Here is a 57,671-nt window from a genome sequence, read left to right as displayed (position 1 = left end):
AATAGCCGCGATACCCTCCGCAACCAGTTGCTTACGGCAGTCAATCAGGCGCGCGTTCTCTGCGCCATACTCTTTAGCGCGACGAGGAATGGCATCATAGTCGTCCTCATCCGGCTGACCCAGGTTCGCAGTATAGGCATACGGAACCGCTCCCTTCTGGCGCATCCACAGCAGTGCAGCGCTGGTATCCAGGCCGCCTGAGAAAGCGATGCCAATACGTTGTCCTACCGGAAGATGCTTGAGAATCGTCGTCATAGAATAAAACCCTGCTTGATTGACTGATTAGAGACCGCTTTCGCTCTCTTGTGCATTTTTATGCAAAATAAGTGAGTATTCATTTAATCATCTTTTGGCGAAGACAGGAAGAGAGTCGTGCGTTTTTTGTAAAAATTTTGGTCCGATCGCTCTGGCGGAAGTCGCCTTGACAGGTGGGGTCAACTATCAATATACTAAACGCCGATTTTACGTCCCGTCTTCGGTACCAAATCCCAGCATTATTTGCAAATTCTGTCCAAAACGCGTAGAATTTGCCACGTTTCAGGCGCGGGGTGGAGCAGCCTGGTAGCTCGTCGGGCTCATAACCCGAAGGTCGTCGGTTCAAATCCGGCCCCCGCAACCACTTTCCCATAAAGTTCTTTTTCAAATATACTGTGAAGACTTAGAGCCTTCGTAGCTGGATTTGAAAAAATTCTTTCGGAGAGTGCTCCAGGCCACAGTTGTGGCTATAGGGTTCAGTTATCTAAAGCCCCGATTTATCGGGGTTTTTTGTTATCTGACTACAGAATAACTGGGCTTTACGCCCTTTTTTTATGTCTTGGGGGTGGGCTTGTCCACATTAGAGCAAAAATTAACAGAGATGATTACTGCACCGGTCGAAGCACTGGGCTACGAACTGGTCGGCATCGAATTCGTTCGCGGCCGTACATCGACGCTGCGCATCTATATTGATAGTGAAGATGGCATCAATGTTGATGATTGTGCTGATGTCAGCCACCAGGTGAGTGCGGTTCTTGATGTTGAAGACCCGATTACCGTTGCGTACAACCTGGAAGTTTCCTCACCTGGCCTCGATCGCCCGATGTTCACGGCCGAGCACTACGTGCGCTTTACCGGTGAAGAAGTGGCTCTCGTTCTGCGTATGGCCGTACAGAACCGCCGTAAATGGCAGGGAATTATCAAAGCCGTTGATGGTGAAATGATCACGGTGACAGTCGAAGGCAAAGATGAAGTGTTCGCGCTGAGTAATATCCAGAAGGCGAACCTGGTTCCCCACTTTTAACAGTCTGGATTGAGGTGAAAAGCCCGCGATGAACAAAGAAATTTTGGCTGTTGTTGAAGCCGTCTCCAACGAGAAATCACTGCCGCGTGAGAAGATTTTCGAAGCGCTGGAAAGTGCACTGGCTACAGCAACCAAGAAAAAATACGAGCAAGAGATCGATGTTCGCGTAGAAATCGATCGTAAAAGCGGTGACTTCGATACCTTCCGTCGTTGGGTAATCGTTGAAGAAGTGACCCAGCCGACGAAAGAGATCACGCTGGAAGCTGCCCGTTTTGAAGACGAAAGTCTGAACGTGGGTGACTATGTTGAAGATCAGATTGAATCTGTTACCTTCGACCGTATCACAACTCAGACCGCTAAACAGGTTATCGTGCAGAAAGTGCGCGAAGCCGAGCGCGCGCTGGTTGTCGATCAGTTCCGCGATCAGGAAGGCGAGATCATCACCGGCGTGGTGAAGAAAGTGAACCGCGACAACATCTCTCTGGAGATCAAATCCGAAGGGTTGCCGGGTAACGCTGAAGCCGTGATCCTGCGTGAAGATATGCTGCCGCGTGAAAACTTCCGCCCAGGCGACCGTATTCGCGGCGTTCTGTACGCGGTACGCCCTGAAGCGCGTGGTGCACAGCTGTTCGTGACCCGTTCTAAACCAGAAATGCTGGTAGAACTGTTCCGTATCGAAGTACCGGAAATCGGTGAAGAAGTTATCGAGATTAAAGCGGCAGCTCGCGATCCGGGCTCCCGTGCGAAAATTGCGGTGAAAACCAACGACAAGCGTATCGACCCGGTCGGTGCTTGCGTCGGTATGCGCGGTGCGCGTGTCCAGGCAGTGTCTACTGAGCTGGGCGGCGAACGTATTGATATCGTTCTGTGGGATGACAACCCGGCGCAGTTCGTGATCAACGCAATGGCTCCAGCTGATGTGGCGTCTATCGTTGTTGACGAAGACAAACACACCATGGATATCGCTGTTGAAGCGGGCAACCTGGCGCAGGCGATCGGCCGTAACGGTCAGAACGTACGCCTGGCGTCACAGCTGAGCGGCTGGGAACTCAACGTGATGACCGTTGATGACCTGCAGGCTAAGCATCAGGCTGAAGCCCATGCGGCGATCGATACCTTCACTAAATACCTCGACATTGACGAAGACTTCGCCACTGTTCTGGTTGAAGAAGGTTTCTCTACGCTGGAAGAACTGGCCTATGTGCCAATGAAAGAGCTGCTGGAAATTGACGGTCTGGATGAACCAACCGTTGAAGCCCTGCGTGAACGCGCTAAAAACGCACTGACCACCCTGGCACTGGCTCAGGAAGAAAGCCTTGGCGATAAGAAGCCGGCTGATGACCTGCTGAATCTGGAAGGTCTTGATCGTGCGATTGCGTTCAAGCTGGCTGCCCGTGGTGTTTGTACGCTGGAAGATCTCGCTGAGCAAGGCGTTGATGACCTGGCTGATATCGAAGGTTTAACCGACGAGAAAGCCGGCGAGCTCATCATGGCCGCACGTAATATTTGCTGGTTCGGCGACGAAGCGTAATAAACTGTAGCAGGAAGGAACAGCATGACTGATGTAACTGTAAAATCGCTGGCTGCTGAGATTCAGACCTCCGTGGACCGCCTGGTACAGCAATTTGCTGATGCAGGGATCCCGAAGTCCGCTGATGACTCGGTGACCGCGCAAGAAAAACAAACCTTGTTAACGCACCTGAACCGTGAACACGGCTCTACGCCTGACAAGTTAACGCTGCAGCGCAAAACGCGCAGCACGTTAAATATCCCTGGTACCGGTGGCAAAAGCAAATCGGTACAAATTGAAGTCCGCAAGACGCGCACCTTTGTAAAACGTGATCCGCAAGAGGCAGAACGCCTTGCCGCGGAAGAGCAGGCACAGCGTGAAGCGGAAGAACAAGCTCAGCGTGAGGCGGAAGCAGCCGCCAAACGTGAAGCAGAATTAAAAGCTGAACGTGAGGCCGCAGAAAAAGCGAAACGCGACGCAAGTGATAAAGTGAAGCGTGACGCTGCGGAAAAAGACAAAGTGAGCAATCAACAGACAGACGAAATGACCAAAACCGCCCAGGCTGAAAAAGCCCGCCGTGAAAATGAAGCTGCCGAGCTGAAGCGTAAAGCGGAAGAAGAAGCCCGCCGTAAGCTGGAAGAAGAAGCTCGCCGCGTCGCCGAAGAAGCGCGCCGTATGGCTGAAGAAAACGAGAAGAATGGTGTGAATACCGTTGAGCCGACTGAAGACACCAGCGACTATCACGTGACCACTTCTCAGCATGCGCGTCAGGCTGAAGATGATAACGACCGTGAAGTTGAAGGCGGTCGTGGCCGTGGCCGTAATGCAAAAGCTGCGCGTCCGGCGAAAAAAGGCAACAAGCACGCTGAATCTAAAGCTGACCGTGAAGAAGCACGCGCGGCCGTTCGCGGTGGTAAAGGCGGCAAGCGCAAAGGTTCCGCGCTGCAGCAGGGCTTCCAGAAGCCAGCTCAGGCCGTTAACCGTGACGTCGTGATTGGCGAAACCATCACCGTTGGCGAACTGGCGAACAAGATGGCGGTTAAAGGCTCTCAGGTCATCAAAGCGATGATGAAGCTGGGCGCAATGGCGACCATCAACCAGGTCATCGACCAGGAAACCGCACAGCTGGTTGCCGAAGAGATGGGCCACAAAGTTATCCTGCGTCGTGAAAACGAGCTGGAAGAAGCGGTAATGAGCGACCGTGACACAGGTGCTGCGGCAGAACCGCGCGCACCGGTAGTGACCATCATGGGTCACGTTGACCACGGTAAAACCTCTCTGCTTGACTACATTCGCTCTACCAAGGTTGCCTCTGGCGAAGCGGGTGGTATTACGCAGCACATCGGTGCATACCACGTAGAAACTGACAACGGTATGATCACCTTCCTGGATACCCCAGGCCACGCCGCGTTTACCTCTATGCGTGCTCGTGGTGCTCAGGCGACGGATATCGTTGTACTGGTTGTTGCTGCAGACGACGGCGTGATGCCGCAGACCATCGAAGCTATCCAGCACGCGAAAGCGGCCGGTGTGCCGGTTGTGGTTGCCGTGAACAAGATCGATAAGCCAGAAGCGGATCCCGATCGCGTTAAAAACGAACTTTCCCAGTACGGCATCCTGCCGGAAGAGTGGGGCGGCGAAAGCCAGTTCGTACACGTGTCTGCGAAAGCGGGTACCGGTATCGACGAACTGCTGGACGCGATCCTGCTGCAGGCCGAAGTTCTGGAGCTGAAAGCCATCCGTAACGGTATGGCGAGCGGTGCGGTTATCGAATCCTTCCTGGATAAAGGACGTGGCCCGGTTGCTACCGTTCTGGTTCGTGAAGGTACGCTGCACAAAGGCGATATCGTTCTGTGCGGTTTCGAATACGGTCGTGTTCGTGCGATGCGTAACGAACTGGGTCAGGAAGTGCTGGAAGCGGGTCCGTCCATTCCAGTGGAAATCCTGGGTCTGTCCGGTGTTCCGGCTGCCGGTGACGAAGTGACCGTTGTACGTGACGAGAAGAAAGCGCGTGAAGTGGCACTGTATCGTCAGGGCAAATTCCGTGAAGTTAAGCTGGCTCGTCAGCAGAAATCTAAACTCGAGAACATGTTTGCCAACATGACCGAGGGCGAAGTTCACGAAGTGAACGTTGTTCTGAAAGCCGACGTTCAGGGTTCTGTGGAAGCGATCTCCGACTCCTTGCTGAAACTGTCTACCGACGAAGTGAAAGTGAAGATCATCGGTTCTGGCGTAGGTGGTATCACCGAAACCGACGCGACCCTGGCCGCTGCGTCCAACGCTATCCTGGTTGGCTTCAACGTTCGTGCGGATGCCTCTGCGCGTAAAGTGATTGAAGCTGAAAGCCTGGATCTGCGTTACTACTCCGTCATCTATAACCTGATCGACGAAGTGAAAGCAGCGATGAGCGGCATGCTGTCTCCTGAGCTGAAACAGCAGATCATCGGTCTGGCTGAAGTACGTGACGTGTTCAAATCACCGAAATTCGGTGCGATCGCGGGCTGTATGGTTACCGAAGGTAACATCAAGCGTCACAACCCAATCCGCGTACTGCGTGACAACGTGGTTATCTACGAAGGCGAGCTGGAATCCCTGCGCCGCTTCAAAGATGACGTCAACGAAGTCCGTAACGGCATGGAATGTGGTATCGGCGTGAAGAACTACAACGACGTTCGCGTTGGCGATATGATCGAAGTGTTCGAGATCATCGAAATTCAGCGTACCATCGCATAATCTTCGTCGACTGAAGATTGGCTGACGTAGGCCGGGTAAGCGAAGCGCCACCCGGCAATAATTTCAAAAAGGGGCTTTAGCCCCTTTTTTGTCTGGAGAATTTATTATGGCGAAAGAATTTGGTCGCCCTCAGCGCGTAGCGCAGGAAATGCAGAAAGAGATCGCACTCATTCTGCAACGTGAAATTAAAGACCCGCGCGTCGGCATGATGACCACCGTGTCCGGTGTCGAAATGTCCCGCGATCTGGCGTATGCAAAAGTGTTCGTCACCTTCCTGAACGATCAGGACGAAGCGGCCGTGAAAAACGGCATTAAAGCGCTGCAGGAAGCCTCCGGCTTCATCCGCTCTCTGCTCGGTAAAGCGATGCGCCTGCGTATCGTGCCTGAACTGACCTTCTTCTACGACAACTCGCTGGTCGAAGGTATGCGTATGTCCAACCTGGTGACCAGCGTGGTGAAACATGACGACGAGCGTCGTGTTAACCCGGCGGACGACAGCAAGGAGGACTGATGAGTCGTCCTCGTCGTCGCGGTCGCGACGTGCATGGTGTGCTGCTGCTGGATAAACCCCAGGGTGCATCCAGCAACGACGTGCTGCAAAAAGTGAAGCGTATTTATAACGCCAACCGGGCGGGCCACACCGGCGCGCTCGATCCGCTGGCAACCGGCATGCTGCCGGTATGCCTGGGTGAGGCGACAAAGTTTTCCCAGTACCTGCTCGACTCCGATAAGCGCTACCGCGTTATCGCTAAGCTGGGCCAGCGCACGGATACCTCCGACGCGGATGGCCAGGTCGTGGAAGAGCGTCCGCTGACCTTCAGCGCGGAGCAGCTTGACGCTGCGCTGGAGAGCTTCCGTGGGGACACGATGCAGGTGCCGTCGATGTATTCGGCGCTGAAATATCAGGGCAAGAAACTCTACGAATATGCACGTCAGGGCATTGACGTCCCGCGTGAAGCCCGTCCGATTACCGTGTATGAGCTGCTCTTTATTCGCCATCAAGGTGATGAGCTGGAGCTGGAAGTGCACTGTTCGAAAGGGACCTATATTCGCACCATCATTGATGACCTCGGCGAAAAGCTGGGCTGCGGCGCGCATGTGATTTACCTGCGCCGTCTGGCGGTGAGCAAATACCCGGTGGAGCGGATGGTAACCCTGGAACATCTTCGCGAGCTGGTTGAGCAGGCGGAAGCCCAGGGGATCGCGCCGGCAGATTTGCTGGATCCCCTGCTGATGCCGATGGACAGTCCGGCAGCGGACTTCCCGATTGTTAATCTTCCTTTAACATCGTCCGTTTACTTTAAGAACGGCAATCCGGTTCGCACGGCACAAGCGCCGCAGGAAGGACTGGTGCGCGTGACTGAAGGTGACGAAGGGAAATTCATCGGGATGGGCGAAATGGATGGCGAAGGGCGCGTTGCGCCGCGTCGTCTGGTCGTCGAATATCCGGTCGACGCATGACGGTGATAACGGCTCACCTTGCGATAAGCAGGGGAGACGAGTAGAATATCGCCGCTTAACGCCTGGTAAATTGTTTAACAATCTGCGGGGCGTACATGGGGTCGCTGAATTAGAGATCGGCACCCTTACATTCTTTATACTTTGGAGTTTGAAAATGTCTCTAAGCGTTGAAGCTAAAGCTAAAATCGTTTCTGAGTTTGGTCGTGGTACTAACGACAGCGGTTCTACCGAAGTTCAGGTTGCACTGCTGACTGCACAGATTAACCACCTGCAGGGTCACTTTGCAGAGCACAAAAAAGATCACCACAGCCGTCGTGGTCTGCTGCGCATGGTTTCTCAGCGTCGTAAACTGCTCGACTACCTGAAACGTAAAGATGTTGCACGCTACACCGCGCTGATCGAGCGTCTGGGTCTGCGTCGCTAAGTCTTGCGAGTTTCAGAAAAGGGGGCCTGATGGCCCCTTTTTTCAACCAGACGGCAGCAATTCACTGGAAACTATTGTATTGTTGCTATAAATGATCTTCATTGCAGAGGTTCGCGCGGCTAATGAGAGGCTTCACCCATGGGGGTGTTGGTTGTCATTAGTCGCGAGGATGCGAAGAAGGTCGGGTTAAATCGACAGCACGCCGGTGGTGTGCTGTCAAACATTTAAGAAAGGACAGAACTTTGCTGAATCCGATCGTTCGTAAATTCCAGTATGGTCAACATACCGTGACACTGGAAACCGGCATGATGGCTCGTCAGGCTACTGCTGCCGTTATGGTAAGCATGGATGACACCGCGGTATTCGTTACCGTTGTTGGCCAGAAAAAAGCTAAACCAGGTCAGGACTTTTTCCCGCTGACCGTTAACTACCAGGAGCGTACCTACGCTGCCGGTAAAATCCCGGGTGGTTTCTTCCGTCGTGAAGGCCGTCCAAGCGAAGGCGAAACCCTGATCGCGCGTCTGATTGACCGCCCGGTTCGTCCGCTGTTCCCGGAAGGCTTCGTTAACGAAGTACAGGTTATTGCGACCGTTGTTTCCGTTAACCCACAGGTTAACCCGGACATCGTTGCGATGATCGGCGCGTCCGCTGCCCTGTCACTGTCTGGTATTCCATTCAATGGCCCAATCGGTGCCGCACGCGTTGGCTACATCAACGACCAGTACGTGCTGAACCCGACTCAGGAAGAGCTGAAAGAAAGTAAGCTGGACCTGGTGGTTGCGGGTACTGAAGCCGCTGTGCTGATGGTTGAATCCGAAGCTGAACTGCTGAGCGAAGACCAGATGCTGGGCGCGGTGGTCTTTGGCCACGATCAGCAGCAGATCGTTATCCAGAACATCAACGACCTGGTGAAAGAAGCCGGTAAGCCACGTTGGGACTGGCAGCCAGAAGCGGCAAACGACGCGCTGAATGCACGCGTTGCGGCGCTGGCAGAATCTCGTCTGAGCGACGCGTACCGTATCACCGACAAACAGGAGCGCTATGCTCAGGTTGATGCGATCAAATCTGACGTGACCGCGATCCTGGTTGCCGAAGACGAAACGCTGGACGCTAACGAAATTGGCGAAATCCTGCACGCTATCGAGAAAAACGTTGTTCGTAGCCGCGTTCTGGCAGGCGAGCCGCGTATCGATGGCCGTGAAAAAGACATGATCCGTGGTCTGGATGTGCGTACTGGCGTGCTGCCACGTACTCACGGCTCCGCGCTGTTCACCCGTGGCGAAACGCAGGCGCTGGTTACCGCGACCCTGGGTACCGCTCGTGACGCACAGATCATCGACGAACTGATGGGCGAGCGCACCGACAGCTTCCTGTTCCACTACAACTTCCCTCCGTACTCCGTAGGCGAAACCGGTATGGTTGGCTCGCCGAAGCGTCGTGAAATTGGTCACGGTCGTCTGGCGAAGCGCGGCGTGCTGGCAGTGATGCCAGAAGCAGACAAATTCCCGTACACCGTACGCGTGGTGTCTGAAATCACCGAATCCAACGGTTCTTCTTCCATGGCTTCCGTGTGTGGTGCTTCTCTGGCGCTGATGGATGCAGGCGTGCCGATCAAAGCCGCCGTTGCGGGTATCGCAATGGGCCTGGTGAAAGAAGGCGACAACTTCGTTGTTCTGTCTGACATTCTGGGTGACGAAGACCACCTGGGCGATATGGACTTCAAAGTGGCGGGTTCCCGCGACGGTATCTCTGCGCTGCAGATGGATATCAAAATTGAAGGTATCACCAAAGAGATCATGCAGGTTGCGCTGAATCAGGCTAAGGGTGCGCGTCTGCACATCCTGGGCGTAATGGAACAGGCTATCAACGCGCCACGTGGTGATATCTCTGAATTCGCACCGCGCATTCATACCATCAAGATCAATCCAGACAAGATCAAAGATGTTATCGGTAAGGGCGGTTCCGTTATCCGTGCGCTGACCGAAGAGACCGGCACCACCATCGAAATCGAAGATGACGGTACTGTGAAGATCGCAGCAACCGACGGCGAGAAGGCGAAATTCGCTATCCGTCGCATCGAAGAGATCACTGCAGAGATCGAAGTGGGCCGCGTCTACGCAGGTAAAGTGACCCGTATCGTTGACTTTGGCGCGTTCGTTGCCATCGGTGGCGGTAAAGAAGGTCTGGTTCACATCTCTCAGATCGCTGACAAGCGCGTTGAGAAAGTGACCGATTACCTGCAGATGGGTCAGGAAGTACCGGTTAAAGTTCTGGAAGTTGATCGCCAGGGCCGTATCCGTCTGAGCATTAAAGAAGCAACCGAGCAGTCTCAGCCAGCTGCTGCGCCAGAAGCACAGGCAGCAGAACAGCAGGGCGAGTAAGTTGCCATTTGCCCTCCGCGTTGCGGAGGGCCTATTATCAGGCAGGACGCCTTGTTAAGCCGCCGGGGGACAGGACGTTCATCCAATAGTTGTCTTCGGGAGTGGGAAATGAAGCCTTTTTTGCGCTGGTGTTTCGTTGCGACAGCTTTAACGCTGGCAGGATGCAGCAACTCTGCCTGGCGTAAGAGCGAAGTCCTCGCAGTGCCATTGCAACCGACTTTGCAGCAAGAAGTGATTCTGGCACGCATGGAACAAATACTTGCCAGTCGGGCTTTAACCGATGACGAACGCGCACAGCTTTTATATGAGCGCGGAGTGTTGTATGATAGTCTCGGTCTGAGGGCATTGGCGCGAAATGATTTTTCACAAGCGCTGGCTATCCGACCTGATATGCCTGAAGTATTCAATTACTTAGGCATTTATTTAACGCAGGCAGGCAATTTTGATGCTGCCTATGAAGCGTTTGATTCTGTACTTGAGCTTGATCCAACTTACAACTACGCGCACTTGAATCGCGGTATCGCATTGTATTACGGCGGTCGTGATAAGTTAGCGCAAGATGATCTGCTGGCGTTTTATCAAGACGATCCTAATGATCCTTTCCGTAGCCTGTGGCTTTACATCGTTGAGCGGAAGCTCGATGAGAAGCAGGCAAAAGAGGCCCTGAAACAGCGCTTCGATAAATCGGACAAGGAACAGTGGGGATGGAACATTGTCGAGTTCTACCTGGGCAACATTAGCGAAGCAACGCTGATGGAACGCCTCAAGGCGGACGCAACGGATAACACCTCGCTCGCTGAGCATCTCAGTGAAACCAACTTCTATTTAGGTAAGTACTACCTAAGTCTGGGGGATATGGACAGCGCTACGGCACTGTTCAAATTAGCGGTTGCTAACAACGTACACAACTTCGTTGAGCACCGTTATGCATTGTTGGAATTATCGCTCTTGGGCCAGGAGCATGACGACCTGGCAGAATCGGACCAGCAATAGCTGACGACATAAACATCAGCCCGTAATCTTTTGATTGCCATCACCTTAACTGGTGAGGGCGTTGTTGTTCGTCAATACACCTACTTTGAGCCGGTTCACACTTTTCAATGAAAATTGCTAATCATTTTCACGATGAGCTAAGTAGACTGGCCGCCATTGACATTGAGGCACTCGTACTACATGGCTGAATTCGAAACCACTTTTGCAGATCTGGGCCTGAAGGCTCCTATCCTTGAAGCCCTTAACGATCTGGGTTACGAAAAACCATCTCCGATCCAGGCTGAGTGTATCCCACACCTGCTTTCTGGTCGTGACGTGCTGGGCATGGCCCAGACTGGTAGCGGTAAAACTGCAGCATTCTCGCTGCCGCTGCTGAACAACATCGATCCGGACCTGCGTGCACCGCAGATCCTCGTTCTGGCTCCAACCCGTGAACTGGCTGTTCAGGTTGCAGAAGCCATGACGGAATTCTCTAAACATATGCGCGGCGTAAACGTGGTAGCCCTGTACGGCGGCCAGCGTTATGACGTGCAGTTACGCGCCCTGCGCCAGGGCCCACAGATTGTTGTCGGTACGCCGGGCCGTCTGCTGGATCACCTGAAGCGCGGTACCCTGGATCTCTCTAAACTGAGCGGTCTGGTACTGGATGAAGCAGATGAAATGCTGCGTATGGGCTTCATCGAAGACGTTGAAACCATCATGGCGCAGATCCCAGACGGTCATCAGACCGCGCTGTTCTCTGCCACCATGCCGGAAGCGATCCGTCGTATCACCAAGCGCTTCATGAACGATCCTCAGGAAGTGCGCATTCAGTCCAGCGTCACCACTCGCCCGGACATCAGCCAGAGCTACTGGTCTGTGTACGGCATGCGCAAAAACGAAGCGCTGGTACGTTTCCTGGAAGCGGAAGATTTTGATGCGGCGATTATCTTCGTTCGTACCAAAAACGCGACCCTGGAAGTGGCTGAAGCCCTGGAGCGTAGCGGCTACAACAGCGCAGCGCTGAACGGCGACATGAACCAGGCCCTGCGTGAGCAGACTCTGGAGCGCCTGAAAGACGGTCGTCTGGATATCCTGATTGCAACCGACGTGGCAGCACGTGGTCTGGACGTTGAGCGTATCAGCCTGGTTGTGAACTACGACATCCCGATGGATTCCGAGTCTTACGTTCACCGTATCGGCCGTACCGGTCGTGCGGGTCGTGCTGGCCGCGCGCTGCTGTTCGTTGAGAACCGCGAGCGTCGCCTGCTGCGTAACATCGAACGCACCATGAAGCTGACCATTCCAGAAGCGGACCTGCCAAACGCAGAGCTGCTGGGCAAACGCCGTCTGGAAAAATTCGCCGCGAAAGTACAGCAGCAGCTGGAAAGCAGCGATCTGGATCAGTACCGCGCGCTGCTGTCGCAGATTCAGCCTGTTGCTGAAGGCGAAGAGCTGGATATGGAAACCCTGGCTGCAGCACTGCTGAAAATGGCTCAGGGCGAACGTAGCCTGATCGTGCCACCCGATGCGCCGATGCGTCCTAAACGTGAATTCCGTGACCGTGACGATCGCTTCGAACGTCGTGGCGACCGTAACGATCGTGGCCCACGCGGTGACCGTCCAGAGCGTGGTGGTGAAGACCGTCCACGTCGTGAACGTCGTGACGCGGGTGACATGGAACTGTACCGCATTGAAGTGGGTCGTGATGATGGCGTTGAAGTTCGTCACATTGTTGGCGCGATCGCTAACGAAGGCGACATCAGCAGCCGTTACATCGGTAACATCAAGCTGTTCGCATCCCACTCTACCATCGAGCTGCCAAAAGGCATGCCGGGTGAAGTACTGCAGCACTTTACGCGTACCCGTATCCTGAACAAGCCGATGAACATGCAGCTGCTGGGCGATGCACAGCCACGTCCTGACCGCGGCGGTGAACGTCGTGGCGGTGGTCGCGGCTTCGGCGGCGAGCGTCGTGAAGGCGGTCGCAGCGAAGGTCGCGGTGGTGAAGGTCGTCGTTTCTCCGGCGAGCGCCGCGAAAGCCGTGGTCCACGTCGTGAAGAAGGCACCAGCCGTCGTCGTTTTGGTGACGCGTAAGCCTTAAGCTTCTGACGTAAAGTAAAATATACAGCCCCGATACATGCTATCGGGGCTTTTTTTATTCCCTTTGTACTCTTGTACTGGTACAGTGCGTCACATTAACATGCTTCCCGCATAATTGACTGGAGAAAAGGCTGTATGGCGACACTAACCACCACCCAAACGTCACCTTCGCTGCTTGGCGGCGTGGTGATCATCGGCGGAACCATTATAGGTGCCGGGATGTTCTCCCTGCCCGTGGTCATGTCCGGTGCGTGGTTCTTCTGGTCGCTGGCCGCGCTGGTCTTTACCTGGTTCTGTATGCTCCATTCCGGGCTGATGATCCTCGAAGCCAACCTGAACTACCGCATTGGCGCGAGCTTCGACACCATCACCAAAGACCTGCTGGGCAAAGGCTGGAACCTGGTTAACGGTCTGTCCGTTGCCTTTGTGCTCTATATCCTGACCTACGCATATATTTCGGCGAGCGGTTCGATTCTGCATCACACCTTCTCTGAGATGTCGCTGAACGTTCCGGCGCGTCTGGCCGGGCTGTGCTTTGCGCTGGGCGTGGCGTTTATCGTCTGGATGAGTACAAAAGCGGTAAGCCGGATGACGGCAATCGTACTGGGCGCGAAGGTCATCACCTTCTTCCTGACCTTCGGCAGCCTGCTGGGGCACGTGACGCCCGCCACGCTGTTTAACGTTGCCGAAGTGAATACCTCCTACACGCCGTACCTGCTGATGACGCTGCCGTTCTGTCTGGCGTCGTTCGGCTACCACGGTAACGTGCCGAGCCTGATGAAGTACTACGGCAAAGATCCGCGCACCATCGTGAAGTGTCTGGTTTACGGCACGCTGCTGGCGCTGGGGCTGTATGTGATTTGGCTGCTGGGGACGATGGGCAACATCCCGCGTCCGGAGTTTATCGGCATTGCCCAGAAGGGCGGCAACATCGACGTGCTGGTGCAGGCCCTGAGCGGCGTGCTGAACAGCCGCAGCCTGGATCTGCTGCTGGTGATCTTCTCTAACTTTGCGGTGGCGAGCTCTTTCCTCGGCGTGACGCTGGGCCTGTTCGACTACCTGGCGGATCTGTTTGGCTTTGATGATTCCGCGCTGGGGCGCTTCAAAACCGCGCTGCTGACCTTCCTGCCGCCGATTGTGGGCGGCCTGCTGTGGCCGAACGGCTTCCTGTACGCCATCGGCTATGCAGGGCTGGCGGCAACCATCTGGGCGGCGATCGTGCCCGCGCTGCTGGCGCGTAAATCACGTAAACGCTTGGGTAGCCCGAAATTCCGCGTCTGGGGCGGCAAGCCGATGATTGCGCTAATCCTGGTGTTTGGGGTGGGCAACGCGCTGGTGCACGTGCTGTCGAGCTTTAACCTGTTGCCGGTATATCAGTAAAACGTGCGGCTTGCCCCCTCACTCCGCCCCTCTCCCAAAGGGAGAGGGAGCAAAGCAAAAAACTACCCCACCAACTCCTCTTTCACCTGCATCGCCAGATCGAACGAATGCAAACGCGCCTGGTGATCGAAAATCTGGCCGTTAACCATAATCTCATCCGCCTGCGTTTCGCGCAGCACCGCCTCCAGCCCGTGGCGCACTTTCGCCTTATCGCCGACCAGCGACATGCTCAGCGCCTGCTGTACGCCGTACTGTTCGGAGGCTGACCACAGCTGATGCATATTCTCTACCGGCGGCGGAAGCTGGCCCGTTTCGCCGCGACGCAGCTTCACAAACGCCTGCTGCATGGAGGTAAACAGGAATTCCGCGTCGCGATTGCTGTCGGCGGCAATGATGTTGATACACACCATCGCGTACGGCTTCTCCAGACGCTCGGACGGCTTGAAGTTCGTGCGGTAAAGATGCAGCGCCTGATGCAGCATATCCGGCGCGAAGTGCGAGGCAAACGCAAACGGCAGCCCCAGCTGGGCGGCGAGCTGCGCGCTGTAGAGGCTTGAGCCTAAGAGCCAGACCGGGATCTTCTCGCCGTAGCCCGGCACCGGCCGCACGTGCGGGTTCGGATCGCGGGCGTCGAACCAGTCCACCAGCTCGGCCACGTCGCGCGGGAAGTTGTCGATATCGCCGCTCATATGGCGGCGCAGGGCGCGCATGGTCGGCTGATCGCTGCCCGGCGCGCGGCCAAGCCCTAAATCGATACGTCCCGGATAGAGGGTATTCAGGGTGCCGAACTGCTCGGCGATCACCAGCGGGGCGTGGTTGGGCAGCATCACGCCGCCGGAGCCCAGGTGCAGGGTGGTGGTATTTGCCGCCAGATAGCCAATCAGTACCGAGGTGGCGGCGCTGGCAATGCCTACCATGTTGTGGTGCTCGGCCAGCCAGTAGCGCTGATAGCCACGCTTTTCAGCCAGCTGAGCCAGGTCGAGAGAGTGCGAAAAGGCCTCTCTTGCCGAGGCGCCTTGTGGGATCGGCGCCAGATCCAGCACCGAAAACGGAAGGGTTTTGTCAGTCATAACAGCTCACTTTGTCGACGGTCAATCTTTAATACTGCATTAAAAAATGATAACCGTTGTTAACAAAGTGAGCCTTTTTTACGCCTGCAGTTCCAGCCCGGCTAACCGTCTCCAGTAGCCGTTGCAGTCGCTGTTTGCGGTCAACGGCAGCGGAGCTGCGCCGTTTTCGTTCGCGCGGAAGGCGTCCAGCATCGCGAACACGCCGGTATCCAGCGGCGACAGGCGCACCATATCCACCAGCCCGGCCATCGACGCCAGCTCGTTGCCGAGGTTATAGACATAGCCGCTCATGGTTTGAATGCCGTTCAGGACAAAGACCTGCTGATTCTCCTGCGACAGCACGCTGCGCCCGTTTGGGTACTTAATACAGCAGGTTTCGCATTCGTCTTTCGGCCGGTCTTCCGAGCGCGCGGTAAAGCAGCGGGCGGAGTAGGCCAGCGGGAGATGGCCATAGCTCAGCACTTCCACTTCAAACTGGTTGCGAATGCCCAGCTCTTCGCACTGATTCAGCAGGTTTGCCAGCCAGTCGCGCGAGAGCTCTACCGGCATGCACCAGCGCGTCATCCCCTGCTTGAGCAGCAGGCGCAGGGTCACGGCGTTATAGCAGTTCAGTGCATGACCCGCAACAAACGGCAGCTTGCGTTCGGCGCACATGTTTACCACGCCGAGATCGCTCGCTTCCAGCAGGAACTCGCCGTTCTCTACGTAGCGTTTCAGCTCGCCCAGCTCGGACGAGGCCTGCACCAGCGCGAGCGTGGAGAGCACCACCTGCTTGCCGCTCCCGGCCAGGCTTTTCGCCATCTCCAGCCAGTCGCCAACTTTGGTGGCGCGGCGCTTGCTGCACACCGCTTCGCCCAGGTAAATCACATCGGCGCTGCTGGCGGCGGCCTGTTGGTAAAAATCTTCCAGCGTCTCTTTTGGCCAGTAGTAGAGCACTGGACCTAATGAATATTTCATGGTTATCTCACTGCCATTTACGGTGATAGGCGCCAAGCGTGGTTTGCGTGCCCTCGGACATGGCGCCCAGCGTCTCCATCCAGGCCTGCTGCGCAGCGTAGTTCTGCGGGTCCGCCATGCAGCGGTCGATGGCCTGACGCCACACTTTCGCCACCTGGCTTACGTAGGCCGGGCTGCGCTGACGACCTTCGATTTTCACCGAGGCTATATTGGCCGCCAGCAGTTCCGGCAGCAGCTCCAGCGTGTTGAGGCTGGTAGGTTCCTCTAGCGCGTGGTAGCGTTCGCCGTCGACCAGATAGCGCCCTTTACACAGGGTGGGATAACCGGCGTTTTCGCCGTCCTGATAGCGGTCGATCAGCACCTCGTTCAGGCGCGACTCCAGCCCCTGCGGGGTTTGCTGCCAGCGGACAAAGCGGGCAGGGGAGCAGGCCCCGACGGTATTCGGTGATTCACCGGTTAAGTAAGAAGAAAGATAGCAACGGCCTTCGGCCATAATGCACAGGCTGCCAAAGGCAAAAACCTCCAGCGGCACTGGCGTGACGCGCGCGAGTTGCTTAACCTGATGAATAGAGAGCACGCGCGGCAGCACCACGCGGGCCACGTCAAAGTGTCGATGATAAAAACGCACCGCCTCTTCGTTGGTGGCAGATGCCTGAACAGAGACGTGGCGCTCAATATGGGGATAGCGTTCTGCCGCATACTCAAGCATGGCGAGGTCGGCCAGGATCAGCGCGTCGGCCCCCAGCTGTGCCGCCATATCCACCGCACGCTGCCAGCGCGCGTAACCGTCAGGATGCGCAAAGGTATTAATGGCGATATGCAGTTTGCGGCGGTGCTGGTGAACGAAGTTAACGGCTTCCTGAAGCTTTTTCTCCGTGAAGTTGAGGCCGGCAAAATGGCGGGCGTTGGTATCATCCTTCAGCCCGATATAGACCGCATCGGCCCCATTTTCGATGGCCGCCTTAAGCGCCGGAAGGTTTCCGGCAGGGCAGAGCAGCTCCATAATTTATCCTGATGTAGTCGATCGCAAAATTGTTAACGAGCTGGGATTTTAATTAACCCATACGCGACAATTTTTGATTTAAGGCAGCTAATGGCGTATTGATGGCACCAATAATGAGGTACGGCGGACGACGGTTTGTTGATTTACGCCGCTATGTTACGCGTCGGATATGGCAAAATAGCCGGACTATAGATATCAGGGAGTAAAGCTCGTGCTGGATAAACTGCGTTCACGTCTCGTACAATTTGGTCCATCAATGCTGAGCGTGCCGGTCAAGCTGGCGCCGTTCGCGCTTAAACGCCAGGTGCTGGAGCAGGTCCTGAGCTGGCAGTTCCGCCAGGCGCTGCAGGATGGCGAGCTGGAATTCCTGGAGGGCCGCTGGTTGAGCATTGAAGTGCGCGACATCGGGCTGCGCTGGTTTACCTCCGTTGAGAATGACCAGCTGATCGTCCGCGAATCCGCCGACGCGGATGTGAGCTTTAGCGCCAACGCCAGCGATCTGCTGATGATCGCCGCGCGTAAGCAGGATCCGGATACGCTCTTCTTCCAGCGCCGTCTGGTGATTGAAGGCGACACGGAGCTGGGTCTGTACGTGAAGAATTTAATGGATGCCATTGAGCTGGAGCAGATGCCGAAAGCGCTGCGCGTGATGTTAATGCAAATGGCAGGTTTCGTTGAGGCCGGGCTGAAAACCCCGCCGGACGGTAAACACACTTCAGTAGGTGAGCCATGCTGATTCGAGTCGAAATTGGGATTGATGCGCCGGGGATCGATGCTCTGCTGCGACGCGCCTTTGAGAGCGATGCTGAAGCTCAACTGGTCCACGATCTTCGTGAAGACGGCCTGATTACGCTGGGGCTGGTTGCCACCGATGACGAAGGTCAGGTAGTGGGCTATGTAGCCTTCAGCCCGGTCATCGTTCAGGGCGAAGAGCTCCAGTGGGTTGGCATGGCGCCTCTGGCGGTGGATGAAAGCTATCGCGGGCAGGGGCTGGCGCGTCAGCTCGTCTATGAAGGGCTGGATTCGCTCAATGAGTTCGGTTACGCCGCCGTTGTCACGCTGGGCGATCCGGCTTTCTATGGCCGTTTAGGCTTTGAGCAGGCCGCGCATTACGATCTGCGCTGCCGCTGGCCGGGTACGGAATCCGCCTTCCAGGTGCACCGCCTGGCGGACGACGCGCTCAACGGCGTGCATGGCCTGGTTGAGTACCACGACCATTTCAATCGCTTTTAATCAGGCTCTCGCGTAGCGCCTCAAAGGAGCCGTCTCCGGCCACGAGGCGCTCTTTCTGGCGCTTCGTCAGCTGTTTAATCCGGTATTCCAGCCTGAGCGCCAGCGATCGGTCACCGACGTGGGCCGAAAAGGCGAGCCGTAATTCCCCTTTCCCCCGCAGCGCTTTTGCCCCTTTCCCCGTTTGATGTTGTAAAAAACGCCGGGCCACATCGGTGGTGATCCCGGTGTAGAGTGCGTTATCAGCGGTTCGGACAAGATAGAGAAACCAGCACACGGTAAACAGATTCAGTATGTTAAGGTGAACGCACCATAGCATGAGAGAGAGCGAAAATGGAAACACTGGCCGCCATTAGCCGCTGGCTGGCGAAGCAGCATGTTGTCACCTGGTGCGTCTGTAAAGACGAAGAGATGTGGTGCGCAAACGCGTTTTACTACTACGATCCGGAGCGCGTGGCGTTTTACGTCATGAGCGAAGACAAAACGCGTCATGCGCAAATGACCGGCCAGCAGGCGAAGGTCGCGGGCACGGTGAATGGCCAGCCTAAAACTGTCGCGCTGATCCGCGGCGTGCAGTTCAAAGGGGAAATTCGTCGTCTGGACGGAGAAGAGAGCGACGCGCGTCGTAAGCACTACACGCGCCGCTTTCCGGTTGCCGCTGCGCTAAAAGCCCCGGTATGGGAAATTCGCCTCGATGAGCTGAAATTTACCGACAACACCCTGGGCTTTGGCAAGAAGCTGCACTGGCTACGCGCCGAGCAGGCGTAGCGCTTCGCGGTTAAACGCCGGGAGATCGTCCGGAGTCCGGCTGGTGATCAGCTGGTCTTTGTCGTTGACCACCTCCTGATCGTAAAACTCGGCTCCCGCGTTTTTTAGATCGATAACGATCGGCTTCACGGCGGTAAGCTTACGCCCCCGAACCACTTCTGCGCTAATGAGCAGCTGCGGGCCGTGACAGATGGCAAAGACCGGTTTGCCGGTCGCGACGAAGTCCCGCGTAAAGGTCACGAAACGATCGTCTCCACGCAGGGAGTCCGGTGAATGGCCGCCGGGTAACAGCAGGGCGTCAAAATCGGAGGGGCTAACGTTATCGATGTTCTCGTCGATAGTCACGCTCGCCTCGCCCCTATGGCCTGTGACCGTTTTGCCCGCCTCTTTCTCAATGGTGATGACCTCATGTCCCGCCTTGCGGAACGCCTCTGCAGGAGAGGTGAATTCTGAATCTTCAAACTCGTCGGTAATCAAGACTGCGATTTTCTTACCCATGCTTCCTCCGTTGTTTTCGCTTCAGACTGATTTTTCTCCGCTTGTGGTAAATACTTACCTGTAACAGACTTCTAAGTGTGGTCGACGACGCTGAGTTCGCAAACGGACAATTCTGTAAAGGGGATACGATGAGTCAGGTATTGATTACCGGTGCTACCGGGCTGGTTGGCGATCATCTGCTGCGGCTGCTGCTTCAGGATCGCCGCGTGAACTACATTGCCGCCCCGACGCGTCGACCGCTGGCGGACATTTCCGGCGTTTTTAATCCGCACGATCCGCAGCTGACGGATGCGCTGGCGCAGGTCCGGGATCCGATTGATATTGCCTTTTGCTGTCTGGGCACCACGCGGCGGGAGGCGGGTAGCAAAGAGGCATTTATCCACGCCGACTATACGCTGGTGGTGGATACCGCGCTCGCGGCGAAAAAGCTGGGGGCCAGACATTTTCTGGTGGTCAGCGCGCTGGGCGCCAGCGCCGGATCGCCTTTCTTCTACAACAAGGTGAAGGGCAAGATGGAGGAGGCGCTGATCGCGCAGAAATGGGAGCAACTCACGATTGTGCGCCCTTCGATGCTCATCGGCCACCGGGACGAGCGCCGCTTTAACGAGTCGGTCCTGGCCCCGCTGTTTCGAATCCTTCCCGGCAACTGGAAAGCCATCGAGGCGCGGGACGTCGCGCGGGCGATGTTAAAAGAGGGACTCGCCCCGTCGAAAGCGGGCGTAAACATCATCCCTTCGGCAAAACTGCGTGAAATCGCGCAGGGCGAGGCGTAAACTCCCCCGGCTAATAACCTAATACTCTCCGGGGAATGCTATGACTGGTCAGTCTTCATCTCAGGCGGCAACACCTGTTCAATGGTGGAAGCCCGCACTCTTCTTTCTCGTGGTCATTGTTGGCCTCTGGTACGTGAAATGGCAGCCGTACTACGGTAAAGCTTTCACCGCCGCAGAAACGCACAGCATCGGTAAATCTATTCTCGCGCAGGCTGATGCCAGCCCGCTTCAGGCGGCGTGGGATTACGCCATGGTCTACTTCCTTGCCGTCTGGAAGGCCGCCGTACTCGGCGTGATCCTGGGCTCGCTGATTCAGGTGCTTATCCCGCGCAACTGGCTGGTGAAAACGCTTGGTCAGCCGCGTTTTCAGGGCACGCTGCTGGGGACGATTTTCTCCCTGCCGGGCATGATGTGTTCGTGCTGCGCCGCGCCCGTGGCGGCAGGAATGCGCCGTCAGCGCGTATCGATGGGCGGCGCGCTGGCGTTCTGGATGGGCAACCCGCTACTCAACCCGGCAACGCTGGTGTTTATGGGCTTTGTGCTGGGCTGGCATTTCGCGTTTATTCGTCTGGTGGCCGGGCTGCTGACCGTGCTGGTGGTGGCGACGCTGGTGCAGAATTTGGTGAAGGATAAGGCGCCAGCGTCCGCGTCTGTTGAGCTGGACGTCAGCGAGCCGCAGGGCGGGTTCTTTGCCCGCTGGGGCCGGGCGCTATGGCAGCTTTTCTGGAGCACCATTCCGGTCTATATCCTGGCGGTGCTGGTTCTCGGGGCGGCGCGCGTCTGGCTCTTCCCGCATGCGGATGGCGCTATCGACAACACGCTGATGTGGGTGATTGCGATGGCCGTTGCAGGCTGCCTGTTTGTGATCCCAACGGCTGCGGAGATCCCGATTGTTCAGACCATGATGCTGGCAGGTATGGGCACCGCACCGGCGCTGGCGCTGCTGATTACGCTGCCGGCGATCAGTCTCCCGTCGCTTATCATGCTGCGTAAGTCGTTCCCGGCGAAAGCGCTGTGGCTGACCGCTGGGCTGGTGGCGTTAAGTGGGGTGATGGTGGGAAGCATTGCGCTGATGTAAAAAAAAGCCCGGTGGCGCGCGCGCTTACCGGGCCTACAGTCAGGTGTGGATTACTTAATGTAAGTAAACGCGGTGGTGACGTGCTTCACGCCGCTCACCCGGCTGGCGATATCGGCCGCCGCTTTCCCTTCACGGTCCGTCACCAGACCCAGCAGGAACACTTCGCCGTTTTCAGTCGTCACCTTCACGTTGGATGATTTCACCTGGTCCGAGCCCAGCAGCTGGGAACGCACTTTAGTGGTGATCCAGGTATCGGAAGAGGCGTCACCCAGGCCAATTGGCTTGCCCTGACGCACTTCGTTAAACACCTCTGTGGTCCCTTCTACGCCCATCGCAATCTGTTTCGCACGCGAGGCGAGCTCCATATTCGGCGCCTGGCCTGCCAGCAGCACTTTGCCCTGATAGGCCGTCACGTTAATACGCGCCTCTTTCTTGATTTGTTCGTCTTTCGACAGCGCACTGTTGACGCGCAGCTCCAGCGTGCCGTCATCCACCTGCGTCCCGACAGAGCGTGGATCGGTCGCCGCTTTGGTGCCTACCGCGGCGGTACCCACAACGGCCGCAGCGATACATCCCTGAAGCAGTAGTGCAGACATAAGGACTGCGAGGGTCGATAAAGCCTTCATAAGAACTCCTTAATCATCCTGGTGAGGGAAAAGCGTGTTATCGATCAGGTCACATAAGCAGTTCACCGTGAGCATATGCATTTCCTGAATACGCGCGCTCCGGTGAGAAGGAATGCGGATTTCCACATCCTGCGGCCCAAGCAGACCCGCCAGCTCACCCCCGTCATAGCCGGTTAAGGCCACGATGGTCATATCGCGGGTGACGGCGGCTTCAACCGCTTTAACAATATCCCGGCTATTGCCGCGCGTGGAGATGGCCAGCAGCACATCTCCGGCATGACCCAGGGCCCGCACCTGCTTTGCGTAAATTTCGTCATGCAGACGATCGTTAGCAATCGCCGTTAAGACCACATTATCGGTATTAAGTGCAATGGCAGGTAAACTCGGGCGCTCTGTTTCAAAACGGTTGATCATGCTGGCAGCAAAATGCTGTGCGTTGGCGGCCGACGTGCCGTTGCCACAACAGAGGATTTTGTTGCCGTTAAGCAGGGACTGCACCAGCGTCATTGCGGCACGCGAAATAGCATCCGGAAGGGCTTCCGCCGCGGCAATCTGAGTCTGGATGCTTTCTGTGAAGCACACTTTAATTCTTTCGAGCACGTTATCCCTTTTAAATCTTAATTATGCGTCTTCGCCAAAAGCGTTTTTAAGCCATTCGATCTCATTTCCGGTGAAGGCTATCACATCGAACCGGCAATCCACAGTATCAAAACTCCCATTATGGCGGGCAAGCCACAAGTGGGCAGTCTGTAATAATTTATGTTGCTTGGCGAGCGTCACGCTGGCGGCAGCACCGCCAAAACGGGAGGACTGTCGAAAGCGTACTTCTACAAACACGATGACCTGACCGTCTTTCATGATCAGGTCGATTTCGCCGCCGCGCCCGCGGACGTTAGCGGCGATAAAGCGCAGTCCTTTGCCTTCAAGCCAGCGACGCGCCTTTAGCTCCCACGCATCGCCGGTCTGTTTGCGGCTTAACTGGCCGGGACGATCTGCCCCTGCTGGTATTTGAGCCATGATAACTTCCTGTTAATCACACAATCCTGAGTGGCGGTCAGATCGCCGGTGTTGCCGTTGAGCTCAAAGCCAGGGACCTGGCGCATCTGGGTAAAGTGGTTCGCCAGCGCCCACGCGTCAACACCCATGGCATACAGACGCGCCAGCGAGTAATCGTTACGTACGGTACTCAGCGCCTGCTGCATCAGCGCCGGGTTGCTGCCTGCCAGCATTGGGATTTCGCTGTACTGCAGACCGTCCATTTCCAGACGGAAGTCCGGGCCTGCGGTACCCTGCGCGCTGCGCGAGCTGGCGTAGAGCGTTGCGCCGCTCTGGCTGCCGTTACGCATCGCAATCATCGGTTTGATAAAGGCGATCTCCTGCGGCGTAGCAACGATATAGGCCGCATCCACTTTGCCGCCCCCGCTAATCTGCGCGTCGGTAGGTGGGGCTGGGATCGTCAGGCCACCAATCGTCACCCCCTGCTGCTGTGGCAGGCTCGCGGCGACAGGACTACCGTTGAGCGCGATACCCGCTCCACCGTTTACGCCCGCGCGCAGTTCAGAGACGGAACCGAATTTCTGCTGCAGCACTACGCCGCCGCCCAGCTTCTGCCACTCATCGGCAAAGGCAGTGGCCACGCGGTCGCCCAGCGCGCTGCGTGGGATGAGCAGCAGCGGAGCCTGCTTGCCCTGCTCGTGAATATGGCGCGCCGCGTCGCGGGCTTCATCTTCAGGGGAAAGCGCGAAGTAGCAGATATTCGCCCGGTTCTGAACCTGCTCAGGCTGGTTGAGCGCCAGCACGTTCAGCGTGGTATTGCTCTTCATCAGCTCATCCACGTTGTTTTTCAGCAGCGGACCGACAACGATGCTCGCCCCGTCCTGTTGCACCTGCGCCAGAACCTGGTCCAGCGGCTGCGAACTGGTGTCGTAGATTTTCAGTTCAGCGCCCGGGTTGGCGCTGGTGGCTGCCACGGCCTGCGGCTGCGCGGCAGGTTGAGCGGTAGGTTGTGCTGACTGCTGTTGAGGCTGTTCTGCCGTTGTGGCAGGTGCGGGAGTCGCCTGCGTTTCGACCGGAGCCTGAGCCGCAGGGGCGGCAGTCGCTGGTGCTGGGGTCGCTGGAGGCGTCGTCGGGGCCGTCACCGGGTTTTGCATGGTACCCTGCGCTGGCGCTTGCGCCGTGGTCAGGTCGCTGGTCTCGGCGGCGGACGGGCTGACAACATCGTTCACGTTGGCCGCCTGAGCCGCCTGGGCGGGAACGGCGCTGCCGGTCACCGGCGTCGTGCCGTTTTTCGCCGCTTCAAAGCCCTGCTGAATGGTGCGTCCAAACACCGCCGCCTGGCCGTTGAGCGGCAGAAGTAGGGCGATTTTGCTGGTCGACGCTGGCTTAAAGTTCTGCACGTTCACCAGCTGGGTTGGCAGCATTTTCGCACCCGGGTTTTGCGGGTAGCGCGTCTGCCAGTCCGTAATGCCGGCTTTCAGCATCTTTGGATCGCTGCGGTTGGTAAACCACATCTGCTGCAGATCCAGCCAGCCCTGCAGGACGTTTTCATCGGCGTTGATGACCAGCGCCTGCGCCTGTTCCTGCGTCATCGACGCCAGCGCCTGCCAGGTGGCATCAATATTTTTCTGCTTGTCGGCACCGCCGAGCAGCGGCTCTTGCGCGACGAGCGCGCGGAGCAGCGTCAGGGAAGGGCGTCCCTGCTCCGCGGTAATGCCCGCCTGCCAGAAGCGCGCCTGCTGATTTTTATCCAGCGCGCTCACGTCGATGTCCCCAAGGATCTTCTTCGCGGCGGCGTAATCTTTCAGCGCGACCTTCAGCTCGGCGGAGAGCAGGCTCTGCTCACGGCGCTGGGCGTCGTTAAGATCTTTTGGCAACTGGTTAAACAGTTCGGCAGCCTGCTGGGTTTTACCCTCTTTCAGCAGTGCACGAATGGCGAGTAATTGCCAGTTGGTCTTGGTATCATTTGAACTCTGCGACATTTGTTGCAGATAAAAGCCAGAATCAGCCTGAGCAGAACCCTGAAGATGGGCGGTGCTCTGGTCAGGTGCCTGGGTGCCACAGCCTGCAAAGATCAGGGCTGCCAGCAGAAGCGGCACGCTGCGCGCGGCTTTTTTTCGAAGAAACGTTAACGGTACCATACTGTATCCAGTGATTTTTTTTACGCAATGCTCAATATTAAATCGGCAATACGGACGAAACAATGAAACAACACGAAACGGCAGATAATTCTCAAGGCCAGCTTTATATTGTACCTACTCCTATCGGGAATTTGTCTGATATTACCCAACGTGCGCTCACCGTACTGCAAGCTGTTGATTTAATTGCTGCTGAAGATACCCGCCACACCGGCTTACTGCTGCAACATTTCGCGATTAACGCCCGTTTGTTTGCTTTGCACGATCACAATGAGCAACAAAAAGCCGAAACGCTGGTGGCGAAGCTGAAAGAGGGGCAGAACATTGCGCTGGTCTCCGATGCCGGTACGCCGCTGATCAACGATCCTGGCTATCACCTGGTGCGTACCTGTCGCGAAGCCGGTATACGCGTAGTGCCGCTGCCGGGGCCGTGCGCCGCGATTGCTGCGCTGAGCGCCGCAGGTCTGCCGTCCGATCGCTTTTGCTATGAAGGTTTCCTGCCTGCCAAATCCAAAGGCCGCCGCGACGTCTTAAAAGACCTGGAAGCGGAACCGCGCACCCTGATTTTCTACGAGTCCACCCACCGACTGCTGGAGAGCCTGGAAGATATGGTGATCGTCTGGGGGGAAGGGCGCTACGTGGTGCTGGCGCGCGAGCTGACCAAGACCTGGGAAACGATTCACGGTGCGCCGGTGGGCGAGCTGCTGGCGTGGGTGAAGGAAGATGAAAACCGCCGCAAGGGCGAAATGGTGCTGATTGTCGAAGGGCATAAGGCGGAAGATGACGCGCTGCCTGCCGACGCGCTGCGTACCCTGGCGCTGCTACAGGCGGAGCTGCCGCTGAAAAAGGCCGCTGCGCTGGCGGCGGAAATTCACGGCGTAAAGAAGAATGCCCTGTATAAGTACGCGCTGGAGCAGCAGGGGGAGTAAGCCAAATGAGCCGCTATCAGCCTCCATTCACCATCACGCCCTATATCCTTAATCAGGTGGATTGGTGAGCTATTAGGGCATGGGGCGGCTGTGGCAAACGTTGATCTTAAATCAGTGGCGTGCAGAACTGGCATGGCTGCCCGTGGAAACACTGATTCACTTCCAGCAAGCGCGCTATTACCAGATTTTAGGGCAATGCGATCGGGCCAGTGATTGCACGGTATTCGTGGAATTTATGCTGCAAAATATGGCGGAAGCCTTGCGGGAAGGCATCACCATGTCGTCCGTCATATCGGAAAAAATGTCGGAAAAATTGTCGGAAAAGGAAAAAGCTGTCCTTGAGCTTCTCACCGTTCAACCACAATTGACTGCGGTAATGTTGGCATCTGTCCTGGGCGTAACTTCCCGCACTGCGGAACGTTATCTCCAATCTTTGCAAGCAAAAGGTAAATTAAAACGCATTGGGGCAAGGAAAGGTGGAAGCTGGCAGGTCATGGCTTAACCTGCCAGTTGAACACGATTTAGTTTCCCGGTATCGCCTCAAACACCAGCGTTTCCAGCGGCTGCAGCGTAATCACCACCGCGTTTTTTATCCTTCACCAGATTCAGCTTCACCGTTACGTTAAGATCCTTATCAGTAATGCTTCAGCATGCGGTTGATGGACTGCTCCAGCCAGTCGCGCTGCGTGCCGAAGTTGATTCGCAGGTAGTTTTCGCCGTTTTGCACGTAGTGGCTGCCGTCCTCAATCACCACACCAGCCTGACGGGCGAAATGTTGGGTTAGCTGCGTCGCGCTGCGCTCGTCGGCGCTCACGTCTATCCAGGCCAGATATGACGATTCCGGGTTCATCATCTTCCACGCCGGGAAGTGGGTCTGAATAGCGTCCGCAAGATAGCGGGCATTGCCTTGCAGATACCCGTTCAGCGCGTCGAGCCAGGGCAAACCCTGCTGGTAGGCGAGGATAATCCCCCAGACGCCGAACATATTGGGCGAGGTAATCGAGTTCTTCTCAAGCTGCTGGCGGAAGCGCTGGCGCAGCGTATCGTCCGGGATCATCGAATATGAGGTTTTCAACCCGCCCAGGTTGAAGGCTTTATTGGGCGACGTCAGTACGATCAGGTTGTCCAGTGCGGCACTGCCCGGGGTCAGACAGCTGACGAATGTGCCGTCCAGAATGTGCTCGGCGTGAACCTCATCAACCACCAGAATCGTGCCGTAGCGTTTACAAAGATCGGACACCTGGCGTATCTCTTCCGCGCGCCAGATTCGGCCCGAGGGGTTATGCGGCGAGCAGAAGAACCACAGTTTTGGACGGTGGGTTTTAAGCTGATCTTCAATCAGATTAAAATCCAGATGATAGCGGTTTTCCACCACGCGAAGCGGGTTAGCGAGGACCCGCACGCCCTGACGCTGTGCCGCCATGGCAAACGGGTCGTAGACCGGTGTGTTCATCATCACGCAGTCGCCAGACGTGCAGAATGCCTGCACCGTATAGTGCAGCGTGGACACGGTGCCGTAGGTGAGGGTAATCCACGATTTCTCCACCTCGACCTGGTGGCGCGTTCGCTGGAAGCGAATCACCGCCTCGTAAAACTCGTCGAAGCACCACGTATAGCCAAAGGTGCCGTGCTCCACGATGCGCCGAAAGCCTTCAATCACGGCGGGCGGCGAGGTGAAATCCATATCTGCGATCCACAGCGGGATAAACCCTTCCGGAACATCACCAAAGCGCGAGCAGACAAACGCATGGTCCCATTTACGGCACCTGTCGCTTTTACGCTCGATGATTTTGTCGAAATCAAACACAACGACCCCCTGTTAAATTAAGGCTTCAATGCCGGTTTTGACGCTCTGCACCTGCGGGCCGATGATCACCTGTACGCTGTGGGCATCCAGCACCACGACCGACAGGGCGCCCGCCGCTTTCAGCGCCTGCTGATCGATAAGCCCCATATCCTTCACCACCAGACGCAGGCGGGTGATGCAGTTGTCGAGCGACTCAATGTTCTCTTTGCCTCCGAGCGCCTGCAGAATAAGCCCGTGATCGTATTTGGATTTTCCACGCGCGCGGGTATTGGCTTCGACGGCCTGCTGCGCGCCCTGCGCGTCCACCTCGCGTCCCGGCGTCTTGATATCGTGTTTCAGGATGTACCAGCGGAAGACGAAGAAGTAGATAGCAAACCAGGCAATACCGACCGGGAACAGCAGATACCATTTGGTCGACATCCCCTGCATCACGCCGAAGATCAGCAGATCCAAAATCCCGCCGTCGGTGTTGCCGATGGTGACGCCGAGCAGGGCCATCACCATCAGCGCCAGGCCCGACATCACGATATGGAAGGCGTAAAGCGCGGGGGCGATAAACAGGAACAGGAACTCAATCGGCTCTGAAATACCGGTGACGACGGACACCAGCACGCCCGAGAGCAGCAGGCCCTTAATCACCGGGCGGTTTTCCGGGCGGGCGGTGCGGTAGATGGCGTACGCTACGGCAGGTAAGCCGAAGATAAAGGTCGGCATAAACCCTTGTGACAGAAACGCGGTAACGTGCGGGCTAAACGGCAGACCGGCTTTCAGCTCGGCGTAGAAGATATTCAGCGCCCCGGCGACTTCGTGTCCGTTAACCATTTCAATGCCGCCCGCAGGGGTGAAGCGCACCATCGCCAGCAGAATGTGGTGCAGGCCGAAGGGTTTAAGCAGCAGCACGCCCACGCCGTAGAGGAACGGGCCAAAGACGCTGGTGCTCTGGATGATATGGCCAATACCGGCGATGCCCATCGCAACGTATTCCCACAGCAGCGGAATAAACAGACCGACCAGTGAAAGGGTAAGGGCGGTGATAATCGGTACAAAACGGATGCCGCTAAAGAAGGCGAAGGCGTCGTGCAACACCGTGTCCTGAAAACGCTCGTGCAGGAAGTAAGTGATTACTCCCACGACGATGCCGCCCAGCACGCCCATCTCCAGGGTCTGGATCCCCAGCACGATCGATTGCCCCACCTGTCTCATGGTGGCGGCATCGGCAAGCTGGTGGGTGGCGGTCAGGTAGTAGTTGATGCTCATGTTCATCAGCATGTAGCCGACGAAACCGGCAAACGCGCCCACGGCCTTATTGCGTTTGGCAAGGCCCATGGGGATCGCCATGGCGAACATCAGCGGCAGGTAGGTAAAGGCGAAGCCGCCCACCATGGCGATAAAGCCAAAGGTCAGCTGCGTGAGTTCGCCGCCGAGAAAAGGAAAACTTTTAATCGTGGAAGGGCTGGTCACCGAGCTGCCGATACCCAGCAGCAGGCCCATAAACGCCAGAAGGGAGACCGGAAACATAAAGGTCTTTCCCAGGCTCTGAAAAAACTCCCACGCTTTCGATTTGAATGACTTTTCCTGTGTCATGTAGGGTACTCCTCGGAATTTTTTATGGTAATGGAAGGCGCGGTCGTGAATCAGAACGCGCCTTCATATTTGCGAGGCTTATAGTTATTTTTTAGGTATTGATGTAATGCGCGATGGGGTCAGGCTTCGGCCGGAAGCAGAAGGCGGTTTGCGGAACCGCAAACGGCGATTTTGCTTCTGACCACCGATTTCATGGCGTCCATGCCAACCCGCATATAGAAGCGCGGATCGTTGCCCTGCGGATTTTCGGCAAACCAGGCTTTCACCGCGTCAGAGAAGGCGATTTTCAGCTCGGTTGCCACGTTGACTTTGCACACGCCCAGCTCGATGGTGCGGCGCACATCCTCATCCGGCACGTCGCTTGCGCCGTGCAATACCAGCGGCACGGTGACCACTTCGCGGATGTCCGCCAGCCGCTGGAAGTCGATTTTTGGGCGTTTGGTATAAAGGCCGTGGGCGGTGCCGATGGCGACGGCAAGGCTGTCGACGCCGGTCAGTTCAACGAAGCGTTTCGCCTCCTGCGGATCGGTGAGGAACGCGCTTTCGGCGTCCACGCTCATGTCATCTTCCACGCCGCCCAGGCGGCCCAGCTCGGCCTCGACGCTGCAGTCGTGTAGGTGGCAGAAATCGACCACCGACTTCACCAGCTTCACGTTTTGCTCGAACGGATAGTGGCTGCCGTCGATCATCGCGCTGCGCACGCCCGCGTTGACCTTGCGGCGAATATCGTCCAGCGACTCGTGGTGATCGAGGTGCAGCGCTAACGGCATGTCGTAAGTGTGGGAGTACGCGCTGCACAGAGCGTAGATCTCTTCCAGCGCAATATGCTTAAAGGTGCCCGGCGTGCCCGCCAGGATCACCGGCGATCGCATTTCGCTGCACGCTTCGAGAATCGCCTGGATCGTCTCCGCGTTGTGGATGTTAAACGCTGGAACGGCGTAACCTTTTGCCTGCGCGTCCTGCAGAAGATATTTCGTCGAAATAATAGTCATAATCGGATCCTCTTAAGCCTGCCACGGATGAATAACAACGCCCTGCACCACGCGATTGACCGTCCCGCTGGCGGATGGCGTATCGGGCGTATTGCCTACGCTGAGCGACTGGGTAAGAGCAAAGACCTGGGCATAGATCAGGAAGCAGAACGCCTGTTCCATGTCGCTAAACGGGCGGGAAGGTGGCAGCAGGATGTGCGGACCCGCTTCAATGGCCGGATCGTTTTCAGCGGCGATGGCGACGACGCGCAGGGCCTGACGATCGCGGCGCAGTTCGGCCAGCAAATCCAGATCGTACCGGCGCGTATACGGATGGCTGGAGATAAACACCACCACCAGCGTTTCGTTATCCACCAGCGACTTCGGCCCATGACGGAAACCGGTGGGGGAATCGTAGAAGGCCGCCAGCTTGCCCGCCGTAAGCTCCAGCACCTTCAGCGCCGATTCGCGCGCCGCGCCCTGCAGGCCGCCGCTTCCCAGATACACGATCCGTTTCCACGGTTCGCTGCCAAAGACGCCGTGGCTGAAATCGCCGAGCGAGGTGAGGATCGCCTGACAGCGATCGGCCACGTCGCGGAAGGTTTGACTGTTGATCGTCTCCGGGGCGAATACGGCAAGACAGCTCGCCATCATGGTGGTGATACTGCTGGTCATTGCGAACCCGCGATCGTGCGTTTCGGCTGGCATCAGCAGGGCATAAGCGTTATCGCTGTCGACGGCGGTCTGGTACAGGCTCCCCGCCTCGTTGCAGGTGATCGACAGGTGGTAGCACTCCGGTACGAACTGGTTGGCCAGCTTAACGGCCGCGACGCTTTCCGGACTGTTGCCAGAACGGGCAAACGAAACCAGCAGGAGCGGATGTGCAGGGCTGAAGTAATCCATCGGGTTAGTGACCAGATCAGTGGTCGGTACGGCGGAGATATTTTTCCCGGTGTGGCTCGCAAGCCATGGCGCAATGATATCGCCGATAAATGCGGACGTGCCCGCGCCGGTCATGACGATCCGCAGATCGGGCTTGTGCAGCAGCGGCGTCAGGAAGCTGTCAATCGACGCGCGCAGGCTATCGATGTTGTTGAGCGAGCGGATCCAGCTGGCAGGCTGCTGGCGGATCTCTTCCTCGGTCCAGGTGCCGGTTGCGGCGGCGGTGGGTATTTGTGGCATAACTCAGTCCTTAGTCGTGTGAATTCCACATCAGACGCTGGTAAACGTGTCGCTATCTTTCGTTTCGTTTCACTTGTTCACATAAGCAGTGAAATAAAATCTATAGAAAAGAAATCGAAACTTCAACGAAAGAAAAGAAATAAAACGAAAAGTGTGATCGTGAAAGGGAAGGGGGAATTTAAGGAAAGGAAAAGAAAGGCCTTACGATGTCACCCGATAAGGCCGAAAGAAAATAAGAGGTAGGGCTTAAAAAGTCAGATTTCGAAAGTTAGGGGGTTATATCCCTTCCTCTGCCGGTGCTTCCTCGCGACAGCGCCCCAGCTCGTCTACGAGGCTCGTCAGGCCGCGATGGCCGCACGCCAGCGCCTGCAGGCGAAACGCCTCGCTGCTTAATCCGTCGCGCTCCAGCACCATCTCCAGCAGCAGCTGCAGGTTGGTGCCGGTAATGACTTCGCGCCCCGGTTTTTGCATCGCGATCGTTGACGCCACGCGAAACGGCGTGCCGCCGAGCAGATCGGTAAGAAACACAATATCGTGCTCTGCATCGAGTTCGTTCACCGCCTGCTCAAGCTGCGCGGTCAGCCGCGCGGTGGTGGACGTTTCCGGAAAATCGATGGCGATAAACTGCGGCTGTGCGCCCAGGATCTGCTTCATCGCCTGCTCAAGCCCGCTGGCAAAACCGCCGTGACCCGTCAAAATAATGCCTAACATCGCAACCTCTTTGCTTTTACAGGAAGTGACAAAATTTACCGATAACGCCCAGCAGCACGGTGATGCCAATCAGGCGCAGCGGGCTCCAGCCGCGGCGTACCAGCCAGAACATGATCAGGGTGTAGATCAGCGGCAGGAAAGCGGGCATCAGCTTGTCGATCACGTCGGCCTGCAGTTTGACTACGGCATCGCCCGCCTTAATTTCGAGCGTGGTATTGAGGCGGACGTAGGTGGCCACCAGCGCGCCGATAACCGTCATTCCGACGATAGACGCCGCGTGGCCGACCTTTTTGGTGTTGGCTTTGATCAGCGGAATGGCCGCCACGCCCATTCGGTAAGCGTAGTGTGCCAGACCAAAACGCAGGCCGAGGTGCACCACGTTAAACAGCACGATAAAGACCACGGCACCAAGAATCGAACCCTGCAGCGCCAGGCTCGCGCCGATACCGCCGCAGATGGGCAGCAGCGTGAGCCAGAACATGGCATCGCCAATGCCGCCGAGCGGCGCGCCCACGGCAATTTTGGTGCTCTGGATGCTGTTTACATCCTGCTTGGAGCGCTCCATAGCCAGAATGATGCCGATAACAAAGGTCACCAGGAACGGATGGGTATTGAAGAAGCCCATATGTCCTTTCATGGCGCGCGCAAGGTCCCGCTTGTTGGTATGGATTTTTTTCAGCGCGGGCAGCAATCCGTAAAGCCAGCCGGAGGCCTGCATACGTTCGTAGTTAAACGAGGCCTGCAGCAGCATGGAGCGCCAGGCGACGCGGTTAATATCCTTTTTCGTCAGCTCGGCGCCGATGCTCTGATCTTCGTAGACGTTTTCATTCACGCCGGTCAGCAGCGTCTCTTCGCGTTCAGACACGCCCGGCAGAGTGGTTTGGTTAGATGCCATCTTCGAATTCCTCTTTCTGGGCCGCGGGAGCCGTCGGTTCAGGTGATTTACGCATCAGGTCGATCAGCGCCATCGCCAGCGCGGCGGCCGCAATCGCCAGCACCGGAAGCTTGAGCCAGGCGGCGGCGACAAAACCGATAATGAAGTAAGGGATGTAGACGTTTTTCATCATGATCTTCAGCAGCACGGCGAAGCCGATGGCGGGCATGATGCCGCCCGCGACGCCGAGACCGTCAATCAACCGTGCCGGCAGAACATCAATGGCGGTTTTCGCATGTTCCGCGCCGAAGTAGATCGGCAGAAACGCGCACAGGAAATAGAAGATGCCGAGCGCCAGCAGCGCCAGATAGTTCACCCGTTCAATGCCGCGGGTATCGGCATTGGCCGCCATGCGATCGCAGCGCGACATCACGCCGGACATCACGGAGAAAAGGAACGTGATCCCCATCTGTACCGCGACCGCAAACGGCACGGCGACGCCAACGGCAACGTCCGGCTTCACCCCGGTGCTAATGGCAAATGCGGTCCCCACGATGGTGCCGATAATCACGTTCGGCGGCTGGGCGCCTGCGAGCGGGGCCAGCCCCATCCAGACCAGCTCCAGCGTACCGCCGGTCAAAATACCGGTATGCAGGTCGCCCAGAATCAGACCGACCAGCGGCCCGAGCACCACCGGGCGGTGCATGTGCGTTAACCCGTTAAACATATCCAGACCGGCGATAAAGGCGAGTATGCCCAACCCCAGCGCCTGCAACAGACTGATTTCCATTGTGAATCCCTCAGAGCAGTTTAAAGAGATCCAAAGCAGTTTCTGTTGGAACGCCCTGAACGAAGCATTCCACCCCGGCCGCTTTCAGGCCATTGAACGCGGCGATATCGTTCGCGTCGACAGAGACCGTTTTGGCAATTTGTTGTTTGCCACTGGCGTAGTGCATGTTTCCTACGTTGATACGGGTGATGGGCACGCCGCCCTCAACCAGCTTCAGAAAATCGGCCGGTGATTTGCAGACCAGCAGGATTTTCTGGCGGTCAGCGGCGCGGTGAATGTTGTCGATCGTTTTTTGCAGCGGCCAGAAGCGCACGGCGATCCCTTCCGCGAGCACCATCTCCATCAGGTTCTGTTGAACCGGATCGTCAGCCACCTCATCGTTGGCGACGAGTACCAGGTTTGCCCCCGCAAACCCCACCCACTGCACGCCTACCTGACCGTGGATCAGGCGCTCATCAATGCGGCATAAGACAATGTTTGGCATAGCGCTTTCCTCTTTTTATTATGCGTTTTGCGTTGTTACGCCTTCGCAGGCGGCGTGGTACTGCTGGAGTATGTCCTGAATGTGGTCGATGATGAGTTCCCGTGGCGTTGACTTGAGAGCGCCCTCGCGAACTTTGCCGTACTGCAGCGGCAGGTACTGGCTGATCAGCGGCAGCGGAATGGGCTCGTCTGCCAGGTTGCGCACCAGCCGTTCAAAAGCGTCGTCAATCTGGCTGTCCGGCCAGTAATAGCGCACGCGGTCAGAGTAGCTGTAGCCGCGGGCCAGGCGACGCGCGTTGCCGTCACCGTGGTAATGGCTTTGCCAGTATTCCGGGCGATCGAGCATGACGTTTTCCAGCACGTGACGCAGGCCAGAAACGGCTTTCGCTGGCAGCAGTTCCTCTTCGATGGCGGCCAGCGCGAAGAGCGCTTCGCGCAGGGCGAAGGTCAGGGCAGGGCCAACCTTCAGAATCGCAAAGTGATCGTTGACCAGCTTTCGCAGCGCCTGCGGCGTCTGGTAGTCGGTGGAGTGGGCTTCAAACACCAGCGTGTCGTAGGCTTCAACCATTTTGCTCAGGGCGACGGCTTTCTGCGGCTGATAGTCGCAGACGTGCGCATGGTCGAACTCCACGCCGGGCTGGACGACCAGACCAATAATGCGCGGCCAGATGTCGGTTAAGCCTTCCTTTTCTAATGCATGACGGTGCGCTTCAAGCGTGGCGCGGGCTGCGTCCGGCGTGGTGACTTCAAGTTCGGTGAGCGTCTCGTGCGCGCCACCGGGAACCGGTACTTCCGTGCCGATAACGTAGACCAGATCGGCTACACCAAACTGCTCGCGACAGGTCGCTTCGGCAATCTTCGCCAGGCGTGCGGCGCGTCCGGCGACGATCGCATCGGTCAGGGGAACCGGATCGTCCTCACAGGACATGCTGCAGTCGAGGTGGATCTTTTTGAACCCGGCAGAAACATAGCTTTTGATCAGATCGTCTGCGTTGGCCATCGCCTGTTCCGCAGGGAGATTTTGCCAGCGGTTGGGGCCTAAATGATCGCCGCCGAGGATCAGCTGTGACGTCGGGAAACCGAGCGACTCGGCAAGCTTGCAGACAAACCCGTGAAAATCAGCGGGCGTCATGCCGGTATAGCCGCCAAATTGATCCACCTGGTTGGAGGTGGCCTCGATCAGCAACGGGGATCGATGCGAATGCGCATAACGAATGGCCGCTTCCAGTACCAGCGGATGCGCGGAGCAGACGGCGTAAATCCCGTTTGAATTCCCCCGTTTATGGTGTTCCACCATTTCTGTCAGATGTTTCACTTTCCTCTCCATTTCGGATGGCAATGATATTTATCTTTCGTTTTGTTTCATTTAATCCTGCATCATGGTGATATAAAAATAAAACGAAAGATAATAGTTTTCCGATCTGTTTCACAAAAGAAACATAATGAAAGGTTTCAGCGCGATGCCAGCTTGCGTATCGTCACCATGCAGGGCTTGCATTCCCTTAAAGGAAAGGCCTTAATAGGCAAAACGAAATGAAACGAAAGAATATTAATTAAGGAACTCGCATGAGCAGCACCGATTCATCCGCGGAAAAGCGCATCACCGGCACCAGTGAAAGGCGAGAGCAGATCATTCAGCGGTTGCGGGCGCAGGGAAGCGTGCAGGTTAACGATCTGTCTCATCTGTACGGCGTATCGACGGTGACGATCCGCAACGACCTCGCCTTTCTTGAGAAGCAGGGTATTGCCGTTCGCGCTTACGGCGGCGCACTGATTTGCGAAGCCAACGTGTCGGGCGTCGAACCTTCCGTGGAAGACAAAAGCTCGCTGAATACCGCGGTGAAGCGCAGCATCGCGCAGGCCGCTGCCGCCCTGGTTAAATCCGGCCACCGCATTATTCTGGATTCCGGTACCACGACGTTTGAAATCGCCCGCATGCTGCGCCAGCACACGGACGTCATTGCGATGACCAACGGCATGAACGTGGCCAATGCGCTGCTGGAAGCGGAAGGGGTGGAGTTGCTGATGACCGGCGGACATTTACGCCGTCAGTCGCAATCTTTTTACGGTGACCAGGCCGAGCAGTCGCTACAGAATTACCATTTTGACCTGCTGTTCCTTGGCGTCGATGCCATCGATCTCGACCGTGGCGTGAGCACGCATAACGAAGACGAAGCCCGTCTGAACCGCAAGATGTGCGAGGTGGCGGATCGCATTATCGTGGTGACTGACTCCAGCAAGTTTAACCGCTCAAGCCTGCACAAGATTATCGACACGCAACGGATTGATATGATTATCGTTGATGAAGGTATACCGGTTGAAAGCCTGGAAGGGCTGCGTAAGAGCGGAATTGAAGTGGTGCTGGTGTAAGTTTTTTTACCCTCTCCCCTATGAGGCTGAGAAATCCCCAGTAATTTTCAAACCTAAAGCAATGTATGTGCCATCAGGGTTATGAATGCCTTACAGCGATGCCCCGGTCCGGCTGTAAATCGCCGAAGCGTTTCCGGAAGGCCGGGGCGAGGCGCAGGGATGCGCCGAGAGGGCGTGGCCTGCAGGGATGCAGGCTCATGCCCGACCCGATAGCCTGAAGGAATAAGCTGAGGGCACCGCGAAGCGGCGATTTACCGCCGGGAGCCCGGGTCGCCAGGGTGGTGGCGATTGAGCCACCCTGGCACGTTCACCGGTCATTTTGTCACAAAGTAGCAAGGAACATGAAGTGAACGGAATGACCACTACAGCCGTATGTTCCCCCCCTCACCCCAACCCTCTCCCTCAATGGAGAGGGGGCCGACTGTGCTGGCATTATTTTGTGGGGATCCCTCAGCCCCTATCGGGAGAGGGCAGGATGAGGGGACATCACGTCACCGGTGCCGGGTTAAACACCGCCAGCTGGTTATGCAATCCCCACTGGTCGGAGAACGTTTTCTTCCGCCCGCTCGCCACGTCCAGAATGAAGTGGAACAGCTTCCAGCCCACGTCCTCAATGCTCTCTTCCCCGGTGGCGATGGTGCCCGCGTTGATGTCCATTAAGTCATACCAGCGGTTTGCCAGCTCGGTGCGGGTCGCCATTTTGATCACCGGCACCGCCATCAGGCCATACGGCGTGCCGCGTCCGGTGGTAAAGACCTGCACCGTAATGCCGGATGCCACCTGCTGCGTGCCGCATACAAAATCGCTGGCCGGCGTTGCTGCATAGATCAGGCCGCGCGTCGTCGGACGCTGGCCCGGAGAGAGCACTTCTGCAATGGCGCTCTGACCGGATTTGGCAATGGAGCCGAGGGCTTTTTCCACCACGTTTGCCAAGCCGCCTTTTTTGTTCCCGGGCGAGGGGTTGGCGCTGCGGTCGGTTTTGCCCATATCGAGATAGTTATCGTACCAGGCCATCTCCTCAAGCAGGCGTTTGCCGACTTCTTCATTGACGGCGCGCGGCGTCAGGAGATGGATGGCGTCACGCACTTCGGTTACCTCGGAGAACATCACCGTGGCGCCGCAGCGCACAAGCAGATCGGACGCATAGCCCACCGCCGGGTTGGCCGTCACGCCGGAGAAGGCATCGCTGCCGCCACACTGGGTGCCGACCACCAGCTCCGAGGCCGGGCACGTTTCACGCTGGCGGCGGTTAAGTTTTTCCAGATGACGCTCCGCCACCTGCAGGATATCGTCGACCATTGAGCGGAAGCCCACGTGGCGTTCATCCTGCAGGCGCACGATGCTGGCCTCGTCTGCCGGAATGGCTTTGACATCTTCCGTGCCCTGCAGCAGACGCTCAGGCTGCAGTTTTTCGCACCCCAGGCCGATGACCATCACCTCGCCGCCAAAGTTTGGGTTCAGGGCGATATTGTGAATGGTCCGGATCGGCACCACGGCAGCGGGGGCGTTAATCGCTACGCCGCAGCCGTAGAGATGGTTCAGGCCAACTACGCCGTCGACGTTGGGGTATTTCGGCAGCAGATCGCGCTCGATGATTTTCACCACGTAATCCACGACGCCCGCCACGCAGTGCACGCTGGTGGTCATGCCGAGCAGGTTTTTGGTGCCAACGCTGCCGTCCGCGTTGCGGTAGCCTTCGAAGGTATAGCCTTCCAGCGGAGGAAGCGGTTCCGGCACGCGGGTCGCCAGCGGAAGCGTGTTCAGCGGCGGCGCTTCCGGCAGCGCAACCAGCGATTCCTCAACCCAGCTCCCCTGCGGTATAGCGCGAACGGCGTAGCCGATGACTTCACCGTAACGTACGATTTCGCCGTTAGCAGGGATATCCACCAGGGCGGCTTTATGTCCCTGCGGAATATGCTCGATCAGTTCCAGCCCGTCCGGGAAGCGGGTGCCCGCTTTTAAGCCATTGTCGTTGACAATAATTGCCACGTTATCGGTATCGTGTACTTTTATATAAAACGCCGTCGGCGATGCCTGTCGAATTTCAATGTCGGCCATTGTTCAGTATTCTCCAGCAAAGTGTCTGATATTAAGGTCAGCCAATTTTCTAATGGTAGAAATAAATACGCGGCTTTCAGAAATAAAGCATGTCAGTACAGGCGATATGAAAATGTGATCGCGATCGCTCCGGAACCCGTAATCCTTGATTCTGTGCATTAGCGCCCAGCATCCAGGGCATATGCAAAAATTTTTATCCAAATGTACCGCAATCCTTGAGCATTCAAACAATGTGCGCGCGTGGTTTGCGTCTTATACTGAATGACGATTTTATTACGCCTAAATACGTCAGAAAAATAAATATCATGCTGGCGCGGTGTCTGAATAAATAAAATGATGCTGAAAAGGCTGCGGAATTAAAAAGGTAAATACGATGAGTAACGATATCTTTCCGAATAAATTTAAAGCGGCCCTCGCGGCGCACCAGATTCAGATTGGCTGCTGGTCCGCGCTGGCAAACCCCATCAGCACCGAAGTGCTGGGCCTGGCCGGTTTCGACTGGCTGGTGCTGGACGGCGAACATGCGCCGAACGATATCAGCACCTTTATTCCGCAGCTGATGGCGCTGAAAGGCAGTCCCAGCGCCCCGGTTGTGCGCGTGCCGACTAACGAGCCGGTGATTATTAAGCGCCTGCTGGATATCGGTTTCTACAACTTCCTGATCCCGTTTGTGGAGACGGAAGAAGAGGCGGCGCTGGCCGTGGCCTCAACGCGCTATCCGCCAGAAGGGATCCGCGGCGTCTCCGTTTCGCATCGCGCCAATATGTTTGGCACCGTGCCGGACTACTTCACCCAGTCTAATAGCAACATCACCATTCTGGTTCAGATCGAAAGCCAGCAGGGCGTGGATAACGTCGACGCGATTGCCGCCACAAACGGCGTGGACGGCATCTTTGTCGGACCAAGCGATCTGGCGGCCGCCTTTGGACACCTGGGTAACGCCAGCCACCCTGACGTGCAGCGCGCCATCCAGCACATCTTTGCCCGCGCCAAGGCACACGGTAAACCGTGCGGCATCCTGGCGCCGGTTGAGGCTGACGCCCGTCGCTATCTGGAGTGGGGAGCCACCTTTGTTGCCGTCGGCAGCGATCTTGGGGTGTTCCGCTCAGCGACGCAAAAATTAGCGGACGCTTTTAAAAAATAACCATCATTGAGGAAACAGTTATGACGCTGAAAGTGGGTTTTATTGGCCTGGGGATCATGGGTAAACCAATGAGTAAGAACCTCATCAAAGCGGGTTACTCTCTGGTGGTCTCCGATCACAATTCGCATGCGGTAGCGGAGGTTATGGCGGCGGGCGCAGAAACGGCCACCACCGCGAAAGCGATTGCCGAGCAGTGCGACGTCATCATTACCATGCTGCCAAACTCCCCGCACGTTAAAGAGGTTGCGTTGGGAGAAAACGGCATTATCGACGGCGCCAGGCCTGGCCTGGTGCTGATTGACATGAGCTCTATCGCGCCGCTCGCAAGCCGTGAAATCAGCGAGGCGCTAAAAGCGAAGGGCGTCAATATGCTGGACGCGCCGGTCAGCGGCGGCGAGCCGAAAGCGATCGACGGCACGCTGTCGGTGATGGTCGGCGGTGATAAAGCTATTTTCGATAAATACTATGACCTGATGAAAGCGATGGCAGGCTCCGTGGTGCATACGGGTGAAATTGGCGCGGGCAACGTGACCAAGCTGGCGAACCAGGTCATTGTGGCGCTGAACATCGCCGCGATGTCCGAAGCGCTGACCCTCGCAACCAAAGCGGGCGTCAATCCGGACCTGGTCTATCAGGCCATTCGCGGTGGCCTGGCGGGCAGTACCGTGCTGGATGCCAAAGCGCCGATGGTGATGGATCGTAATTTCAAACCCGGTTTCCGCATCGACCTGCATATTAAAGATCTGGCGAACGCGCTGGATACATCACACGGCGTGGGCGCGCAGCTGCCGCTGACCGCGGCGGTCATGGAGATGATGCAGGCGCTGCGTGCCGATGGCCTGGGCACGGCCGATCACAGCGCGATTGCGTGCTATTACGAAAAACTGGCAAAGGTAGAAGTGGCGCGTTAATCACGGCTTACCCCTACCTGAGGGTGACAGCGGCGCGCAAACCCTCTATACTGCGCGCCGAAGCTGACCAGACAGTCGCCGCTTCGTCGTCGTCCCTTTCGGGGGAGACGGGCGGAGGGGAGGAAAGTCCGGGCTCCATAGGGCAGGGTGCCAGGTAACGCCTGGGGGGGAAACCCACGACCAGTGCAACAGAGAGCAAACCGCCGATGGCCCGCGCAAGCGGGATCAGGTAAGGGTGAAAGGGTGCGGTAAGAGCGCACCGCGCGGCTGGTAACAGTCCGTGGCACGGTAAACTCCACCCGGAGCAAGGCCAAATAGGGGTTCACATGGTACGGCCCGTACTGAACCCGGGTAGGCTGCTTGAGCCAGTGAGCGATTGCTGGCCTAGATGAATGACTGTCCACGACAGAACCCGGCTTATCGGTCAGCTTCAACTTCTTCTAAAACAATACGTTGGTGTGTCTCAGGCCTTCATAGGTGAAAATGTGACACAGACTGTGATACAAACGAGACACACCAACGGCTGTTCCATCTCGAATGTCCTAAAGCGTGGCAACCGCTACAGCCTTCATTTCAGACTACCTTCGGGCGGTTTTTTTCGCATGTCTCTGGGCTGCGACTCAGCCAGTAGAGCAAGGTTTATATCTTCCCGTCTCACTATGCTCATTTCTCTTGTAAAATCGTCCAAGATGGAGCCAGCCCAACTATTGGACATAGTGCATAAAATGAAGAAATTAGAACAAAAAGACATTGATGATTATTTGCTCAGTATTCAGGTCGCTTTTTATTCCGCCGCAAAAAAAATTCCAACAACTGTACGTAAGAGACTACGAAGCTCGACTTCATTAACTTTGGACTGACCTCGGTCCGGTAGACGATCCTGCCCTATAGTTGGACTGACCTCGGTCCGGTAGACGATCCTGCCCTATAGTTTGAGGATAGGAGGAGCGTATGGGCACACCACGATTTACACCTGAATTTAAGGAAGAAGCCGTCCGTCAGATAACGGAGCGCGGTTATTCCGTTGCCGAAGTATCCGACCGTCTGGGCGTTTCTGCGCACAGCCTCTACAAGTGGCTACGGGCTATCAAGCCTGATAACAGCGAACAGCATGCCCGGGATTTACTGGAAGCCAAAAGCGAGATCCTGAAGCTCAGGGCACAGCTGAAGCGCACTGAGGAAGAACGGGACATTCTGAAAAAGGCCGCGCGGTACTTTGCAAGGGAGCCCGACTGAAGTACCGCTTTATCAATGAGCACCGCACTGTATGGGGTGTCATGACGATGTGTCGGGTGTTGTGCGTTGCCCGGGCCGGGTTTTATGCGTGGCTGCATAATCCGGTCTCTGCGCGGGATAAAGATAACCAGCGTCTGCTGACGCTCATCCGCGATTCATATTCCCTGAGCGGTGGCGTATATGGCTATCGTCGGGTTCATGGCGATCTGAATGAAATCGGTGAAACCTGCGGCAAAAACCGGGTGGGTCGTATTATGCAACTGAACCGAATTAAAGCCGTACGTGGCTATAAAGCACCGCGTCGTATCGCCGGCCGACCTTCAGTGGTTGCCCCTAATCGCGTGCAGCGGCAGTTTACTGTTGTCCGGGCCAATCAGGTCTGGGTCACCGATATTACTTATATCCGCACCTGGCAGGGCTGGCTGTATCTGGCGGTGGTTATCGATCTCTTCGCCCGTAATGTGGTCGGCTGGTCGATGAAACCTACGTTGTCGCGGGAGCTGGCGCTGGATGCGCTGATGATGGCAGTCTGGCGACGTAAACCCGACGGCGAGGTTATCGTACACTCAGACCAGGGCAGTCAGTACGGCAGCGACGACTGGCAACGGTTCTGTCGCGCCAATAATCTGGCACCCAGTATGAGCCGACGTGGCAACTGCTGGGATAATGCGGTGGCCGAATCGTTCTTCAGTTCACTGAAAAAAGAACGGATCAGAAAACGCATCTATAAAACCCGGGATCTGGCCCGGGCCGATATCTTCGATTACATTGAAGTCTTCTATAACCGGTCCCGGCGTCACAGTCATCTCGGCGGCGTCAGTCCGGAGGCCTTTGAACAGGCCTCGTCGTGAGGACAGAATTTGTCTATGGGCGTGGGGTCAGTCCAGTCGTGATTTCGCACGCGCTGGTCTTCAATGATTCGTCATCATCAATAGTTATGGTGGCAAAAGTGCAGCCTAATCCAATAGCAATGTATGCGAAAAACCACGCCCACCTTCTGCCCTTCTTCATTCCCGCCGCTTTAGCTCGCCCGTAAACGTAGATTGGCGGGAAAACGAGAATACCCAGCGCCGATCCAACAAACTGTGGTTTAGATTCGTCTCCAGACTTAACCATTTCTTTTTGGTCGAAGATCACGCAGACGATGGCGACCACGTAAAAGACTGCGAAAGCGGCCTTATCATTCATCGTGAAAAAGTAAGCCAGCGCTGGACGCATCACCCTGAACAACCCAGACGAGCAAGAACTCCCCGGAGGAAAGCGCCTGTGCATCTACACCAGTAGCGCCGCAGGTACATTCACTTACATCACGAAGTCGAAAAAATGTGCAGCGGTGAAAAGTTTCGATGTTTCACAAGCTGAATGAAAACACAATAAACATTCACCACGTAAATATTATGGAACGCAGTTTCATTTTGAGGAAAAACCACTTCCGGTACATGGATGTTATTCGTACAATGGATTACGTAAGAAGATAAATTCACAGCAAGCAGAGGGACTTATGCAGCAATATACAAACGAAATCACCCCATCACTCATCGCTTCACATAAAAATCCTTTCCCTGCCGAACGCTGGGCTAACGCTAATGAGACAGAACGCCAGATATTCGAATCTCACGTTGAAGAAATGAAAGAGCGATCTTTAGTAGCGATCTGGCGTTTTGCCACAACTGGGGCGCTCACTCGTGACGGAGGGAGAATTGAGCAAGCCAGCGCTAACGATACATTTACTCTTGAGGATGGAAGTGAAGTAAGCCGGGCAATGGTTGGTGACTACGTTGTTTATCCTGACGGAACACGCGCAAAAATCATCAACGGATCGGGATCAGTCAATACCAGCGGCAACGGCGTTTCTTTTGCTCTCGTAGGAAGCCAGCTTGATAACGGTGATGTGATTGTTAGCACCCCACAAGATTATGCTCTCCTCTGCCAGTTAGATAACAGCCCCGCAATGCCAGCCGATTTTCTCGCTCCAGCAGCACTCTAAAAATTAAGGAGTCCAGAAAATGTCTACAGGTTTTTGGGTAGTACAGGGCGATAAAACAACTTGCGGGGGATCAGTGCTGACCGGACACCCGAAAGGGAAGAAGATTGGCCCGAATCAAAACAGACAGGCAACAGTGGGCTGTCAGGTATCCTGTGGTAAACATCCTGGCACCTACAGCGTAGCAGGTGGATACCCCGGCGAGTCTATTCACGGGCAATTAGCCGCCAGTACGCTCTACAGTCGTTCTACATGTCCGTGTAAGTCATTTTTCATCGCCACCCATACTTTTATGCGGCACGGTCCTTACCAGGCACCAGTAAAAGCAGCAACGGCCCCAGTGGCAGAAAAAGCCGTAACTGAACCAGTACAAGAGCCGGAACAACACGCCCAGACCGCTAGAAAGCACGTAGAAGAACAACCCAAGCCACAGGATTCAAAGCGCGAACCTGTAGACGCTGGTTTCTGTGTTTTACCCTTTGGTGCCGAAACCGGAGCCTATGAGCCGTGGCTATTTACTGGCGAACCACCAGCAGGGACGCGCGAACTTTACCGCGCTCTGAACGGCGCAGGAAAGGAGTATAAAGCCGGTTCTATTCTGCTGGTGGTTGACCCTGATAAGCAGGACAGCGATCAGATTGCCCACATGCAGGCCGCGAAGGCGCGTATTGATACGGCGTTAGCGCCACTCTCGCACCAACAAGCTAACTTTCTGTATAAGCACAAAGATACCATTGAGATGTTCGCCGCCGCTGCCACGACTGCAAACGACGCAGCCGGAAATGCGGGAAGAGCGACAGAAGCGGCAAAGGGATATTTCGAAAGAGTCGAGAAAATCCTCGTCGAGATCGAAAAGACATACAAAAACCAGTACATCACCAGCGGCACACTGATTGGCGAACAGTTTTTCGTTGAGCGTCGGCGGTTGTTTGGTCAACTTGATAGCGTCCTCAAAATGTTCATGAAGCATCGATTTATGTTCAACGAGTACACCGATCTGAAAAGCGCCCTTGGCCTCTCCAGCCGTTCTATTACCCACCGCTGGAACGAGACAGGCGTTAGCGATATTGAGGGTTACGCTACCCATATTGAGAAGCTGGCAAAGTACGTGAAGCTGATGGAAACCGCAGGGAAAATCGGCCTCGGCCTGTCTGCCCTTGATACCGCAGCGAAGATCACCGAAGCCTGCACCGTAGGCAGGGATTGTGAGAAAACCGCTTTTACTTCCATTGGTGAGTTTTCCGGGAGTTTACTTGGTGGGAGGGTTGCCACAAAAATATTGGCTGGCAGTTTGACGGAAACAGTCTGTGTTGCAATTTTGGGCGCGGCAACTTTTGAAGCCGGTGGCGCTGGAGCATTACTTTGTACGATTGGTGTAGCTGGTGGAGTCTCTTACGGAAGTGATAAAGCAATTTCTTCTATCGGCGGTCTTTTGGGAGAAAAACTTTACGAGGCTACCAGCGATGATTAGCACAATGGATAAAGCGTTCATTGTCGCAGGTTGCTTAGGCTTTGGATTTGCTATTGCGAGCTTGGTAGCGTCAGCTTTAAACAAGAAACGGTACAAAGAGATCTGCGTATTGTACAAAGAGAAGTTTGGTGACTTGCCAGCAATGGTTCAAATTTTCGATGACGTAAACACCCTCTACGTAGACTTTGCTTACAGCGTAAAAATGCAGTTCATTTTTAAGCCACTACTTTGGAATAAAAGTTCCAACATGACCAAACACGATGATAAGGATTTCATTCGAGGCTTACCGAAGCGTCTGATTGGTCCATTTTACTTGGAGCTATACCTTGCCATCGCAAGCCTTGGATTTTTTATCATTGCTGGAATTTTAATGTTTGTGATGAAGCATGGTGGGGGATGAGGAAAGGTCTATGGCTGGGCTTTGTCCCGGCCTTTCTTTTGCCTGATAACCTGCTTTATCTGTAACACAAAGTGAGATACAGTCTGAGACACAAGACAACTCCAGCGCCGTAGATGCCTGACGTATGGATGAACGAAGCCGCCTTATCGGTCAGCTTCAACTTCTTAAAAAACCCCGCTTCGGCGGGGTTTTTGCTTTCTGGGGATTGCAGGCCGGGTAAGCGCAGCGCCACCCAGCAGCGGACAAACGACATTAATTCTCATATTTGCGACATTAAGCACATTCCACTGCTTTTATCCCTTCATCGTCGCTCCTGCATCTGTAGACGATCTCCATCACAAAATTTCACGCTAAAAAACAGATGATTTTTAGTATTGATAATTTGTTAATGTTGTTACTCTAATGATCGCGAAACTTTTCTCGTTTGATATACATATATTGAAATCAAATACATTCCCTCCGTGAATATGTGACCTAATCCACTCTTTTAAGGAAGTCTGAAAATCCACCTCGAAAAAAATTGATAATTTGAAAGAATGTTTCAAACAAATAACGGTTATTTATTGGCCTTTAATTGCCTGAAATATCGTCTTTATTGCTTTTTTAAGGGCGTGGAAATTTATCCGGGTTATCGCCATAAAATAAATTTATTACTGCTATTTTTGTTGATCAATATCAGCGTAACAGCGTATTTAAATGTGCATATCTTATTGATATATAGTGATTTTTATTGTTATTGATAGTGTGGTTTAAAAGAGCCGGAAGGCAAATTGTGAGTAACAGCACATACCCCTTTAAACATTATTGAGTAGAATCCACCCCGTCATAGGGAAATAAGTGCAGAATATTATGAACACTATTATTCTACCGAAAACACAGCACCTCGTGGTATTTCAGGAAGTCATTAAAAGTGGCTCCATAGGTTCTGCTGCAAGACAACTGGGCCTGACGCAGCCCGCCGTGAGCAAAATCATCAGCGATATTGAATCCTACTTCGGCGTAGAAGTGATGGTGCGGAAAAACACCGGCGTAAAACTCACTGCCGCAGGCCAGGTGCTGCTCTCCTACTCAGAGTCGATTACCCGCGAAATGAAAAACATGGTGAGCGAGATCAACAGCCTGAGTTTCAGCACCGTGATGGACGTCTCCTTTGGCTATCCGTCGCTGATCGGCTTTACCTTCCTGTCCGAAATGATCAAAAAATTCAAGGAAGTGTTCCCGAAAGCGCGCGTATCCATGTATGAAGCCCAGCTCTCCTCTTTCCTGCCGGCCATTCGCGACGGACGTCTGGATTTCGCCATCGGCACGCTGAGCGATGAAATGCTGCTGCAGGATCTGCACGTCGAGCCGCTGTTTGAGTCCGAGTTTGTGCTGGTCGCCAGCAAAACGCGAACGTGCACCGGCCCGACGACGCTGGCATCGCTCACGCACGAGCAGTGGGTGATGCCGCAAACCGATATGGGCTACTACAAAGAACTTCTGACCACTCTGCAAGACAGCCACATCAGCATCGAAAACATCGTCCAGACCGATTCCGTCGTCACCATTTATAACCTTGTGCTGAATGCCGATTATCTGACGGTCATTCCCCGCGACATGATTGCCCCGTTCGGTTCTGACCAGTTTATCGTGCTGCCCGTAGAAGACGAATTACCCGTGGCGCGCTATGCCGCCGTGTGGTCTAAAAATTACAGAATTAAAAAATCAGCGTCAGTATTAGTTGAGCTGGCAAAACAATATTCGTCGATGAATATCGAAAGACGACGATGAATTGATAGAACGCATTTTAAAAATACCCGGAGCTTAGTTTTCTAACGCTCTGATACCCTGACTTTGCCTGAAAAGAATGAATTATTATAACGAGGATATTATGCACATTACTTACGATCTCCCGGTAACCATTGAAGATATTCAGGACGCCAGAAAACGCCTGGCAGGCAAGATATATAAAACCGGCATGCCGCGTTCGAATTATCTCAGCGAGCGCTGTAAGGGCGAAATATTCCTGAAGTTTGAGAACATGCAGCGTACCGGTTCGTTCAAAATTCGCGGCGCGTTTAATAAATTAAGCTCGCTGACCGACGCTGAAAAACGCAAGGGCGTGGTCGCCTGCTCCGCGGGAAACCACGCGCAGGGGGTCTCGCTCTCCTGCGCCATGCTCGGCATCGACGGCAAAGTGGTGATGCCGATGGGCGCGCCAAAATCCAAGGTGGCCGCGACGCGCGACTACTCGGCGGAAGTGGTGCTGCACGGTGAGAACTTCAACGACACCATCGCCAAAGTGAGCGAAATCGTCGAGATGGAAGGGCGTATTTTTATTCCGCCTTACGACGATGCCAAAGTGATTGCCGGGCAGGGCACCATCGGCCTGGAAATTCTCGAAGATTTATACGACGTGGATAACGTCATTGTCCCTATCGGCGGCGGCGGATTAATTGCCGGGATTGCGACGGCGATTAAATCGATCAACCCGACCATCAATATTATCGGCGTACAGTCTGAAAACGTGCACGGAATGGCCGCTTCCTGGCAGGCCGGAGAAATAACTAACCATCGCATTACCGGCACGTTAGCCGACGGCTGCGACGTTTCTCGCCCGGGGAAATTAACCTTCGAAATCGTTCGTGAACTGGTCGATGACATTGTGCTGGTGAGCGAAGACGATATTCGCAACAGCATGATCGCGCTTATTCAGCGAAATAAAGTGGTGACGGAAGGCGCAGGCGCGCTGGCCTGTGCCGCGTTGTTAAGCGGCAAGCTCGATCACTATATTCAGGGCCGCAAGACCGTCTGCATTATTTCCGGCGGCAATATCGATCTCTCCCGTGTTTCCCAAATTACCGGCTTCGTTGACGCATAAAGGTGACCTATGAGCAACACAGAAAGCATTATCGTTGGCCAGACAAAAACGTCCTCCTGGCGCAAGTCTGATACCACCTGGACGCTTGGCCTGTTTGGTACCGCCATTGGCGCAGGCGTGCTGTTCTTCCCCATTCGCGCAGGCTTTGGCGGGCTGATTCCTATCCTGCTGATGCTGGTTCTCGCGTTCCCGATTGCGTTTTACTGCCACCGCGCGCTGGCGCGTCTGTGCCTGTCCGGCAGCAACGTCTCCGGCAACATCACCGAAACGGTGGAAGAGCACTTTGGTAAAACCGGCGGGGTGGTGATCACGTTCCTCTACTTCTTCGCCATTTGCCCGCTGCTGTGGATTTACGGCGTCACCATTACCAACACCTTTATGACCTTCTGGGAAAACCAGCTCCAGCTGCCCGCGCTGAACCGCGGCGTGGTGGCGCTGTTCCTGCTGCTGCTGATGGCCTTTGTTATCTGGTTCGGTAAAGACCTGATGGTGAAGGTGATGAGCTTCCTGGTGTTCCCGTTCATCGCCAGCCTGGTGCTGATTTCCCTGTCTCTGATCCCTTACTGGAACTCGGCGGTGATCGACCAGGTCAACCTGAGCGATATCGCCTTCACCGGCCATGACGGCATTCTGGTCACGGTGTGGCTGGGTATCTCCATCATGGTCTTCTCCTTCAACTTCTCGCCTATCGTCTCCTCGTTCGTGGTCTCCAAGCGCGAAGAGTACGAGCCAACGTTCGGTAAAGCGTTCACCGAGCAAAAATGTTCCAAAATTATCAGCCGCGCCAGCATGCTGATGGTGGCCGTGGTAATGTTCTTCGCCTTTAGCTGCCTGTTCACGCTCTCCCCGCAGAACATGGCTGAGGCCAAAGCGCAGAACATTCCGGTGCTTTCTTACCTGGCAAACCACTTTGCCTCCATGTCCGGCTCCAAATCGACGTTTGCGACGGTGCTGGAATACGGTGCCTCCATCATCGCGCTGGTCGCTATCTTCAAATCCTTCTTCGGCCACTATCTGGGCACGCTGGAAGGGCTGAACGGCCTGATCCTCAAGTTCGGCTATAAGGGCGATAAGAAGAAAGTCTCTGTCGGCAAGCTGAACACCATCAGCATGGTGTTCATCATGGGCTCCACCTGGATTGTGGCCTACGCTAACCCGAACATTCTCGACCTTATTGAAGCCATGGGTGCGCCAATCATCGCCTCTCTGCTGTGCCTGCTGCCGATGTACGCCATCCGCAAAGCGCCAGCCATGGCGAAATATAAGGGCAAACCCGAGAACATCTTCGTCACGGTTGTGGGCCTGCTGACCATTCTGAATATCGTTTACAAACTGTTCTAACCCATTGCTCAGGAAGAGCGGAGTTACATGATGATTGAGTTTCCGGTAGTACTGGTTATTAACTGCGGTTCGTCCTCTGTTAAGTTTTCGGTGCTCGACGCCAGCAGCTGCGAGGCCCTGATGACGGGCATTGCGGACGGTATCAACACTGAAAAGGCCTTTATCTCCGTGAACGGGGGTGAGCCGGTCAAGCTGGCTCACCGGGACTACGAAGGGGCGCTGGCTGCCATCGCCCTGGAGCTGGAGAAGCGTAACCTGATGAGCAGCGTGGCCTTAATTGGCCACCGCATTGCGCACGGCGGCGACCTCTTCAGCGAGTCGACCCTGATTACGGAAGCGGTGATCGCGCAGATCCGCCAGGTCTCCCCGCTGGCGCCGCTGCATAACTACGCCAACCTGAGCGGCGTGGAAGCCGCAGAGCGCCTGTTCCCGGGCGCGCAGCAGGTGGCGGTATTTGACACCAGCTTCCACCAGACGCTGCCGCCGCAGGCGTATCTGTACGGATTGCCGTACCGCTATTTTGAAGAGCTGGGCGTGCGTCGCTACGGCTTCCACGGCACCTCTCACCGCTACGTGGCCGCGCAGGCGCATACGCTTCTCGGGCTGTCCCCCGATGACAGCGGCCTGGTGATTGCCCATCTCGGCAACGGAGCGTCCATCTGCGCGGTGCGCAACGGCGAAAGCGTGGATACTTCCATGGGGATGACGCCGCTGGAAGGGCTGATGATGGGCACGCGCTGCGGCGACGTAGATTTTGGCGCGATGGCGTGGATTGCCCAGCAGACCGGCCAGTCGTTTGAGGATCTGGAGCGTGTGGTCAACAAAGAGTCCGGGCTGCTGGGGATCTCCGGCATCTCCTCCGATTTACGCGCGCTGGAGAAAGCGTGGCACGAAGGCAACGAGCGGGCTGTGCTTGCGATCCGCACCTTCGTTCACCGCATTGCGCGGCATATTGCGGGGCACGCGGCGTCGCTGCACCGTCTGGACGGCGTGATCTTTACCGGCGGCATTGGCGAAAACTCGAAGCTGATCCGCGCGCTGGTGGCGGAGCATCTGAACGTGTTCGGCATCCGCCTCGACGACGCCAAAAATGCCCTGCCGGGCAGCGCGGGCGAGCGCGTCATCTCGACCGGGTCGTCCCGCGTGGTCTGCGCGGTTGTCCCTACCAACGAAGAAAAAATGATCGCGCTGGACGCCCTCCGTCTTGGGAAGGTGACACCGGCTGCGGCTTACGCCTGATAAAGCGAGAATCCACATGAAAGTAACAATCGATACGGGCGTCGCGCCCTACAGCGACGCATGGGCCGGGTTTCGCGGTGAAGAATGGAAAAACGCCGTCAACGTGCGCGATTTTATTCAGCATAACTACACCCCTTATGACGGCGACGAAGCTTTCCTCGCGCAGGCGACGCCAGCAACGACGGCGCTGTGGCAGAAGGTGATGGTCGGCATTCGTCAGGAGAACGCCACCCACGCCCCGGTGGATTTTGATACCAACATTGCCACCACCATTACGGCCCACGGGCCGGGCTATATCGACCAGGATCTGGAGACGATCGTCGGGCTGCAAACCGATAAGCCGCTCAAGCGCGCGCTCCATCCGTACGGCGGGATCAACATGATCCGCAGCTCGTTCGAAGCCTACGGTCGCGAGATGGATCCGCAGTTCGAATACCTGTTTACCGACCTGCGTAAAACCCACAACCAGGGCGTGTTTGACGTCTACTCGCCGGAGATGATGCGCTGCCGTAAATCCGGCGTGCTGACCGGCTTGCCGGACGGCTACGGACGCGGGCGCATCATCGGTGACTATCGCCGCGTGGCGCTGTACGGCATCGCCTATCTGGTACGCGAGCGTGAGCTGCAGTTTGCGGATCTGCAGGGCAGGCTGGAGCGCGGCGAAGATCTCGAAGCGACGATCCGCCTGCGTGAAGAGCTGGCGGAGCACAAGCGCGCGCTGCTGCAGATCCAGCAGATGGCGGCGAGCTACGGCTTTGATATCTCGCGTCCGGCGATGAACGCGCAGGAAGCGGTGCAGTGGGTCTACTTTGCCTACCTGGCGGCGGTAAAATCCCAGAACGGCGGGGCGATGTCGCTGGGACGCACGGCCTCGTTCCTCGATATCTACATCGAACGCGACATGCAGGCGGGGCGGCTGAATGAAGTCCAGGCGCAGGAGCTGATCGACCACTTCATCATGAAGATCCGCATGGTGCGCTTCCTGCGCACGCCGGAGTTCGACACGCTCTTCTCCGGCGATCCCATCTGGGCGACGGAAGTGATCGGCGGCATGGGGCTGGACGGACGCACGCTGGTGACCAAAAACAGCTTCCGCTATCTGCATACCCTGCACACCATGGGGCCCGCGCCGGAGCCAAACCTGACGATCCTCTGGTCTGAACAGCTGCCGATCGCGTTCAAGAAATATGCCGCGCAGGTGTCGATCGTCACCTCTTCGCTGCAGTATGAGAACGACGATCTGATGCGTGCGGACTTCAACAGCGACGACTACGCCATTGCCTGCTGCGTCAGCCCGATGGTGATCGGCAAGCAGATGCAGTTCTTTGGCGCGCGCGCCAACCTCGCCAAAACGCTGCTGTACGCGATCAACGGCGGGGTGGACGAGAAGCTGAAGATTCAGGTCGGCCCGAAGACCGCGCCGCTGCTGGACGACGTGCTGGATTACGACACCGTGATGGCGAGCCTCGATCACTTTATGGACTGGCTGGCGGTGCAGTACATCAGCGCGCTGAATCTCATTCACTACATGCATGATAAGTACAGCTACGAAGCCTCGCTGATGGCGCTGCACGACCGGGACGTCTATCGCACCATGGCCTGCGGCATTGCCGGGCTGTCGGTAGCGGCGGATTCCCTGTCGGCCATTAAATATGCCACGGTGAAACCGGTGCGCGACCATACCGGTCTGGCGGTCGATTTCGTGATAGAAGGGGACTATCCGCAGTACGGCAACAACGACGATCGCGTGGACAGCATCGCCTGCGATCTGGTGGAACGCTTTATGAAGAAAATTCAGGCGCTGCCAACCTACCGCAACGCGGTACCGACCCAGTCGATCCTGACCATCACCTCCAACGTGGTTTATGGGCAGAAGACCGGCAACACGCCGGACGGACGACGCGGCGGCACGCCGTTTGCCCCGGGCGCGAACCCGATGCACGGCCGCGACAGAAAAGGGGCGGTGGCCTCGCTGACGTCGGTTGCCAAGCTGCCGTTCACCTATGCCAAAGACGGGATCTCCTACACCTTCTCCATCGTGCCGCAGGCGCTGGGCAAGGACGAGCTGGTGCGCAAAACCAACCTGGTGGGGCTGCTGGACGGGTACTTCCACCATGAAGCGTCTATTGAGGGCGGGCAGCACCTGAACGTTAACGTTATGAACCGGGAGATGCTGCTGGATGCCATTGCTCATCCCGAAAATTATCCGAACCTGACGATCCGCGTATCGGGCTATGCCGTACGCTTCAATGCGCTGACGCGCGAGCAGCAGCAGGATGTGATTTCGCGAACCTTTACCCAATCTATCTGATAAAAGTCAGTTCTCATGCCCCCTCAGCGCAGGGGGCATTTTTTTGTCCCGTCGAACATACAAAATTGTTTATATAATTACTCACACATATTCATCCGCTCTTGAAAAACAATATGTCTGCCCTTCCCTATCACAGCATGTAAGGATAATAAGATGATGAAAATGACCCGTATTGCGTTGGCCGCCGCGGCGCTGGCCCTGTGCAGTTTTACGGCGCAGGCCGCGAACGTTGAGGCAGCTCCTTCTCCATCGCAGGATCCGCTGGTTCAGCACCTGAAGCTCAGCAACGAGCAGGTTAAGAAGATTAACGATCTGCATAAGCAGCTGGAACAAAACGTCAGCAAGATCCCGATGACGGGCGTGAAGGACCGCGCGCTGATCGACATGTTCCAGGCGGGCAAATGGGACGAAAGCACGGTGAAGAGCCAGCTTAGCGCGTTTAGCAAAATTGAAGAGCAGGCCCGCTATTACCGCGTGAAATATTACTTCGACGTCAGTCAGGTGTTAACGCCGGAACAGCGTAAACAGATTCGAACCGATATGGCTAACGCGCTGGCTGAGTGATTTCCTGCCCGCGCATGGCGCGGGTTTATATTTCTTGAACGTCGTCACTTTTAGAAAAATCCCACATTTCAAACCTGAATAAAAGCAAATTTTCCTCCAGCCTCTGAAAATCCACACAAAGATTATGACTTTTTTCTCCGCCTCTGCGGATATGATCTTCCCACACCAATAACAAGCACCTGCTGCCCTCTGATTCGCAATCGCTGGCGATCGGAACCCTATAAAAACAACTGTTTACCCTACAAAATAAGCGAGTGCCCCATGGATACGGCAACAAACAGCAGTGTGATTGTGAATGATTCCCCCGCGGCAAGGCGGGCGGGAATGAGTGAAAGCGAGTGGCAAGAGGCCATTAAATTCGACAGCACCGACACGGGCTGGGTCATCATGAGTATCGGGATGGCTATTGGCGCGGGGATTGTTTTTCTCCCGGTACAGGTAGGATTAATGGGGCTGTGGGTATTTTTGCTCTCATCAATAATTGGCTATCCGGCCATGTACCTGTTCCAGCGCCTGTTTATTAATACGCTGGCGGAATCGCCGGAGTGCAAAGACTACCCGAGCGTAATTAGCGGCTATTTAGGTAAAAACTGGGGCATCTTGTTAGGCGCGCTCTATTTCGTGATGCTGGTGATCTGGATGTTTGTCTATTCCACGGCTATTACCAACGATAGCGCCTCGTATTTGCACACCTTCGGCGTGACCGACGGTTTACTCTCGGAGAACCCATTCTACGGTCTATGCCTGATCTGCATTCTGGTCGCGATTTCTTCACGCGGTGAAAAGCTGCTGTTCAAAGTCTCCAGCCTGATGGTACTTACCAAGCTGTTTGTCGTGGCGGCGCTGGGGCTGTCGATGATTGGACTCTGGCACCTGGCCAACGTGGGCATGCTCCCGCCAGCGGGGCTGCTGATCAAAAACGCCATCATTACGCTGCCTTTTACCTTAACCTCGATTCTCTTTATTCAGACCCTGAGCCCGATGGTTATCTCATACCGTTCACGGGAAAAATCCGTGGAGGTGGCGCGCCATAAAGCGCTGCGGGCGATGAATATTGCCTTCGGCATACTGTTTGTGACGGTCTTTTTCTACGCCGTCTCCTTCACGCTGGCGATGGGGCACGATGAGGCGGTTAAAGCGTACGAACAGAACATTTCGGCTCTGGCGATTGCGGCGCAGTTTATCAGCGGTGACGGCGCGGGCTGGGTCAAAATCGTCAGCGTGATCCTGAATATCTTCGCCGTGATGACCGCGTTCTTCGGCGTCTATCTCGGCTTTCGCGAGGCCACGCAGGGGATCGTCATGAACATCCTGCACCGCAAAATGCCGGCAGAGAAAATCAATGAGAACGCCGTCCAGCGCGGGATTATGCTGTTCGCCATTCTGCTGGCCTGGAGCGCGATTGTCCTGAACGCGCCGGTGCTGAGCTTCACCTCCATCTGTAGCCCTATCTTCGGCATGGTGGGTTGCCTGATCCCGGCATGGCTGGTCCACAAGGTACCGGCCCTGCATAAATATAAGGGCGTATCGCTGGTGATTATCATCATCACCGGACTGCTGCTTTGTGTTTCTCCTTTCCTCGCATTCTCCTGAGGGTAATTAAGGTCGTAACGATGTCTGAGCAAAATCATCCTTTATGGAATCAATTTATTCGCGCGGTGCAGGAAGAAGTTAAGCCTGCGCTGGGGTGTACCGAACCCGTTTCTCTGGCATTGGCCTGTGCGATTGCCGCAGACCTTCTGCCGGGGGAGGTCACGCAGATTGAGGCGTGGGTATCGCCAAATCTGATGAAAAACGGGCTGGGCGTGACGGTGCCCGGTACCGGTATGGTCGGGCTGCCCATTGCAGCGGCGCTGGGCGCCATCGGTGGCAATGCGCAGGCGGGGCTGGAGGTGCTGAAAGACGCCACCGCCGATGCGCTGGCGCGCGCCAGGTCGATGCTCAACGCCGGGCTGGTGCAGGTGAAATTGCAGGAGCCGTGCGATGAGATCCTTTATTCGCGTGCCTGCGTTTACGCCGGAGAGGCTTCGGCTATGGTGACCATTGCGGGGGGGCATACCCGCGTGGTGGAAGTGGTTTGTCAGGGCGAAACGCGCTTCAGGCTTGACGATCGGCAGGCCGAGGTAAGTAACGATCCGCTGGCGGTACTCTCAAACACCACGCTCTCGCAGATCCTTGAGTTTGTGGAACAGATACCGTTCGATGCGATCCGCTTTATTCTCGATGCGGGGCGTCTGAACGATGCGCTCTCCCGCGAAGGTTTAAGCGGTCACTGGGGGCTGCACATAGGCGCAACGCTCAGTAAACAGCGTTCTCGCGGATGGCTGGCGCAGGATCTGGGGTCAGACATTGTTATCCGCACCAGCGCCGCATCGGACGCCAGGATGGGCGGCGCGACGCTGCCGGCGATGAGCAATTCGGGCTCCGGTAATCAGGGGATCGCCGCCACCATGCCGGTTGTCGTGGTCGCTGAGCACCTTAAGGCTGATGACGAACGGCTGGCGCGGGCGCTGATGCTGTCGCATCTGTCGGCTATCTATATTCATTACCAGCTTCCGCGCCTCTCCGCGCTGTGTGCGGCGACAACGGCGGCAATGGGCGCTGCGGCGGGGATGGCGTGGCTGATGGGGGGCAGTTACCAGACCATTGCGACGGCGATCGGCAGTATGATTGGCGACGTCAGCGGCATGATCTGCGACGGGGCATCAAACAGCTGTGCCATGAAGGTCTCAACCAGCGTCAGTAGCGCCTGGAAAGCGGTGATGATGGCGCTGGATGACTCGGGCGTGACGGGTAACGAGGGGATTGTGGCGCACGATGTGTAGCAGTCGATCGCAAACCTGTGCGCGCTGGCGTGCCGCTCGATGCAGGCAACGGACCGGCAGATTATTGAGATTATGGCGAGTAAGGTGTAGCGCATCTCCCTCTCCCTGTGGGGTGAGGGATCCCCAGTAATGTTATACCTGAAGCGATGCATGTGACTTCGGGAAAATTAATGGCTTACAGCGATGCCCTGGTCCGGCTGTAAATCGCTGAGGCGTTTCCTGTAGGCCGGGGCGAGGCGCATGGAT

Annotated in this window: 52 protein-coding genes, 1 tRNA gene, 1 other RNA gene and 2 pseudogenes (1 of these 56 running past the window's edge); 35 read left to right on the top strand and 21 right to left on the bottom strand. The window is 56.0% G+C overall.

Going from position 1 to position 57,671, the window contains the following annotated elements; all coding sequences use genetic code 11:
* Positions 1-255, bottom strand: partial view of an argininosuccinate synthase gene (argG, locus tag L6R44_RS13315; protein WP_014885375.1) — the beginning only. The gene continues 1,092 nt to the left of window position 1, outside the view; the window shows 255 of its 1,347 coding nt (coding positions 1-255); its start codon is at positions 253-255; its stop codon lies beyond the left edge, outside the window.
* A 287-nt stretch (positions 256-542) separates the two neighbouring features.
* On the opposite strand from argG, the gene L6R44_RS13310 reads away from it, so the two are divergent.
* The 12 genes from L6R44_RS13310 (at position 543) to mtr (ending at position 14,243) form a co-directional block, all read left to right on the top strand.
* Positions 543-619 (top strand) — tRNA-Met (locus L6R44_RS13310).
* Positions 620-826: 207 nt separating this feature from the next.
* On the top strand, positions 827-1,279 hold the full coding sequence (gene rimP / locus L6R44_RS13305) for a ribosome maturation factor RimP (protein ID WP_014833432.1): 453 nt from the start codon (positions 827-829) through the stop codon (positions 1,277-1,279).
* A 28-nt stretch (positions 1,280-1,307) separates the two neighbouring features.
* Complete coding sequence (nusA, locus tag L6R44_RS13300; RefSeq protein WP_003861798.1) at positions 1,308-2,810, top strand: transcription termination factor NusA; 1,503 nt, start codon at positions 1,308-1,310, stop codon at positions 2,808-2,810.
* Positions 2,811-2,834: 24 nt separating this feature from the next.
* Positions 2,835-5,522 carry a translation initiation factor IF-2 gene (infB, locus tag L6R44_RS13295; RefSeq protein WP_237424491.1) on the top strand — a complete coding sequence of 896 codons (2,688 nt, stop codon included), beginning with the start codon at positions 2,835-2,837 and terminating at the stop codon, positions 5,520-5,522.
* 106 nt (positions 5,523-5,628) lie between these two features.
* Positions 5,629-6,033, top strand: coding sequence for a 30S ribosome-binding factor RbfA (gene rbfA, locus L6R44_RS13290; protein ID WP_003024988.1), 405 nt, complete (start codon positions 5,629-5,631; stop codon positions 6,031-6,033).
* Complete coding sequence (gene truB / locus L6R44_RS13285) at positions 6,033-6,983, top strand: tRNA pseudouridine(55) synthase TruB (protein ID WP_237424490.1); 951 nt, start codon at positions 6,033-6,035, stop codon at positions 6,981-6,983. The genes rbfA and truB overlap by 1 nt, the downstream gene beginning before the upstream one ends.
* 154 nt (positions 6,984-7,137) lie before the next feature.
* On the top strand, positions 7,138-7,407 hold the full coding sequence (rpsO, locus tag L6R44_RS13280; protein ID WP_003861789.1) for a 30S ribosomal protein S15: 270 nt from the start codon (positions 7,138-7,140) through the stop codon (positions 7,405-7,407).
* A 242-nt stretch (positions 7,408-7,649) separates the two neighbouring features.
* Entirely contained in the window at positions 7,650-9,788 is a 2,139-nt protein-coding gene (gene pnp, locus L6R44_RS13275) for a polyribonucleotide nucleotidyltransferase (RefSeq protein ID WP_442876507.1), read from the top strand.
* A 108-nt stretch (positions 9,789-9,896) separates the two neighbouring features.
* Entirely contained in the window at positions 9,897-10,781 is an 885-nt protein-coding gene (gene nlpI / locus L6R44_RS13270; RefSeq protein WP_032642338.1) for a lipoprotein NlpI, read from the top strand.
* 107 nt (positions 10,782-10,888) lie between these two features.
* Positions 10,889-10,969, top strand: a complete 81-nt coding sequence (yrbN, locus tag L6R44_RS25020; RefSeq protein WP_100122156.1) for a protein YrbN — start codon at positions 10,889-10,891, stop codon at positions 10,967-10,969.
* Positions 10,962-12,857 (top strand): DEAD/DEAH family ATP-dependent RNA helicase, encoded by a 1,896-nt coding sequence (locus tag L6R44_RS13265; RefSeq protein WP_237424489.1) that lies wholly within the window; start codon positions 10,962-10,964, stop codon positions 12,855-12,857. The genes yrbN and L6R44_RS13265 overlap by 8 nt, the downstream gene beginning before the upstream one ends.
* A gap of 141 nt (positions 12,858-12,998) precedes the next feature.
* Entirely contained in the window at positions 12,999-14,243 is a 1,245-nt protein-coding gene (gene mtr / locus L6R44_RS13260; RefSeq protein WP_237424488.1) for a tryptophan permease, read from the top strand.
* 62 nt (positions 14,244-14,305) lie between these two features.
* On the opposite strand, the gene L6R44_RS13255 is transcribed toward mtr, so the two are convergent.
* The 3 genes from L6R44_RS13255 to ubiU all read right to left on the bottom strand — a co-directional run bounded on the left by L6R44_RS13255 (position 14,306) and on the right by ubiU (position 17,273).
* Entirely contained in the window at positions 14,306-15,313 is a 1,008-nt protein-coding gene (locus L6R44_RS13255; RefSeq protein ID WP_237424487.1) for a luciferase-like monooxygenase, read from the bottom strand.
* A 78-nt stretch (positions 15,314-15,391) separates the two neighbouring features.
* Positions 15,392-16,270, bottom strand: coding sequence for a U32 family peptidase (locus L6R44_RS13250; protein WP_237424486.1), 879 nt, complete (start codon positions 16,268-16,270; stop codon positions 15,392-15,394).
* Between the two features lie 7 nt (positions 16,271-16,277).
* Entirely contained in the window at positions 16,278-17,273 is a 996-nt protein-coding gene (ubiU, locus tag L6R44_RS13245; protein WP_237424485.1) for a ubiquinone anaerobic biosynthesis protein UbiU, read from the bottom strand.
* 211 nt (positions 17,274-17,484) lie between these two features.
* Here ubiU and ubiT point away from each other — a divergent pair, with 211 nt between their 5' ends.
* Complete coding sequence (gene ubiT / locus L6R44_RS13240) at positions 17,485-18,009, top strand: ubiquinone anaerobic biosynthesis accessory factor UbiT (protein ID WP_237424484.1); 525 nt, start codon at positions 17,485-17,487, stop codon at positions 18,007-18,009.
* Complete coding sequence (locus tag L6R44_RS13235) at positions 18,003-18,506, top strand: GNAT family N-acetyltransferase (protein WP_032642322.1); 504 nt, start codon at positions 18,003-18,005, stop codon at positions 18,504-18,506. Before ubiT ends, L6R44_RS13235 begins: the two co-directional genes overlap by 7 nt.
* On the opposite strand, the gene L6R44_RS13230 is transcribed toward L6R44_RS13235, so the two are convergent.
* Positions 18,493-18,822 (bottom strand): GIY-YIG nuclease family protein, encoded by a 330-nt coding sequence (locus L6R44_RS13230; protein WP_237424502.1) that lies wholly within the window; start codon positions 18,820-18,822, stop codon positions 18,493-18,495. The genes L6R44_RS13235 and L6R44_RS13230 overlap by 14 nt on opposite strands.
* A 14-nt stretch (positions 18,823-18,836) precedes the next feature.
* Between L6R44_RS13230 and L6R44_RS13225 the strand changes: the two genes are divergently transcribed.
* Positions 18,837-19,271 carry a YhbP family protein gene (locus tag L6R44_RS13225; protein ID WP_032642320.1) on the top strand — a complete coding sequence of 145 codons (435 nt, stop codon included), beginning with the start codon at positions 18,837-18,839 and terminating at the stop codon, positions 19,269-19,271.
* On the opposite strand, the gene L6R44_RS13220 is transcribed toward L6R44_RS13225, so the two are convergent.
* Positions 19,251-19,769, bottom strand: coding sequence for a type 1 glutamine amidotransferase domain-containing protein (locus tag L6R44_RS13220; protein ID WP_237424483.1), 519 nt, complete (start codon positions 19,767-19,769; stop codon positions 19,251-19,253). The genes L6R44_RS13225 and L6R44_RS13220 overlap by 21 nt on opposite strands.
* Before the next feature lie 128 nt (positions 19,770-19,897).
* Between L6R44_RS13220 and L6R44_RS13215 the strand changes: the two genes are divergently transcribed.
* Positions 19,898-20,542: an NAD(P)H-binding protein gene (locus L6R44_RS13215; RefSeq protein WP_237424482.1), complete on the top strand. Its 645-nt coding sequence runs from the start codon at positions 19,898-19,900 to the stop codon at positions 20,540-20,542.
* A gap of 40 nt (positions 20,543-20,582) precedes the next feature.
* Positions 20,583-21,620, top strand: a complete 1,038-nt coding sequence (locus tag L6R44_RS13210; protein WP_237424481.1) for a permease — start codon at positions 20,583-20,585, stop codon at positions 21,618-21,620.
* Between the two features lie 50 nt (positions 21,621-21,670).
* Here L6R44_RS13210 and dolP read toward each other — a convergent pair whose 3' ends face one another.
* Genes dolP through L6R44_RS13190 form a run of 4 tightly spaced genes read right to left on the bottom strand, consistent with a single transcriptional unit; the run spans position 21,671 to position 25,383 of the window.
* Positions 21,671-22,246 (bottom strand): division/outer membrane stress-associated lipid-binding lipoprotein, encoded by a 576-nt coding sequence (gene dolP / locus L6R44_RS13205; protein WP_024906379.1) that lies wholly within the window; start codon positions 22,244-22,246, stop codon positions 21,671-21,673.
* Between the two features lie 9 nt (positions 22,247-22,255).
* Positions 22,256-22,846: a DnaA initiator-associating protein DiaA gene (gene diaA, locus L6R44_RS13200; RefSeq protein WP_003861754.1), complete on the bottom strand. Its 591-nt coding sequence runs from the start codon at positions 22,844-22,846 to the stop codon at positions 22,256-22,258.
* A gap of 21 nt (positions 22,847-22,867) precedes the next feature.
* The gene (locus L6R44_RS13195) at positions 22,868-23,263 is read right to left on the bottom strand and encodes a YraN family protein (RefSeq protein WP_021242244.1); all 396 of its coding nucleotides are present in this window, start codon (positions 23,261-23,263) and stop codon (positions 22,868-22,870) included.
* Entirely contained in the window at positions 23,221-25,383 is a 2,163-nt protein-coding gene (locus tag L6R44_RS13190; RefSeq protein WP_237424480.1) for a penicillin-binding protein activator, read from the bottom strand. The genes L6R44_RS13195 and L6R44_RS13190 overlap by 43 nt, the downstream gene beginning before the upstream one ends.
* A gap of 62 nt (positions 25,384-25,445) precedes the next feature.
* Here L6R44_RS13190 and rsmI point away from each other — a divergent pair, with 62 nt between their 5' ends.
* Positions 25,446-26,309, top strand: a complete 864-nt coding sequence (gene rsmI, locus L6R44_RS13185) for a 16S rRNA (cytidine(1402)-2'-O)-methyltransferase (protein ID WP_237424479.1) — start codon at positions 25,446-25,448, stop codon at positions 26,307-26,309.
* 79 nt (positions 26,310-26,388) lie between these two features.
* A pseudogene (locus L6R44_RS13180) lies at positions 26,389-26,811 on the top strand (Fic family protein); the annotation flags it as partial.
* A 132-nt stretch (positions 26,812-26,943) separates the two neighbouring features.
* Here L6R44_RS13180 and L6R44_RS13175 read toward each other — a convergent pair.
* From L6R44_RS13175 to kbaZ, 9 genes are all read right to left on the bottom strand, one after another.
* Positions 26,944-28,116: a MalY/PatB family protein gene (locus L6R44_RS13175; protein WP_237424478.1), complete on the bottom strand. Its 1,173-nt coding sequence runs from the start codon at positions 28,114-28,116 to the stop codon at positions 26,944-26,946.
* A 12-nt stretch (positions 28,117-28,128) separates the two neighbouring features.
* Complete coding sequence (gene malX / locus L6R44_RS13170; RefSeq protein ID WP_237424477.1) at positions 28,129-29,700, bottom strand: maltose/glucose-specific PTS transporter subunit IIBC; 1,572 nt, start codon at positions 29,698-29,700, stop codon at positions 28,129-28,131.
* A gap of 119 nt (positions 29,701-29,819) precedes the next feature.
* Complete coding sequence (gene kbaY, locus L6R44_RS13165; protein ID WP_237424476.1) at positions 29,820-30,692, bottom strand: tagatose-bisphosphate aldolase subunit KbaY; 873 nt, start codon at positions 30,690-30,692, stop codon at positions 29,820-29,822.
* Between the two features lie 12 nt (positions 30,693-30,704).
* Positions 30,705-31,853 (bottom strand): SIS domain-containing protein, encoded by a 1,149-nt coding sequence (locus tag L6R44_RS13160; protein WP_237424475.1) that lies wholly within the window; start codon positions 31,851-31,853, stop codon positions 30,705-30,707.
* 276 nt (positions 31,854-32,129) lie between these two features.
* Positions 32,130-32,564, bottom strand: coding sequence for a PTS galactosamine/N-acetylgalactosamine transporter subunit IIA (gene agaF, locus L6R44_RS13155; RefSeq protein WP_237424474.1), 435 nt, complete (start codon positions 32,562-32,564; stop codon positions 32,130-32,132).
* 16 nt (positions 32,565-32,580) lie between these two features.
* Positions 32,581-33,459 carry a PTS N-acetylgalactosamine transporter subunit IID gene (gene agaE, locus L6R44_RS13150; RefSeq protein ID WP_045331038.1) on the bottom strand — a complete coding sequence of 293 codons (879 nt, stop codon included), beginning with the start codon at positions 33,457-33,459 and terminating at the stop codon, positions 32,581-32,583.
* Complete coding sequence (gene agaW / locus L6R44_RS13145; protein ID WP_045331040.1) at positions 33,449-34,228, bottom strand: PTS N-acetylgalactosamine transporter subunit IIC; 780 nt, start codon at positions 34,226-34,228, stop codon at positions 33,449-33,451. The genes agaE and agaW overlap by 11 nt, the downstream gene beginning before the upstream one ends.
* A 10-nt stretch (positions 34,229-34,238) precedes the next feature.
* The gene (gene agaV / locus L6R44_RS13140; protein ID WP_126300131.1) at positions 34,239-34,712 is read right to left on the bottom strand and encodes a PTS N-acetylgalactosamine transporter subunit IIB; all 474 of its coding nucleotides are present in this window, start codon (positions 34,710-34,712) and stop codon (positions 34,239-34,241) included.
* 18 nt (positions 34,713-34,730) lie between these two features.
* Positions 34,731-36,038, bottom strand: coding sequence for a tagatose-bisphosphate aldolase subunit KbaZ (gene kbaZ, locus L6R44_RS13135; RefSeq protein ID WP_237424473.1), 1,308 nt, complete (start codon positions 36,036-36,038; stop codon positions 34,731-34,733).
* 239 nt (positions 36,039-36,277) lie between these two features.
* On the opposite strand from kbaZ, the gene L6R44_RS13130 reads away from it, so the two are divergent.
* Entirely contained in the window at positions 36,278-37,081 is an 804-nt protein-coding gene (locus L6R44_RS13130; RefSeq protein WP_237424472.1) for a DeoR family transcriptional regulator, read from the top strand.
* Between the two features lie 486 nt (positions 37,082-37,567).
* Here the strand turns inward: L6R44_RS13130 and garD are convergent, their stop codons facing one another.
* On the bottom strand, positions 37,568-39,139 hold the full coding sequence (gene garD, locus L6R44_RS13125; RefSeq protein ID WP_237424471.1) for a galactarate dehydratase: 1,572 nt from the start codon (positions 39,137-39,139) through the stop codon (positions 37,568-37,570).
* Between the two features lie 373 nt (positions 39,140-39,512).
* Here garD and garL point away from each other — a divergent pair, with 373 nt between their 5' ends.
* The 4 genes from garL (at position 39,513) to L6R44_RS13105 (ending at position 43,281) form a co-directional block, all read left to right on the top strand.
* A complete protein-coding gene (gene garL, locus L6R44_RS13120; RefSeq protein ID WP_237424470.1) occupies positions 39,513-40,283 on the top strand; it encodes a 2-dehydro-3-deoxyglucarate aldolase in 771 nt (256 codons plus the stop codon).
* 20 nt (positions 40,284-40,303) lie between these two features.
* Complete coding sequence (garR, locus tag L6R44_RS13115; protein WP_237424469.1) at positions 40,304-41,194, top strand: 2-hydroxy-3-oxopropionate reductase; 891 nt, start codon at positions 40,304-40,306, stop codon at positions 41,192-41,194.
* Between the two features lie 59 nt (positions 41,195-41,253).
* Positions 41,254-41,630, top strand: an RNA gene (gene rnpB, locus L6R44_RS13110) — RNase P RNA component class A.
* A 515-nt stretch (positions 41,631-42,145) separates the two neighbouring features.
* Positions 42,146-43,281 (top strand): IS3 family transposase gene (locus tag L6R44_RS13105; protein ID WP_237424468.1). Its coding sequence is split into 2 segments (ribosomal slippage): positions 42,146-42,392 and positions 42,392-43,281, totalling 1,137 coding nucleotides; the frame shifts between segments, so codons are not numbered across the junction.
* 13 nt (positions 43,282-43,294) lie between these two features.
* Here the strand turns inward: L6R44_RS13105 and L6R44_RS13100 are convergent.
* Entirely contained in the window at positions 43,295-43,651 is a 357-nt protein-coding gene (locus tag L6R44_RS13100; RefSeq protein ID WP_337249845.1) for a hypothetical protein, read from the bottom strand.
* 280 nt (positions 43,652-43,931) lie between these two features.
* Here L6R44_RS13100 and L6R44_RS13095 point away from each other — a divergent pair, with 280 nt between their 5' ends.
* From L6R44_RS13095 to L6R44_RS13045, 11 genes and pseudogenes are all read left to right on the top strand, one after another.
* Positions 43,932-44,417, top strand: a complete 486-nt coding sequence (locus L6R44_RS13095; protein WP_237424467.1) for a PAAR domain-containing protein — start codon at positions 43,932-43,934, stop codon at positions 44,415-44,417.
* Between the two features lie 19 nt (positions 44,418-44,436).
* Positions 44,437-45,885, top strand: coding sequence for a PAAR domain-containing protein (locus L6R44_RS13090; protein ID WP_237424466.1), 1,449 nt, complete (start codon positions 44,437-44,439; stop codon positions 45,883-45,885).
* A gap of 4 nt (positions 45,886-45,889) precedes the next feature.
* A complete protein-coding gene (locus L6R44_RS13085; protein WP_237424465.1) occupies positions 45,890-46,285 on the top strand; it encodes a hypothetical protein in 396 nt (131 codons plus the stop codon).
* An 849-nt stretch (positions 46,286-47,134) separates the two neighbouring features.
* On the top strand, positions 47,135-48,055 hold the full coding sequence (gene tdcA, locus L6R44_RS13080) for a transcriptional regulator TdcA (RefSeq protein ID WP_237424464.1): 921 nt from the start codon (positions 47,135-47,137) through the stop codon (positions 48,053-48,055).
* A 100-nt stretch (positions 48,056-48,155) separates the two neighbouring features.
* Positions 48,156-49,145 (top strand): bifunctional threonine ammonia-lyase/L-serine ammonia-lyase TdcB, encoded by a 990-nt coding sequence (tdcB, locus tag L6R44_RS13075; protein ID WP_032642723.1) that lies wholly within the window; start codon positions 48,156-48,158, stop codon positions 49,143-49,145.
* 9 nt (positions 49,146-49,154) lie between these two features.
* Positions 49,155-50,486: a threonine/serine transporter TdcC gene (tdcC, locus tag L6R44_RS13070; protein ID WP_237424463.1), complete on the top strand. Its 1,332-nt coding sequence runs from the start codon at positions 49,155-49,157 to the stop codon at positions 50,484-50,486.
* A 30-nt stretch (positions 50,487-50,516) separates the two neighbouring features.
* On the top strand, positions 50,517-51,725 hold the full coding sequence (gene tdcD, locus L6R44_RS13065; RefSeq protein WP_237424501.1) for a propionate kinase: 1,209 nt from the start codon (positions 50,517-50,519) through the stop codon (positions 51,723-51,725).
* Positions 51,726-51,741: 16 nt separating this feature from the next.
* Entirely contained in the window at positions 51,742-54,036 is a 2,295-nt protein-coding gene (gene pflB, locus L6R44_RS13060) for a formate C-acetyltransferase (RefSeq protein ID WP_237424462.1), read from the top strand.
* 153 nt (positions 54,037-54,189) lie between these two features.
* Positions 54,190-54,600, top strand: coding sequence for a Spy/CpxP family protein refolding chaperone (locus tag L6R44_RS13055; RefSeq protein WP_237424461.1), 411 nt, complete (start codon positions 54,190-54,192; stop codon positions 54,598-54,600).
* Between the two features lie 261 nt (positions 54,601-54,861).
* Positions 54,862-56,193: an amino acid permease gene (locus L6R44_RS13050; protein WP_237424460.1), complete on the top strand. Its 1,332-nt coding sequence runs from the start codon at positions 54,862-54,864 to the stop codon at positions 56,191-56,193.
* Positions 56,194-56,213: 20 nt separating this feature from the next.
* Positions 56,214-57,515 (top strand): annotated as a pseudogene (locus L6R44_RS13045) (L-cysteine desulfidase family protein).
* Positions 57,516-57,671: the final 156 nt, after the last annotated feature.

It is taken from the genome of Enterobacter cloacae complex sp. ECC445 (assembly GCF_021892025.1).
GTDB classification, from domain to species: domain Bacteria; phylum Pseudomonadota; class Gammaproteobacteria; order Enterobacterales; family Enterobacteriaceae; genus Enterobacter; species Enterobacter chengduensis.
This window is presented reverse-complemented; position numbering and strand designations above follow the sequence as displayed.

Coding starts and splice junctions, on each gene's coding strand:
- L6R44_RS13230 (WP_237424502.1), bottom strand. CDS start 18,822: ATGCTATGGTGCGTTCACCTTAACATACTGAATCTGTTTACCGTGTGC.
- nlpI (WP_032642338.1), top strand. CDS start 9,897: ATGAAGCCTTTTTTGCGCTGGTGTTTCGTTGCGACAGCTTTAACGCTG.
- ubiU (WP_237424485.1), bottom strand. CDS start 17,273: ATGGAGCTGCTCTGCCCTGCCGGAAACCTTCCGGCGCTTAAGGCGGCC.
- agaV (WP_126300131.1), bottom strand. CDS start 34,712: ATGCCAAACATTGTCTTATGCCGCATTGATGAGCGCCTGATCCACGGT.
- tdcA (WP_237424464.1), top strand. CDS start 47,135: ATGAACACTATTATTCTACCGAAAACACAGCACCTCGTGGTATTTCAG.
- L6R44_RS13250 (WP_237424486.1), bottom strand. CDS start 16,270: ATGAAATATTCATTAGGTCCAGTGCTCTACTACTGGCCAAAAGAGACG.
- L6R44_RS13210 (WP_237424481.1), top strand. CDS start 20,583: ATGACTGGTCAGTCTTCATCTCAGGCGGCAACACCTGTTCAATGGTGG.
- agaE (WP_045331038.1), bottom strand. CDS start 33,459: ATGGCATCTAACCAAACCACTCTGCCGGGCGTGTCTGAACGCGAAGAG.
- L6R44_RS13085 (WP_237424465.1), top strand. CDS start 45,890: ATGGATAAAGCGTTCATTGTCGCAGGTTGCTTAGGCTTTGGATTTGCT.
- yrbN (WP_100122156.1), top strand. CDS start 10,889: ATGAAAATTGCTAATCATTTTCACGATGAGCTAAGTAGACTGGCCGCC.
- agaF (WP_237424474.1), bottom strand. CDS start 32,564: ATGTTAGGCATTATTTTGACGGGTCACGGCGGTTTTGCCAGCGGGCTT.
- infB (WP_237424491.1), top strand. CDS start 2,835: ATGACTGATGTAACTGTAAAATCGCTGGCTGCTGAGATTCAGACCTCC.
- truB (WP_237424490.1), top strand. CDS start 6,033: ATGAGTCGTCCTCGTCGTCGCGGTCGCGACGTGCATGGTGTGCTGCTG.
- garR (WP_237424469.1), top strand. CDS start 40,304: ATGACGCTGAAAGTGGGTTTTATTGGCCTGGGGATCATGGGTAAACCA.
- L6R44_RS13225 (WP_032642320.1), top strand. CDS start 18,837: ATGGAAACACTGGCCGCCATTAGCCGCTGGCTGGCGAAGCAGCATGTT.
- L6R44_RS13055 (WP_237424461.1), top strand. CDS start 54,190: ATGATGAAAATGACCCGTATTGCGTTGGCCGCCGCGGCGCTGGCCCTG.
- kbaZ (WP_237424473.1), bottom strand. CDS start 36,038: ATGGAGAGGAAAGTGAAACATCTGACAGAAATGGTGGAACACCATAAA.
- rpsO (WP_003861789.1), top strand. CDS start 7,138: ATGTCTCTAAGCGTTGAAGCTAAAGCTAAAATCGTTTCTGAGTTTGGT.
- garL (WP_237424470.1), top strand. CDS start 39,513: ATGAGTAACGATATCTTTCCGAATAAATTTAAAGCGGCCCTCGCGGCG.
- nusA (WP_003861798.1), top strand. CDS start 1,308: ATGAACAAAGAAATTTTGGCTGTTGTTGAAGCCGTCTCCAACGAGAAA.
- L6R44_RS13195 (WP_021242244.1), bottom strand. CDS start 23,263: ATGGCTCAAATACCAGCAGGGGCAGATCGTCCCGGCCAGTTAAGCCGC.
- kbaY (WP_237424476.1), bottom strand. CDS start 30,692: ATGACTATTATTTCGACGAAATATCTTCTGCAGGACGCGCAGGCAAAA.
- malX (WP_237424477.1), bottom strand. CDS start 29,700: ATGACACAGGAAAAGTCATTCAAATCGAAAGCGTGGGAGTTTTTTCAG.
- rsmI (WP_237424479.1), top strand. CDS start 25,446: ATGAAACAACACGAAACGGCAGATAATTCTCAAGGCCAGCTTTATATT.
- L6R44_RS13050 (WP_237424460.1), top strand. CDS start 54,862: ATGGATACGGCAACAAACAGCAGTGTGATTGTGAATGATTCCCCCGCG.
- L6R44_RS13090 (WP_237424466.1), top strand. CDS start 44,437: ATGTCTACAGGTTTTTGGGTAGTACAGGGCGATAAAACAACTTGCGGG.
- L6R44_RS13235 (WP_032642322.1), top strand. CDS start 18,003: ATGCTGATTCGAGTCGAAATTGGGATTGATGCGCCGGGGATCGATGCT.
- dolP (WP_024906379.1), bottom strand. CDS start 22,246: ATGAAGGCTTTATCGACCCTCGCAGTCCTTATGTCTGCACTACTGCTT.
- L6R44_RS13130 (WP_237424472.1), top strand. CDS start 36,278: ATGAGCAGCACCGATTCATCCGCGGAAAAGCGCATCACCGGCACCAGT.
- L6R44_RS13190 (WP_237424480.1), bottom strand. CDS start 25,383: ATGGTACCGTTAACGTTTCTTCGAAAAAAAGCCGCGCGCAGCGTGCCG.
- L6R44_RS13215 (WP_237424482.1), top strand. CDS start 19,898: ATGAGTCAGGTATTGATTACCGGTGCTACCGGGCTGGTTGGCGATCAT.
- L6R44_RS13160 (WP_237424475.1), bottom strand. CDS start 31,853: ATGCCACAAATACCCACCGCCGCCGCAACCGGCACCTGGACCGAGGAA.
- L6R44_RS13095 (WP_237424467.1), top strand. CDS start 43,932: ATGCAGCAATATACAAACGAAATCACCCCATCACTCATCGCTTCACAT.
- garD (WP_237424471.1), bottom strand. CDS start 39,139: ATGGCCGACATTGAAATTCGACAGGCATCGCCGACGGCGTTTTATATA.
- L6R44_RS13220 (WP_237424483.1), bottom strand. CDS start 19,769: ATGGGTAAGAAAATCGCAGTCTTGATTACCGACGAGTTTGAAGATTCA.
- pflB (WP_237424462.1), top strand. CDS start 51,742: ATGAAAGTAACAATCGATACGGGCGTCGCGCCCTACAGCGACGCATGG.
- rbfA (WP_003024988.1), top strand. CDS start 5,629: ATGGCGAAAGAATTTGGTCGCCCTCAGCGCGTAGCGCAGGAAATGCAG.
- L6R44_RS13255 (WP_237424487.1), bottom strand. CDS start 15,313: ATGACTGACAAAACCCTTCCGTTTTCGGTGCTGGATCTGGCGCCGATC.
- mtr (WP_237424488.1), top strand. CDS start 12,999: ATGGCGACACTAACCACCACCCAAACGTCACCTTCGCTGCTTGGCGGC.
- tdcB (WP_032642723.1), top strand. CDS start 48,156: ATGCACATTACTTACGATCTCCCGGTAACCATTGAAGATATTCAGGAC.
- L6R44_RS13265 (WP_237424489.1), top strand. CDS start 10,962: ATGGCTGAATTCGAAACCACTTTTGCAGATCTGGGCCTGAAGGCTCCT.
- agaW (WP_045331040.1), bottom strand. CDS start 34,228: ATGGAAATCAGTCTGTTGCAGGCGCTGGGGTTGGGCATACTCGCCTTT.
- tdcD (WP_237424501.1), top strand. CDS start 50,517: ATGATTGAGTTTCCGGTAGTACTGGTTATTAACTGCGGTTCGTCCTCT.
- tdcC (WP_237424463.1), top strand. CDS start 49,155: ATGAGCAACACAGAAAGCATTATCGTTGGCCAGACAAAAACGTCCTCC.